Source organism: Paracoccus cavernae (assembly GCF_042430175.1).
In the GTDB taxonomy this organism is placed as follows: domain Bacteria; phylum Pseudomonadota; class Alphaproteobacteria; order Rhodobacterales; family Rhodobacteraceae; genus Paracoccus; species Paracoccus cavernae.
The window spans coordinates 1-44,811 of record NZ_JBHMDZ010000042.1; the positions used below are offsets into that span (position 1 = coordinate 1).

Below are 44,811 nucleotides of genomic sequence, written 5' to 3' on the forward strand. Positions count from 1 at the left end.
TGCCACTGGAAGCCGAGGCCGACCGCGCCGCCGCCCATGGCGCGCCAGCGGAACAAGCAGCTCAGCTCTTCCGGCTGTTCGCCATTGTAGATCGGGATGGAGAGCGTGAACTTCTCGGGGATCACGACGCCGTTCTGGACCTTGGTATCGGTCTCGAAGACCAGCTTGCGGTCACCGTTGTCCAGGCGCAGGGCGGATTTGTAAGTTTGTCCGACCGTGGCCTCAAAGTCGCGGCTGATCTCGATCATGGTCGCCGCTTCGGGATGGCCGATGTCGACGCTGTTCTCTTCAAGGAAGCGGGCGAACTCGTCTTGCGGGTGGATCTTGCCTTCCATGGCATCCCAGCGGGCGAACTCTTCCGAGGGACGCAGTTTCAACGTGGCAGCATGGGCGTTGTGGCCAGGGGCAGGGAAGGCCGCGCCGAGGTTGTGTTCGTGCCAGTCGAGGCGGGCCGAGACAGTGAGCGCGTCGAAATCCGCGATTATGACCGAGCGATCGGATTTGAAGCGGTTGGCATAGGCGGAGAGCGATGCGCGATCATCGACCGTCACCGCTTGCTGGACACGCGAGGGGAGCCGGTTCGGGTCGGAAATGTCGCGCAGCGTGAAGCTGTTCGGCAGAGCAGCATACTCTCGGCCGTCCTGGCCGACGATCGTCGGCGATGCGATGCGCGCGGCCTCGAGAACGGTTTCGAAGGTGCTGCGCGGATCCGCGGCAAGGGCGGCGACTTGGCCGAATTGTTCGGTGCTTTGAGGCATGGTTGGTCCTTTCGGGTTGGGGAAGAGTTAGACGTCGATGGCGCGGCGGCGCTCGAGCTCGTCTTCGAAGTCCATCTGGTTGGGATCGCGGCGGGTGAGGCGGCCGTCATCGGTGGCGAAGTAGATGCCGGTGCCCATGCTGCGGGTAGGCTTCTTGATTGAGATATCGGGTACGACCTCAAGCTGGCCCGCTTTGTTGACCTTGATGCCGACCTTCATGGTCAGGCTGCCGCCATTGCCGGTTTCGCGGATCGCCTCGATCAGCTCGGAGAGCTTGTGGTCTCCGGTCTCCAGCAGTTCGCCACGGTGAAAGCTCTGAATGAATTCGAGGAAGTTGAGTTCGTTGCGCGCCATGGCGGTTGCCTCTGTTCAGGTTGTGAAAGGTGGAGGGATGCCGGCCCGTGCGGGGCCGGTCACCGGAGCGTCAGGCGGTGATGTGGCGCACGGCACGCATCACGGCGTCCTCGATGTGGGTGTTGGCCAGAGAAAGATCGCGCGAGGCCAAGCGGTCTCCCGACGGATCGGTCCCGCCGATCTCGTGCAGCTTGGCAATGAGGGCGGCGCCCATGTCCTTGACCTGCTGCATCTGTGCCTTCTCGGCCTCCGAGAGGGTGCGGTAGGCGTGGCGCACGGCATTGTTGGCGGTGCGCTGATCGGAGGTGCTGTCGATTGTGCTCATGTTGAAAGCCTTTCGGGAATGTCCGGTGCCGCCGGACGCGGATCTGGGTGAGGGTGCCCCCGAGGCCACCCATCCTCGGGGGCTGCCCGCTGCTCTGAAGGAGGATCGCGCAGCGGGATCTTTGCGCCGCCGGAGGCTGCCACTCCGGCGGCTCTGCCGCGCTCAGTTTGACGCGGGAGCGCGGCAGATGCGTTGCGGGTGGCCAAGCATGGCCTGAACCTCGGCGTTCAGAGGCTCGGGGCGATCCGCTGCGAACAGCGTGACGGGCTTGGACCAACCGCGTGGATCTCGATTGTCGAAGAACCGCGCGAATTCCGCTTCGGTGAGCATCAGGGCGCGGTTCGAGGCCTGAGGGCGAATGAGCGTGAAGAGAGCAGACTTCATCGCGCGCCCTCGACCAGCTGCTCGATAGAGCGGGACTGGCTTTCCAGCGTGGTCGGTGCTGCGAATGCGCGGATGCTCTCGGAAGTGATCGCGCTGCAGGTGATGCGCCACACTGCGGCGGCGATGATGACGGCTGCGATCACGGCGGCACCGATCGCGACAGCGCGCAACGCGCCAGAGACCGCGTCGCGAAACTGAGGGGATGGGGCGGCCGCGGCTTTTGCGGGTTGCGCGAGAGCGGTGCTCATGCGGCACCGCCTTCTGCCTGCGCGGCGTCGTCATACAGGTCGTGCGAAATGAACGCGACGCTGGCGATGTCGATGAAACCCATTTGCGACCGGCGCTTGCCATAGGGCACCACGAAAGTGCCGTCGCCGCTTTTCAGGGCGTTGAAAAGGTCGGGGCAGATCGCGCCGTCGACGTGATGCAGGGTCTCGATCGCGCCGGATTTCAGGACGATGCGCAGGAAGCCGAGGCAGGGCAGGGCCGCAACCGCGTCGATCGCGCTGCCTTTGTGTTCGGGGGTAACCGGCTCGGCGTCTTGGGCAGTGGGAAAGGTGGGAATGTGCATGGGCGGGCTCCATCCGAATGGTTCGGGATGGAGGGAAGGATGCAGGATAAAAATCCTAAGTCAACCATAAAAAGGATTGAAATCCTATTCTGGTGGGATTTTAATACGCCATGAGTCTCATCGGGTCGTGCGCGTCAGGGCTGAAATTCATGTTTTGTTCTTGTCATTCCGTAAGCGTCGCACAACCATGGGGGTACTAAAGCGATTGGGAGGCGTCGTGTCTAAGCGTTCACTAGTGTTGCGGCTGGTCCTTAACCTCAGTCCTGAGGCTCTGAGGGAACTCGACTCATTTCTGAACGCTTTCACTGATCCTGTTGCCGTCCGGGCGCAGGAGCACCCGCTTTCCCTGCGCTCTCCTGCGGCTGATCAGTGACTTTGATCTGAGATTCGATCTGCTGTGATTGAAGGAAGAGTGCGTACTTGAGTGCCTCTTCCAATAGCGTAGGGTCAAGCCTGTATAGCTTTTCAGCCGTCTCGATGGTCTTGGAGGGGGCGTTGCTTTCGCCGAGCGCTATGATGTCCGAAAGCGGATACCCCACGGCATCGGCAATGCGCTTTGCTGTTTCAACCCTGGGCGATGAGTTGCTGCCGCTCAACAGCTTTCTCAGAGTTGAGTTATCGAGGCCCGCAGCGACAGCAATCGTTGCAGGTTTCAGATCCTGCCGTGCGGCGAAAATCTGACGGAGTCCTTCGAGGAATGGGTCTTTGCTTTCCATACGGACAGTTTGCTGCAAGGAATTTTGTCCTACCATAGGATAATAGTCCTTTACATTTGTCGGATTTAAATCCTAATAGGTGGATGATCACCGATTTTGTTCACGAATGTCATGATTACGCTCGCGCCAGGGGAATATCCTTGGTGACCCTTGGTCTCTATGCGGTTTCGGATAGTCGACTTTTCGCAAGGCTCGAGCGCGGTGGGCAGTGCCTGCCCCGCACCATGGATCGGGTGCGCGAATACATGCGGGAGCATCCAATCTGTGATTGCATTTCCTCCCCCGCCGCACCTGCGGCCCCAACCCAAGAGCAGCCCCATGAAACAATCTCTTCTTAAAAGTGAGCTTTCGCATCATCGCATCCCTCGAGCTCAAACGTCCCGCCTCAATCCCTTTGATGGCAGGGGACGGTCGGTCACGGATCGGCGCCGCAATCACGGTGCCGTCGGTCGACTTGAGCCCGAGGATTTCCGCCGGCGCTGGTCGATGCTGCTGATCTCGAACTTCGGAACGCGCGAGCTTTGCGCGGTTCATTTCGGGGTCACGTTCCAGACCTCGTGCAACTGGTTCGATGGCCTCTGCACCCCGACAGGCGATGTGGTCGACTTCGCGGCGCAGTCCTTACCGAACTATGCCGCTGTGATGTGGGGCAAGTGAATGTCCGGTTTTCAGGGTCCACCGGGCGGGTTGCATGCGGGGCCGCAGTGCCTGGCTGAAACCTTGCTGGGGACGCGCCGCCTTGGTGGCGAAGAGATAAACGCGGTCCCCGGAACCTGCGGCTGGCCCATCCGAGAGGCGGTTGAAAACCGTCGGGGCAACCTTTCACCCGCCGCATCCTCCTCCTGCTAGGCGGCGCGGTGATACTGCGGGGCGGTCGCTGCTCGATCGCCCCGCCTTTTTAGAATCAGCGCGAATGCGCAAGAGACAGGTGATGACGATGACCATTGCAGTTTCTGCTGATGTTGCAGCGCGCGCCAAGGATGAGCGCGACCTTTCGGTTCTGCGGCTTGCGTGTCGCGGCGAGAAGTATCCCGACATTGGCCGCGTGTTCGGCAAGGGTGGAACCTTTGCCCAAGTCCTCGTGGGGCGTATTCGTGACGCCGACCTGCGGGAAAGCGGCGAGGCGGCAGGCACCGTGATCGCGGCCTATCCGATGAAGAGGGCGCATCATGGGTAAGCGTTCCGATTTCGAGCGCATTGCGCGCGACTTCTATCCGACTCCGCGCGAGGCAGTCGCGCCGCTTCTTCCCCATCTCGGTTTCGGCGACAGCTTTGTCGAGCCTTGCGCCGGCAACATGGCGTTGGTGAATGCGCTGGAAGAGGCGGGTCTGTCTTGCCGCTTCGAGGGTGATATCGAACCGCGTCACGGGGACGTGCGGCGTGCCGATGCGCTGTCCGATGATCTGGCCGTTTGGGCCGATGGCGTCGATTACATCATCACCAACCCGCCATGGCGGCGCGATGTGCTGCACCCGATGATCCGCCATTTCTCGGCGCTGCGCCCGACCTGGCTCTTGTTTGATGCCGACTGGGTGCACACGCGCCAGTCGGCAGAATTCTTCCCATTGCTCCGCAAGATCGTCTCTGTCGGGCGGGTGAAATGGTTTCCCGACACCAAGATGACCGGCAAGGACAACTGCTGCTGGTATCTCTTCGATGCCCATTCCAGTGTCGCGACCCGGTTCTTCGGGAGGGTTGCGGCATGACGCGACCAGGTCCCGAGCCCGCCGTCTACCTCTGGCGCGGCGAGAGCTATCGCGGCATGCGCGCGGTTGCGCGGGCAGCAGGCGTCACTTGCTCGACGGTTGCGCACCATCTCGATCGCTACGGCAATCTTGACCGACTCGGCTGTGGGGCAGTGTGCAACTGGAAGCCGGGTGCACATACGCGTCCGATTTCGATGGGCAGTCTCAATTGGCCATCGGTCACTGCGTTTGCCGCCGCCCTCGGTGTCCACCGCTGCACTGCAACGGCATGGCTGCGGGCGGGTGACTGTGATCGCATCTTGTCGCGACTGATGGCGGCTGATGCGCGCACGGCACGTGCTGCGAAGGCAGGTGCCGCATGAGCATGCCGATCCCATATCCCGTTCATCTCATTCTCGTGCGCCCTAGCGCAAAGAAGCTTTTCACAAGGGAGGGCGCCTATGTCGCAAACCTCTGAGTTCTGGGCTTACCCGCTGCGCCACGGCGACCGGCTACCTGGCTATGAATGGATGCCGCTCTATACCGAGCGCCTGCTTTCGTCGCGGTTCGTTTCAACCGCCATCTTCGCAGGTCGTCGTGAAGATATCGGCACGGCGCTTCTGCTCTGGTCGGCCAGTATGAAGCAGGATCCCGCAGGCACCTTACCGGATGACGATATCGAGCTGGCCCAGTTCGCGCGCTTCGGCGCGGATGTCGATGCGTGGCGCGAAGCGCGCGCGGTTGCGCTCTATGGTTGGCGGCCCGTCCATATCGACGACGCGCCGGAAGGGGCAGCGCCCCGCCTCGGCCACCCCATGATCGCCGAAATCGCGCGCGATCAGTTCTCGCGCCGCCGCGGTCGCGAGCGCGGGCGTGAAGTTGCCGCCTTCGCCATGATGAAGTCTCGGGTGCGCGCGAAGCTGCGCGAGATCCATCATGCCAAGGTCGCCGAGAACGAATTTGCGGTGGAGCAGATCGCCGGTTGGCTGAGGGACAACGACCTCTATGTCACGGCCGAGAACGTGCGGGTCGCAATGGATGACGTCATGGGCGGACCGAAGGTCGTCGCCATGGCCGGACGCGAGGTCTGATCGGTGTCGGTTGGTGTTAACGTGCTGTTAGATAACTGAAATCAACTGTTAGGCGCTGTTATGATAACAGTTAATAACAGTTACGATTTCAGCGGTTAACAGGTCCGCAACTGTTATTGCCCTACAGGACAGCACAACACATCACACCGACATAGACACAGACATGACACCTCTTAGGGCGCAGCCGAACCGCTGCCCCTGTGGATAAGTCGGAAGGTCTGAGAAAGGGGACAGAGATGAACAGCGAAGAACAGGCGCAGGGTGAAAAGAGGGTCATGCAGATGCTTGTCGATCCGCTGAAGCGGCGCGGGTTGGCCAAGCCTTCGGCGCTGACGGTGGCCCAGTTTGATGAGATGATCGAAGGCCTTTGCCAGCGCCTTGCCTATATGTCGGCTGGGTCGCTGATGGCGCTCGAAGAGCAAGCTGCGGCCAGCCCCGGCGGCAAGGACCGCGACCGCTTCCCGATCGCGAACCAGATCTTGCAATGGGCGGCCGACATCCAGCCGCCGGGGGATAGCGCTTCGCCGCTGATCCGCGCCGTCTTCGCGCATGCGAGCGGGCAGGCGGCTGTGGCCGAGGGCTGGGCGCCGGAGTTGCTTGCGGAAGTCCGCAAGACTCGGCGCTGGCCCGGCAGCTATACGCTAAGCAAATTGCGCGAGGGGGCTGGCACGGCGATCCGGCGACTGCAGGATATTGAGGCGCGACTAGCGCGTGGGGGCGAGCTTGGTCCGGTCGATAAGGACTGGCGGGCGCAGCGCGTTGCGGTCCTTCAGCGGTGTCGAGAAATGGGTGAGGGTCAGCAGCATGGCTAGGCTCGTCGATCAGGTTGTGTTCTCTGTCGATAGCAATGGCGCTGCCGCGCAAATGGATTTGACCGCAAGCTGCGAGATCGCGCGGCAGCAGGCCAAGGCGCAGGCTGCCCGCCTTGCTTCGGAGCGCTCGCGCCTTGACGCCGTGCTCGATGCTGCCGCTACCTGACGCCCTCCGGCGCGCGCAGGGCACTGCACAAAGCAGGGTATTCCTCGCTGTCGGGGCTGGTGGCCTCGCTCTTGCCCGAAGTTCATCCCGACTATGCCGACATTGGCGATATCGGGGTGATCGCGGCCGACGGGCCGTTGAAAGAGGCGCTTTGCGTGATCGACGCAAGCGGCCTGATCGTCATGACGGAAAGCGGCCACGGTCGCAGGCCCCGCGAAGATCTGATGCGGGCCTTCAAGGTCGGATAAATCCATGAAGAAAATTCTGCTTTTCGCGGCGCTTGCCATCGGCATCGCCGGGCCTGCGCATGCCGGTCCTGTGGCTGGGCTTGTTGCTTGGGTCGGCAGCACGATCGCCGCTGGCGGGGTGATGGGCGCGCTCGTTCAGATGGCCGTCGGCTTCGGAGCGAACCTCTTAGCTGGCGTCCTTGGCAAAGCCATGGCCGAAAAGCCCAAGGTAAACGTCCAGTTCGATATCGAGCTGGGCGACGACACGCCGCTGTCGTTCATCGCGGGCGATTACGTCACCGCAGGCAAGAGAAAGTATCTCGGCAGCTGGGGCAAAAACTCCCGCTACATCACTGAGGTGATCGAGGTTTCCTGTCTTCCGCAGCCGGGTCTTGCGGGTCTCTGCGCATGGAGCTGCGGGTCGCGGCGCAGGGGCAGTGCATCGTCTTGCAGGGCGTGCAGGTCGCAGAGGGCTTCGAGGTCGATCTGGCGGAACTTGACCTGCCGCCACGGCTCTACCCCGCCAGCGTCTATTACATCGACCAGCGCGGGGCGCAGCCGCCCGGCACGGTCTATCTCAACATTGAAGGAGGCTGCTGATGGAGATCGTCAAAACGACCATCGGGTTTCGCGGGCCGTCCGGCGCGCTCGACCTCGATGCCGTCACCCTCGCAACCGGCCCCGCAGGAAGCAACGTCACCTATGAAAACGACGTGCTGACGATCCCGCGCGGCGACAAGGGCGAGCAAGGCGACCGCGGCGAACGAGGCCTGACCGGTGATCGCGGTTTGCAGGGGGAGCGCGGCGATACCGGCGAACAGGGGCTTCAAGGCATTCAAGGGCTGAAAGGTGACAAAGGGGATGCCGGAAACTCTGGAGCAAGCGCCACCATCACGGCCTTTACCGATCCTGCCGCGTGGGCATCCTATACGCCAGGGCCGCTGGAGCTCGCGGTGCTGACCTATGCCTAAGCTCGATCTGACCAAGGCAAGGCGGATCAAGGGTGGCATGGGAGAGCTGGCCGCACTCAAGGGCGCAGGATTCTCGTGGCGCAGGCATCCATTGACCGATTTCTATGGCGTAGGTCCGGGACAAATCGCTGTCCACTTCGATACCGAACATATTGAGGGCACCTCTTCCGCCATCACCAAGCTGATTAATCGCGGCGGCGGTGGTGCTTTCTTTGATGCCCCGGTTACAGGCGCTCCGCTCGTAGCAACGAATGGCACTGTTGCGCTGTCTTCCAGCACGGGCACCCCCCGGATTGATAACCGCGCTGATATTGTCGGGGTGCGGATGATGTGGGTTTGCACCGTCGACTACCTCGTGTCCTCGACCAAGTTCTTCGGAGCTACCGGCTACGAGGTGCGGGTAGCTGCCCGACAGGCAGACTTTGCCAACTTCGTTCAGCTGTGGTCGAACACCACCGGCGCAGGTCTGGTAAGCTCCCTTGGTCCTCGCGCTCGCTTCCCTGCATCCGGCTTGATGCTCATGGAGCTGGATACCACGGTTGCCGAAACGAGGTTTTTTCTCAACGGGGTTCTACAAAGCACCTCGACGGACCCGTTGCCGTGGTCGAATTTCTACGTGCAGCTGATCGGACAAGGCAACGCCAACACGGTTCCGTTCAACGGTCAGATGGGCGATGTCCTCGGAGTAACCCTCGGGGCCGGTTCGCCTGCCGCCATTTCGGCTGCGCGCACCTACCTCGCCGACAAATACGGGATCAGCTTGCCATGATCCGAAGCCTTCTCACATCCGAAGCCCACCGCGATCCGTATGTCTGGGCGGCTGTCTTGCTGGCGCACTTCACCATCGGGGCCGCGCTCTGGGTTTTCGCCGGTTGGTGGGCCGCTCTGGCCTATGCAGGTTTCGAGCTGGCGCAGGCGGGCCGCTCTCGGCTGCTGGCATGGGATAGCCTGCTCGACTGGTGCGGGGTCACGCTCGGCGTAGCTTTTGCTTCGCATCTCGCTCATGGCGACCGACGGCAAGCTCTGGCCGCCGTCGTCGCCGTCTTCATCATCGCCGCCGTGGGCTATGCCGTCCGCGCGCGCAGAGCGCAGGAGGCGCAATGACAGAGATCCGCGAATTTTGGGCGATGATCATCGGCGGGGTCAGCTTTGTTGCTTGGCTCGTTCGATTGGAGGCTCGCGTAAACGCAAACGCCAAAGAAATCGCTCGGTTAGAGATCCAGATGGATGAAGATCGCCGCGATGCCAAGGACAGCCGTCGGGAAACGCATGACCTGCTTCGGGAGGTACAGCGGGATATCAAGCTGCTGCTCGGGCGCGGGCATCAAATTCACTGGAACGATAAGACCAACCCGCCGAGGTGACCGGCCCTGCCAGGCTAGGTGTAACAGCGTCGGCAGGACCAGTCTGCTCGCCGAGACTCCCATCAACACGAGCAAATCAATCATATCACATCGCCCCGCCCTCGTGCGGGGTTTTTTCATATCCGGAGACATCATGGACGGAATCATCCTGCACTGGACGGCGGGCGCCGACGGTGTGACGCCGCATGAGGCGGACAGCTACAATTTCCTGATCGGCCGCGACGGGACCATCACCTCGGGGAAGCATGCACCCGAAGCGCAGATCCCGCCGCTTAGGGCAGGAGCCTACGCTGCCCATACCCTGAATGCCAATGGTAACCGCATTGGCGTGGCCCTCGATGCCATGGGCGATGCCAACGAGCGCCCGTTCCGCGCCGGCCGCTTCCCGATCATCGAGCTGCAGCTCGATGTGCTGGTGACCTTTGTTGCCGATCTCTGCCTGAAATACCGCATCCCCGTGACGCGGCGCACGGTGCTGAGCCATGCCGAGGTCCAGACGACGCTCGGGATCCGGCAGAACGGGAAATGGGACATCAGCTGGTTGCCCGGCATGGACGCCCCCGGCGATCCGGTCGCGGTGGGCGACCAGCTCCGCGCGCGGATCCTCGCGGCGATGGGGCGGCCCGCGATCGGGGCGGCCGCCTTTACGCCGGTTCTGCGGCGCGGGTCCAAGGGCGAGGCTGTGCGCCACCTGCAAGAGCTGCTGACGGGGCAGGGGCATGTCCTCGGCAAGATCGATGGAGATTTCGGCGAGCGCACCGATGCCGCGGTGCGGATCTTTCAAAAGCTCGACGGCCTGAAGCCCGACGGAATTGTCGGTGCGCAGACCTGGGCAAAACTCAACAAGGGACAGTGATCATGGACATCATCAAAGCGGCGCTGCTGCCGCATCTTCTGGAAATCATCGGGATCCTGCTGGCCTCGCTGATTGGCTGGGCCGCCAATACCGCGCGCCGCAAATGGGGCATCGACATCGAGGCCCGCCACCGCGAGGCGCTTCAATCGGCGCTGCTCAACGGCGCACGGCTGGCGCTCGAGCGCGGCTTTGGTGGACAGGCAGCGGTGGCCGAGATCCTCAAGCATGTGCAAATCAGCGTGCCGGATGCGGTGATTGCGCTGGATGCGCGGGCGGAGGTGCTGGGCAATCTGGCGCAGGCGAAGCTGCGGGAGGCCGCGCAGGGTGCAGGAGGCATCCAGAAGCTTGAGGCCGCGTTGAAGGAGTTGAGCGCAAGGCGAGGCTGAGGCTGGCTGGGGCTGCACCGCTGGAGCGAATCGTCTCGACGCGCTAGCCTGGTTTCATGTGCAACCTCTACCAGACCCCGAAGTCCGCCGATCTCATCGCGCAGCTCTTTCGCGAGCCGCTGCGCGATCTGACCGGCAATGAGCCCTGGCCGGAGGAAGTCGATTCCGACCGCAACGCGCCGATCATCCGTCATGACGGCGACGGTCTAGTGGTTGCACGCGCGCGATGGGGAGTGCCGACAAAATATCTCAATACCTCAAGACTGTCATATGTCGAGGGTGTTGTCCTAAACATCTGCCGCCTGACGGGCTGTACTAACTTTCGCCCGATCGTTGCTTACCTGCGGCGGCGAAAGGGTGGCGCGAGGGTCGGGCCGATCGGGAGCTCTTCTTGTTCGAGATTATTGGTGAACGCAGCGAGGTTGATAGAGCCCCACGGAGAGATGAAAACACTCCATTAGCATGAGATGCAGAAAGCAAGCCCATAGTGCTTAGTTGTAACTGGCTGCAGTCAAAGATAGTGATCGGCATGTTGCTAGCCGATTTTTAGTGCTTGGAGAATGCTGAGATGTGGAAAGATTTTGGCTTCAGAAGGAATCTCTACGACACCCACCCGGTCTCTGGGGATGCCCAAGGCGAGCGGTTACTTGTTGGAAGGCAGGATGAGCTAAAGCGGATAAAGAGCCGAATCACTGGCTTTAAGACGGTGGTCACAATTGAAGGTCCCAATGGTGTTGGGAAGACGAGCGTTGTTTTGGTTGGCGGTTATCAGATTGAAAATGATACGAAGGATAATGGTAAGGGGTCACTTGTCCTGATGCCTGATCCTTTTCAGTTGAACGCTGAAGAGAGTGCAATTGACTTTAAGAGAAAGGTCTATGCGGAAATTGCTTCATATTTTATCAAGCACGAGGCAAAAATGCGCTCCCAACTTGATTTGCAGTTTTCACTTGGTCCACTAGAGGCGTGGCTGGAGAATCCCCTTAATCTTAGCGGGTCGGTCGCAGCGGCAGGGTTTGGGCTAGGCGGAGGGAGGGTCCCAAATGAATCTGTAGGCTTCGACCTCCACGGTTTTTTCTCCTTGGTTGATCGACTTCTGAAGGCGGCATTTAATGAGGATGGTGGTGTAATTTGCATCGTGGACAATCTGGAGATTCTTAATACCTCACAGATTGCGCGTCAGAGGCTTGAATCTTTGCGCGATGACTTGTTTTCCAAGCATGGGATTAGATGGGTCCTGTGCGGGGCGAGGGGGATCGTGCGGAGTGCTGCAAGCAGTCAGCGCCTGCAAGGGCGACTCCAGGAGCCAATCGAAATCGCGCCCCTCAATGGTGACTCGATTCGAGATCTAATTCAGGCGCGCGTCGCTGAGTTTAAAATAGATAATAGTGCCATTCCGCCGGTAAGTTCGAAGTCATTCGCGTATGCATTTCGGGTTTTGAATGAGAATCTAAGAGACACACTAAAGTTTTGTGGAGACTTTTCGCTGTGGCTTCATGACAGCAATCAATCATGGGAAGACGAGGCTCATTTGGACGAACTTTTCGAGATCTGGCTGGCAGAGCAGAGTCACGCATACATGGATGCGATCAATGTCCCACCTCGTGCCTGGAAGCTTCTGGATGAAATCTGTCTGCAGGGCGGTTCAATTAGTCCCTCAGATCACAAGGACTATGGCTTCAACTCATCTCAGAATATGAGGGGGCAGGTTCAGAGACTGGAGCAAGCTGGGTTGGTGGTTTCGGAGCTGGAGGATACGGATCAGCGCCGAAAAACTATTTCTGTCGTAGCTAAGGGCTGGCTTGTTCGGCATCATAGATCCGGCTATGAAAAGCATGAAAAAAGCCAGGATGCCTACTGAGGTCCTGCTCTTTAGGGGGGCTGGAGCTGGAGCTGGAGCTGGGTTTGGTATGAGGTCCTGGTGTCGCGGGCGATTAGGTTTCAGCTTCTATTTGAAGTGAGTATTCTCCAATTGTCATTTGTTTGATTTAAGAGTCATCGCGTTGGCAATTGAGGGCGCAAAGCTCGACGTAATTCAACCTAAACGATGTGCATGACAACAGAATTTCCTTCCGCCAAGTATTAGTCCACCCTACCCCCGCTCAAAGAACCCCGGATGCGGTTGGTTCACGCCAAAGCGGATTGTGCCTTGCCCGAACCGTTGGTTGATGAAATCGGCAGCAGCAGACGCCCTCTCGCCTGCGGTCTGCTCTCCCGGCCCGATTGGCATGAGCAGATCGCCGGTGCGGGCCTCGAGCATGTCGACGTTTCCAAGGTGCACCCCGATCGCTGCGAGGTGCCGGCCGCGAATGTAGGGCCAAGCTTGGCGCCAGAGGGCGCGATTCATCCGCATGAACTCCAGCGTGTCTTGGGTCGGAGCGCAGCGTATTGCGCGAGCCCATGTCTTTCTGCCGTAGGGCGAGAGGTGCAGGTTGAAGCTCGCAGCAACGCGGCCGTCCCGTCGCAAGCGCGATGCGGCTTTCTCGATCAGCCAGCGCGACACCAGATAGGCCTCGGCCGGTGCGCGGTATTGCGGGGCAAGGACCTTGCTATTGCCGAACCCACCTCGCTGCGTGGTGACCAGCGGGATTGGCTCACCCTGCAGAGACCGTACGAAACGCTCCCCTTCCACGCTGCGCCAGATCACGCGGGCATGCCTAGGGTCGAGGCGGCAGAGCGATAAAATATCGCGGATCCCTGCTGCATGCAGGCGGCCGGCCATGGCTCGCGAGATGCCTGGTAAATCATCGAGTGCGAGATGTGCGATCCTGTCCGGCATATTGTCCGGGCCGAGGTGCTGAAAGCCGTTCGGCTTTTCCAACTTGCCGGCAATCTTTGCCAAGAGATGGTTCGGCCCGATACCCGCCGAGAACCGCAGGCACTCCCCGACCTCGGTGGCCACAGCATGTTTCATTTCGGTGACCAGCGCTCGCGCTCCGTCCAGATCGGTCACATCGCCCGATAAGGCGATTTGAAACTCGTCGACCGACCGGATGCGCTCAAGCTCGGCGTAGCGATCTAGGATGGCGGCTACGCGTAGGTTGTGGCGGACATAGACGCGATGTCGAGATGCGCGGAAGGTGATCTCGGGACAAAGGCGGCGAGCCTCGGGAACGCTGGTTCCGGTGCGGACGCCGTAAGCTTTAGCCTCATAGCTCGCGGCCACACAGCATCCTTTCTCATTTTCCATGGCGGTGATCGCGACCGGTCGACCTCGAATCGCTGGATCTAGCTGCTGTTCGACGCTCGCGAAAAACGAGTTCATGTCGATGTATAGCGTGCGGAAGGGGCCCATCGCTCTAGATCCTGCGTGTAGAAAGTCCACACTAGATGTTCTATAAATGTTCTCATCAATCAAGAGGGCGAAATGGACAGGAAGCAACAGCTCGGGAACGTTTCATTCGGTGGTGCATGGTCAGAGCAGATTGCTGCTGATGAGGCGCTGGAACGCGCGCTTCAGCTCGTCGACGGGGCGGTCATCGATGCGGTCACCGACGATCTTCGCGAGGATCCGGAACTTGAGGCGGCATTTACCCTTGTCGCTTCGCAGCACCCCAAGGGCAGGCTGCTTGCGACCGCGTGGGCCAAGGGGCTCCGTATCGGCAACCCCGGCCTGCGATCGGCCGAGCTTCAACGTATCGCGAAAGCATTGCGCAGCGGGATTGGGGACAGGGTGCGAGGGGCTCATGACCTATCCACATTTTAAAATGCGTTTACGCATCAGCCTGTTAGGGTCGAGAGAGTTCTTCAATTTTTATTATGTGACTAGGTGGAATGGTGTTTTTTAGCATCATGCAACAGTCCGTTCTTAATTTTTTGATATCGAAATTTGGGTTGGAGATTTTGTATGCCCAAGTGTTTAGGAAGGTGCGTGCAAGTCCTGGTATTTCTTCAGAAGCAATAATGTCATCGTAACTGTAAATTGGGTGCGCTCCGTTAATAAGCTGGTCACCACTAACTTGAACGTGCAATAGTAACGGCACGGTCGCTGATTTTAGTAACTGCAGACCTGTTTGATCATTGAACAAATCATTAGCAACATGCTGATCAAATTCTGATCCATAGTTAAGGTAGTGGTCAAAGTCATTCTCTAGGCCAGACCGTGAAAGGCTGAAATGAATTTGTCCCTCCCTAGATCCGTACTTGCCTTTTGAGCCAATATCTTCGATTGCGGGGGCAAGTTTAGACTTTACGATGCTCCATCGGGGGGACTGGTGGAAAATTGCCCTAAGGCGGCTTTCTCTGTCTTTCGCAATTAACGGGCGTAGTCCGTCTTGGCGGATGGAGTGGATCTCTCGACCCAGCAGTCTTGTCCCATGGTAGACGCAAAAAACATTCGCCGCTATCCAGCTCTGTATAGCAGTGGAGGCTGTGGATACATCTGTGTGATTGGCTATATGATCTCCGGCATCCTGGATGTACTGGAATGTCATTTTCCTGTGAGAATCAACTGCGGACTGGCCCACTAGGTTGATTATGGTCTCGCCAAAGGATTGATCCCAAGTCTCGAAAAGGTCGTATATAATCACAGCTCTCTCGTGGAGGTTTAAAAGGGCCGGAGTGACGTGCGCCGACGATTCTGGGGAGCTAAAATAGGCTTGACTGAGATTGATGGTCGACGCGAAGGACTCCAAGGAGTTGCCAAACCTGTGGTCGTTTTGCGATGTTGCCTATTGCAAACATCATACCGTTTCGTGGGTAGTCGCCGTTCATCTTCTGGGAAATCATGTCGAGGGCAGCTTGATCATTTCCAAGCTCACGCTGGAGCCTGAAGAACCATGCATGAAGCTCCCAGTCTGCATTGGTATAGTCGTGCCGGCCATCATCATCTATGAAGCGGAATTTGAAATGATATGGTGTAGGCTCAATTGCCTCTAGCGGATCATCGAGAAACGACCCTTGGCTGACAGCTTTCTTATAGGCATTGCGCTCAGATTCGAGGGTTTTCTCGCTTTTGCGTCGATAGTAAAATTCCGTTGAGCGGGGGCGAAGGAGAGCGAGGGATTTTCCTTTGGCCGCCGCTTGCTTCGCAGATCCGGAAATTAGGGGATCAAGAAATTTAGATCTTTCTCCCCTAGGGAGGTCACCATCGATGAGGATAGACTCCTCAGCGACGTGACAACTTTCCGCTCTTCGATCGCTGGTAGGGACGCGGTACGAGAACTTGACCCAATCCCAACGTTTGAAGGCCGACTCCCCCTTGAGGTGACGAAACCTTACGGGAAACAATCTCTTGAATTCGCCGTAGGCAGTCACGCCGGCGCAGCAAACGGTCTCACCATGGCGACTACTCAGCTGCGGTAGAGCCTTCACAAGGATAATAGCGCGGGAGCTTTGAAGCGTTGCGGACATATCGATCGGGCTCATCGGCAAAGAGATTCTGTACAGTTGAGCCTAGGTCATTTCGAATAGCGTCGGCAACTATGCTGCGGTGGCAATTCTTGGGGTCGAACTCATAGCAAAGGAGTGCGGTAGGAAAGCGCGCGACAATCTCGATCAGATTCGTCAAGTCTGTCTGAGATTCTATCCTAGAAAAGTGAGCACCATAAATTTCTCTAAATTTTCGGAAGTCTCCCGCCCGCGCTGCCTCGCGGCCTGGCTTCGGATCGCCGAGTTCCCTGAAGTGCCTGTATTCGATCCCTTCAGCGTTTAGTCTTTCGGCCAGTTTCGTCTTGGAAAAACCTTTCTTCCGCGAGACGGTAACGGCACGAACATCGGCAAGAACTTGTATTCCGGCCAGGGAAAGGGTTCGCACAAACCGATCGATGTCGGTGCTCTCATATCCAATTGTGTAGACGACGCTCATACCGCTTCCCTCTTCTTATAACGGCAAGGTTCCCATGTTGGGCTAAGCCGTGGTTGACGGGTACATTACAGATCGAGAAATGTCCCACTGGTTGGTCTCTGGATGGCTGAATTTGTAGAGAGTGGCGAAATTTGGCCGTTCATCGGTCGATCGTCCACATCAACTTGCCGTATTTGACTGGGATGACGCAGTTGCGGCACTCCAGCCCCCGTTTAGCCTCTATCTCGTCCAGTTTGTTGCGCAGGACGGCGTTTGCAGCTTTTGCCAGCCCCTCGACCTCGGCAGGCGCAGAGGGGGCGGCGAGATCGCGCGATACGATAGCACGCACAGCCCATCGGACAGGCCGTAGCCGCGCGGGATATGGCTGATTGTGCGATCAGTCTCGCGGCCGTCGGCGCAGACGAGGTGAACGTGATTACCCACGGAAAATCCGCGATCATCGTTCCTGATCTCGAAGGTCTTGTTGCCGCTCAGTAGATCGCTCATCGGCTGCGCGTCGATCTTCAAGCGGTGCAGCTCCGGCGCTGCCTGATCGATCGAGACGTGTTGACGGTTATCCATAACAAACCGGCCCCAACAATGCTCGCCAAAGCCAGACGGGACGAAAACTGCGTTTCGCGGTTTCACCTTTGGTTCTAACTATGTCCTGCGAAATCGAATCGTTAACGCGCTGTATGTGAAAGACATTCGCAAGCTTTAGGTTCTGGCGCCGTGAGGCGTGGGGGTTCAAGTCCCTCCACCCGTACCAAACATATGATTTATCAGGGAAGACGGCTAAACTGCGGGCTGTTTTCTTAGTGGTCTTAAAGACCGTTACCCCGACATTTCGCTGTTTCCTTCACAAGTTCGCGCGCCGCTCTCCTTGTGCCCCTGCACAGCTGTGAGCGCTTTGATGCCTGCTTCTGCTTGGCCTATGTACGATACCTGCGGACGTTTGCGTCCGACAGCGGTGGAGCGTCAGCCGTGGATGGCCATCCAACTCCGAGCATTGCATGGCGATGCAGAGGCAAAGGCGCTGTCTGCTGCCAGTTCCCAATTTGAAAACCGCTCGCGTGTTCTTCTGCACGATTTCGTAACGGGGCGGCTCGAACGCCAAAAGCTTGCCATTGGGACACAGCTCAACGTCGTGGCTCTCGATTTTGGCTATCTTCGCGACGGGGGGCTATCGCTCTCGTGGTCGGCGGAGTGGCGGCGACGAGCGGACAGAACCCTGACAGGCTCGGTAGCCAGCGACCACGTCGCCCAAGCGCGCTGTACGCAGGCCCCTTTGCGTTGCCGCCCCGATGCAACCTCCGGCCGCGCCGCGATCTGCAACCTGTAGATGATCCGTCTGCTTGCGAGATCGATGAACTCCAATTCGCGATCATTGCTCGGAGGGCCTTTTCAAGCTTCATCTTGAAGATCACCAAAGAGGATTGTCTGCCACCAGACCGGATAGATCATGATCGAGCGCGGCCAGTTGGTTGATTGCGCATTGCCACGCTTCGGCGGTGAAAACGCCTTCGTCATCATAAAGGGTGCGCCCGCCGCTATGGGGCATTGGGCGCGCCAGTTCATTCACGCGGGTACGGAGGTCTTCCTCGCGGAGCTTGCGGGAGATTTGGCGGCCGGCGCGGCGGAGAAGCCTTGGAAGGTCCATCCCTTTTTGCTGTAGAATGCCCGAATTTCGCTGCCGCCGTACTTTCTCGCATGAATTGATGCGTGTTTGAATGCGGTGACGTCTTTCAGCTTCGCTGCAAAGGAAAGCATTTTCTTCTGGATATGGATATTCTTTGGATCCAGCAGGAGCGCCCTTTGCAGGGCGGTCATTGCAGATTTGTCGTCTCCGGTTACATTGCTGTTGTCAAAATCCAGCAGGTGGAATTCCGGAATATTGCTATAAATATATCGGTTATTGGCAATGAATTGCGAAAGCTGATTGGTGCTCAGCTCGGCGAGGTTCATGTCGATGCTGTCGAAGCCTTTGCCGTTACTCTGATCCAGCATTTCGGCAATCCAGGAGCTGAGGACGTCGGCCTGAAAATCATCGATACGGACACCGCGGAGGCCGTGCTTTCGGATGACCGGAACCTCGTCGCTGGGGTCAAAGTCGTGATCGAGAAAAGCGTGGCAATAGTGAATGCCTGCCGCAGTGGCCAACGGCGTAAAATCTCCGAACCGTTTCTCGAGGGTCTGGAGATTGGAGAGCTCGATGACATGCGATCCGCGCGGCATGAAGATCATGTTTGTGAGGCCCGCCCCGTGCAGGGTCACCATCGCCTCGGTCTGTGACATCAATTGAGCTTGGCCGAACTGGTCGTAATCCTCGAAACTGACGACTTCGAAGCCTTGCCGCACCAACCGTGCCAACAAAAGCTCCTCGCCGACCACATTGCGGACCCGTTCGGCTTTGCGCGTGACATAGAGTCTGCGGGTAGGCTTTTCACCGGACGCGACCTTGGCGGCGGTCTGATCACGAAAATCCAGCAGCGGTTGTTCGATGCTGTTGTTCGTCAGGGAGACAAAATTCGCCATGCTCGCGCTTCGCGGAACCGCAACACCGACATCGTCGATGTCCTGCATGGATGCGTTTCGCGTCTGGAAATACAGATGCGACGTGTTCAGGCCGAAAAGGGCAAAGTCGAATTTGCGCGTTCCGGATGAGGCATCAACTTCAATTACGTCCGAAAGATCCGGAAACCATGTGGATATCAGCCGCCGGATAAAGCCCGATACTTCGCCGCCACCCGCGAAAATGATTTTCCCGCGCAGTTGATGTTTGCGGTAGAGCGTCAGAAGCGGGAAGGATTCTTTGACAAAGTGATAAAAGTTAAAGAAGTTTTTGGTCTCGATTACGAGGTCGAGATCTTTGTAATCGCCAGAATAAACAGGTACGTCGAATATGTTTTGAGCCGCTGCCGCATCAAGTTTTGCCGTGATTGCGGCTTCTGTTGCTTTGTATCTTTGTCGAATTTTATTGCGGAATCTCGCTCCGCTGGTCGAGTTCAGGACGACCTTTTTCCCGATCCTGAGCGTTGATTTTGAAACCGAAACACTCTCTGCAACGACGAGAATGGTCGGGAAGACAACCGATTTATCCCATTTCTGTTTCGTGGCCAAAATGTCGTGAGCGGTCAATCTTTGCAGTGTATTCGAGCATAACGAGAGGGCATCGACTTTTGCAGCTTCGCAGCGCGTGGGTTGGATGCTTTGCTGGCCGGCCAGCCAAAGCCCCCGATCGAGTCCCGGAATGAAAATGCGATCAACGACGCTCTGATCTACCATGATGCTCCTCGATGCCTTCACACGTTGCGGTTGTGCGATGCATGTCCCGAAGGTCAGGTGAGGTCAACGCCAATCTCGGACTGTGCCGTTTGGCTTTTTGATGCGCGGATTCTTTTGAATCACCGTTTTCGATCGCGCCCGCCAGAATGATTGACGGGAGTGCCCTCGGTCGCATTTATCCGGCGTAGCGGATTCTCGGCGACAGGTGCAGCCGGGAAGTTGCGAGGGTTGCCACGGGTGAACGACGGCAGGTACTCAACATCCGTTCACAAGCTCCCCGCGACGGGAGCTCATGTCATGGGACTGGTCTCAATTGTTGAAGCGTGGGGGGCAGGCCCCTCCACCGTACCTAAGAAATGCCCCGATACGAGAAGATGTGAACTGCGCGCGCAGATGTGCTCTGTCCGGCAGTGTTTCCGGTCTGCGGGCCCCCAAAACAGGGATTTGCCCGCAAGTGGGCGGCGCCCGCCTTGTCGCGGGGCGCGGCGCATGCGGCGATCCGGCACAAAAAGAGGCGGAATTGCCAGCAATTTGCCGCTTGGACGCGCCCCGTTGGTTCTTGCCATAGCCCTCGAAATCCCCTAGCTAACGCGCTGACAGCGTGGAGCCTTCGCATAAAGGTTCTGGCGCCGAAAGGCGTGGGGGCTTGGTCCCTCCACCCCCATCATGGTTGGATGAAGGAAAACAGATGCAGGTCAAGGAAACCCAGAACGAAGGGCTCAAGCGCGGCTATACGTTCACCCTGCCGGCGGCAGAGCTTGCAGCCAAGGTTGATGAGAAGCTGAAAGAAGCTCAGCCCGAAGTCGAAATGAAGGGCTTCCGCAAGGGCAAAGTCCCGATGGCGATGCTGAAAAAGCAGTTCGGCCCGCGCGTGTTGGGCGATGCCATGCAGGACGCCGTTGACGGCGCGCTGCGCGAGCATCTGGAAAAGTCGGGCGACCGTCCGGCAGTCCAGCCCAAGATCGAAATGGAAAACGGCGAGAACTGGAAAGAGGGCGATGACGTCGTCGTCAACGTTTCCTACGAAGCTCTGCCCGCGATCCCGGAAACCGATCTGTCGGGCATCGAGATCGAGCGTCTCGTCGTGAAAGCCGAAGAAGCGGCTGTCACCGAAGCGCTGGAAAACCTTGCCGACAACGCCAAGAATTTCGACGACCGCAAGAAGGGCTCGAAAGCCCAGAACGGCGACCAGATCGTGATCGACTTCAAAGGCATGGTTGACGGCGAAGCCTTCGAAGGCGGCACCGCGGAAGACTATCCGCTGGTTCTGGGTTCGGGCTCGTTCATTCCGGGCTTTGAAGACCAGCTGGTCGGCGCGAAAGTCGGCGAATCGGTCGAAGTCAAAGTGACCTTCCCGGCTGAATACGGTGCGGCTCACCTCGCCGGCAAAGACGCGATCTTCGAGACCACCGTGAAAGCGGTCAAAGCACCGAAGAAAGCCGAGATCGACGACGAGCTGGCCAAGAAATTCGGCGCCGAAGATCTTGCTGCGCTGAAAACGCAAATCGGCGAGCGTCTGGAAGCCGAGTACAAAGGTGCATCGCGTCAGATCCTGAAGCGTGCGCTGCTCGACAAACTCGACGCGCTCTACAGCTTCGAGCTGCCGGAAGCTCTGGTCGAAATCGAAGCCGGCCAGATCGCGCACCAGCTCTACCACGAAGAGCACCCCGAGGATCACGGCCACAACCACGGCGAGATCGAGCCGACCGACGAGCACAAGAAGCTCGCCGAGCGTCGCGTCCGCCTTGGCCTCGTGCTCGCGGAAATCGGCCAGAAAGCCGAAGTGACCGTTTCGGATCAGGAAATGACCCAGGCGGTTCTGCGTCAGGCTCGCCAGTTCCCGGGCCAGGAACGCCAGTTCTTCGAGTTCATCCAGTCGAACCCGCAAGCACAGCAGCAGCTGCGCGCACCGATCTTCGAAGACAAGGTCATCGACCACATCGTCGAAGGTGCGAAGGTTTCCGACAAGGAAGTCTCGAAAGAAGAGCTCGAGAAAGCCGTCGAAGCTCTGGACGAGATCTGATCTCCGCCATAGCGAATTAAGGAAAAGCCGCCCCTCGGGGCGGCTTTTTCGTTTGCGGCACGGCTACGGGACCAGAAGCTTGGGGCACACGGCCGGCGGCGGGGACGGATCGCCCTCGCGCGTGAAGGCGTGGCTCAAAGACGGTGGATGCGGCGGTCGATTTCCTCGGCGGCATCCTTGGCGCGTTCCGAGGCGCTTCCGGCAAGGTCCTGTGCCTTTTCCTTTGCCCCTTCGGCCACGTTCTGGGCGGCCTCGCGCGCGCGTCCGGCAGCCTCTCCGGCGGCTTCCTTGCCCTGGGCAAAGAGGCTGCGGATCAGCTTGGCTGCGCCTTCGAAGTCGCTGATGATGCTGCCCGCCTGACCCGCGACGGCGCGAAAGCCGGTCAGCGCCGCGCCGAGCGAATTGATCGTTGATTCGGCGGATTGGCCGATCTTGCGGGTATTGTCCTCGACTTCGTGCATGAGGTTTCGCGCCTTCGGGCGAATGCGGCGACCGGCGCTTTTGCGTGCGCGGCGCAGGGCTTCCTCGGCGGCCTCCGCGCGTTGATGCGCGGCTTCGAGCGCGTCTTCAAGCTCGCGCTGGCGGTTGCGGGCGCGCATCTGGTCCCGTGCTTCGGCGCCAAGCTCGGCAAAGCGCGGTGCGAGATGGGCGGCAGCCGAGGTTGCCTGTTCACGGACCGGGGGGCGGGCTTGGGGTCGGCGGCGCGGGGCAGGGGCCTCGTCCCCGTCGTGGCGGACAGCCTCGGCGATGCGGCGCGCGGCGAGAATCGTGCCTGCGGTCAAAGCGGCGGCGGCAATGCCGGTCCCGCCCCAGACCAATATCTTGGCACTCAGCGACGGACGCGGCCAGATCCGCTTGCCGTCGGGAGAGACATCGCCGCTTGGCGGAATGCGGCGCGATTCATGGGGCGAAGTCGGGGCCGCGCTTTCGGAGGCATGCCGCGGAGGCGCATCGCGGTGCGCGTCGCGCTGTGCCTCATGGCGGGCATCATCGGTGAAATCCCCATTCTGCGAGGCGGGATCAATGTCTTTGTGATTGGTCATGACCATTCCTTTCGCTGCGCAAGCGTCGCCCACTCAACCCTGCTCGCAAGGGAATGTTCCGGCGCGTGGACAGTAAGCCAGCCCTAGAGGCTTGATGAAAGGCCAAAAAGAAACGCGCCGGCAAAGCGGCGCGTTTCGGTATTCTTGATTTCGGTCAGCAAAAGCTGCTTCGAATCAGGCGTCTTCGCCGTCGTCGTCGCGGCCGGCTGCGCCGATGTCGTCAAACAGTTCCGCGATTTCGAAATCGGCTTCGGCATCTGCCTCGGCTGCGAGTTCGCGGATCGATTTGCCGGTTGCCTGCAGTTCGGCTTCTTCGACCGAACGCGCAACGTTGAGCAGGATCGTCGCATCGACTTCTGGGTGCAGGTGCACGCGGACGGTGTGCAGACCCAGTTCCTTGATCGGTGCGGTCAGGACAACCTGACGGCGCTCGATCGAGAAGCCGGATGCGTTGGCTGCGTCAACGGCGTCACGCGGGGTGACCGAACCGTAAAGCGCGCCGGCGTCCGATGCCGAACGGATGACGACGAACTGCTGGCCGTCGAGTTTCTCGGCAACAGCCTGTGCGTCTGCACGGGTTGCGTCGTTCTGGACAGCGAGTTCGGCTTTTTTGGCTTCGAAAGCTTTGATGTTGGCTTCCGAGGCGCGCAGCGCTTTGCCTTGGGGCAGAAGGTAGTTGCGGGCATAGCCCTCTTTGACCTTCACGACTTCGCCCAGCAGGCCAAGTTTCGCAACGCGCTCGAGCAGGATGACTTGCATTGAGGTCTCTCCTTACTTCACAGCATAGGGGAGCAGGGCGAGGAAGCGGGCGCGCTTGATCGCACGGGCCAGCTCACGCTGCTTCTTTGCCGAAACGGCGGTGATGCGCGACGGCACGATTTTGCCGCGCTCGGAGATGTAGCGCTGAAGAAGGCGCGTATCTTTGTAATCGATCGCCGGAGCGTTCTCGCCCGAGAACGGGCAGACTTTGCGGCGGCGGAAGAACGGTTTGTTCGCCATGTCTTGTGTCCTTTCCCGACTCAGTTGCGGTCGTCGCGTTCGCGGCGCTCGCCACGATCGCCACGGTCACCACGGTCGTTGCGCTCACCGCGGTCGCCGCCACGGCGGTCGCCACGATCACCACGATCGCCGCGGTCACGCTCGTCGCGTTTCTGCATCTGGATGGACGGGCCAGCCTGATGTTCGTCGACTTTGATGGTCAGAACGCGCATGACGTCGTCATGCAGACGGGCCAGACGCTCCATTTCCTGCACGGCTGCCGAAGGCGCGTCCGAACGCAGGAAGGCGTAGTGGCCTTTGCGGTTCTTGTTGATTTTGTAAGCCAGAGCGCGGACGCCCCAGTATTCGCTCTCGACCACTTTGCCGCCGTTGTCGGCAAGCACGGTGGAGAAATGTTCGATCAGCCCTTCGGCCTGCGTGTTGGACAGGTCCTGGCGGGCGATCAGCACATGCTCATAAAGCGGCATGTCAGACCCTTTTCGTTTCGGGCGGGCTTCATAGGCGGGTAATCCTTCCGCGTCCCACCACGAGAGGCTGCGCCGGTTTCGCAAATGCGGAAGAATGGTGCCTTATAGCGGGGGATGGTCCGAAAGCAAGGCGTTTCTGTTCGACAAAACCGGAAGCCGCTTCCGCCCCGCGAGGCGCCGATTGCGCTTTACGCTCCTCGCGCAGTTGTTAGGAACCGTCACAGGAAGATTGCGTTATGCGCAGTACGTTACCAGCCTGACGGGAGGAAGTCCCGTCGTTGGCGCGTATCGGATCCGGCAGAGCCCTGACGGTAATCCGAATGACATTAGGAGAAGAATTGATGAAGCCGACACTGATCGCACTGATGATGAGCGCAGCCGCCCTGGTCGCAGCACCCGCATTCGCCGATGGCGAAAAGCCGGTCGCGGGCACCTATGTCTTCGATCCCGACCACTCGGCGGCCGCTTTCGAATACGAGCATATGGGCTTCTCGAACAGCTTCGGCCTGGTTCGCGGCATCACCGGCCAGATCACGCTCGATCCCGAAGATCCCTCGAAATCGAGCGTCGAAGCCAGCTTCCCGCTGAGCTCGCTGCTCACCGTTGCGGCCACCCTCGACGGCCATGCCCGCGGCAAGGACCTCTTCGACAACGAAGACGGCACCGAGGTCGTGACCTTCAAATCCAAGCAGGTCACCGTGAAAGACGATGACGAAGCCGAAGTTCTGGGCGATCTGACCCTGAACGGCGTCACCAAAGAGGTCACCCTCGACGTCGATCTGAAGAAGGCCGGCATGCATCCGATGCTGAACAAGCCGACCGTCGGCTTCGAAGCAGAAACCGAGATCAAACGTTCGGACTTCGGTCTGGGCCTCTATGCTCCGGCGGTTGGCGACGAGGTCGAGGTCAAAATCTCGGTCGAAGCCTCGCAGCAGTAAGCGCGGCCTCGCCGGTCCGGCTTTGCGGACCGTGCGGAAGGCTTCGGAAAGGGCGCTCTTCGGGGCGCCTTTTTCATGGACGGGGCCGCAGGGACGCAAGAGCCGCGCTTTGCCAAAGGAATGCTTGCCCGAGCGAAAACGGGACGTTAAATCACAGCGATGTTGCCTCAAGACAAACTCGACCAGATCACCCAGCGTTTCGACTATCTCGAGGCGCAGCTGAATGCCGGCCCGCCTGCGGACAAGATCGCGGCCATCAGCCGCGAATATTCCGAGCTGCGCCCCGTCGTCGAACAGATCGCGCTGTGGCGCGACCATGTCGCGGCTTTGGCCGAGGCGCAGGCCATGCTCGCCGATCCCGAAATGAGGGCTTTGGCCGAAGAGGAGCTGGCGCGGCTCAAGACCGAAATGCCCGCGCTCGAACAGGCTTTGCGCATCGCGCTTTTGCCCAAGGATGCCGCCGACGGCCGCCCCGCCATTCTCGAGATCCGCCCCGGAACCGGCGGCGACGAGGCTGCGCTTTTCGCGGGCGATCTTCTGAGCATGTACCGCCGTTTTGCGGAATCGCAGGGCTGGAGCTTCCAGCTGCTCGAACTCAGCGAATCCGAGCTCGGCGGCGTCAAGGAAGCCATGGCGCGGATCGAGGGCGAAGGCGTCTTTGCGCGTCTGAAATACGAATCCGGCGTCCACCGCGTCCAGCGCGTCCCCGAGACGGAATCGGGCGGGCGCATCCATACTTCGGCTGCGACCGTCGCCGTTCTTCCCGAGGCCGAAGAGGTCGATATCGAGATCCCCGCAACCGATATCCGCATCGATACGATGCGGGCTTCGGGTGCGGGCGGACAGCACGTCAACACCACCGATTCCGCAGTGCGCATCACCCATATTCCCACCGGAATTATCGTGACCTCTTCCGAGAAGTCCCAGCACCAGAACCGCGCCAACGCCATGGCCGTGCTGCGCGCGCGGCTGTACGATTTGGAGCGACAGCGCGCCGATTCCCAACGCGCCGCCGACCGCAAATTGCAGGTCGGCTCTGGCGACCGTAGCGAGCGGATCCGCACCTACAACTTCCCGCAAGGGCGCATGACGGACCACCGCATCAACCTGACGCTCTATTCTCTCGACAAGGTGATGCAGGGCGATCTGACCGATATCGTCGATGCTTTGGTGGCCTTCGATCAAGCCGCGCGGCTTGCGGATGCCGGGTAATCCGATGATCGGGCAGAGCCGGGACGGAGATATCGGGGCCACAGCAAGCGAGATCCTGCGCGAGGCGGTTTCGCGCCTCGAAGCCGCGGGTGTCGCCGGTGCCGAGCGTGACGCGCAGATCCTGCTGCTTCATGTGCTCGACCAGCCGCGTCACCGTCTGGGCGATCTGCTGGCCCTGCCGCTCGATACGGCTTCTGCTGCACGTTTCTTGGATGCGGTTGCCGCGCGGGTCGCGCGCCAGCCCGTCAGCCAGATCATCGGGCGCCGCGCTTTCTGGAGCCATGATTTTGTCGTCACCCGCGACACTTTGGACCCGCGGCCCGAGACCGAGCTTCTGGTCGAGGTCGGGCTGGAGCAGCCCTTCGCGCGCGTCCTTGATCTGGGCACCGGCACCGGCGCGATCCTGATTTCGCTGCTGGCGGAGCGCGTCCTGGCGAGCGGGCTGGGCGTTGATCTGTCGCCTGCAGCTTTGGCCGTGGCGCAGGAAAACGCGCGCCGTATCGGGGTCGTCGCGGAATTCGCGGTCTCCGACTGGTTTACGGCGGTCTCGGGCGATTTCGATCTGATCGTCTCGAATCCGCCCTATATCGCGCTGGACGAGATGCCCGCGCTTTCCCCCGAAGTCCGCGAATGGGAGCCCTGGTCGGCCCTCACCGATCATGGCGACGGTCTCGATGCTTACCGCCGGATTGCGGCCCAAGCCGCGCAATTCCTGCGTCCGGGCGGGCGCGTTGCGGTCGAGATCGGCCATGAGCAGGGTCCTGCCGTCACAGCGCTTTTCGTGGACAACGGCTTCGGGGCGGTCGAAATCCGCCGCGATCTCTCCGGAAAAGACCGCGTCGTTTTGGCGCATAGCTGACGAATATTTCACCAATTTTCGGCAAAACGCGCCGATCATTGCAACTTTATGCTTGTCACAACTATTCCGACATGCTTATTCGGACTCGTGACGGGGGCGATTAGCCCACGCACGGGTCAGCCTACCAGCTTTACTGTTTTAAGCTTTCGAGCGTCCTCCCTTTGACGGGATCCGGTCGTTCAAGCAGGCCCTAACCTCAGCCGGCGACTATGCCGGACAACCTGACAAAAATTGATGAGATCATCGAAATCCCGTTCGCGAAACAAGTCGAACCGCCAACGTACGTTGGGGAATGTCGTTAACCGTGTCTTTGACTCTTCAGGTCCTGAAGGCAAAGTCCGGGGAACGCCGCAACAAATTATCGAGAAGTATCTGGCCTTGGCCCGTGACGCGCAGTTGTCCAACGACCGCGTCGCCGAGCAGAGCTTCCTTCAGCATGCCGAGCACTACACCCGCCTTTTGGGCGAGGCGCAGCGCGAACAGGCCGAACGTCAGCAGCATTTCTCGTCGCAACGTGACGAGGAGGGCGGTCGCGACGACGGGCACGAGCGCAACGGAAACGGCAACGGCAATGGCAATGGCGGCAACAACCGCGACGCCCATGGCTCTGCCGCCCAGCCCGACGAGGGGCATTCCGGTAGCGAGCGCCCGCAGCGTGACTTCCAGCGCGAGGACGGCAACCGTCAGCGCGAGCATGGCAACCGCTCGAACGGCAACCGCGACAACCGCCGCGAGCGCCGCGTCGAAGGCGATGCCGCAGAGCTGGTCAGCGTTCCCGAGGCGAATCTTGATCGCCAGCCGCTGAGCATCGAGCCGACCGCCCAACCTGCCGCGCAACCGGTTCAGGAAGCGCAGGTCCGTCAGGAACAGGCCCGTCCGGTTGAGACGGCCGAGCAGCCGGGACTTCCGCTCGCGATTGCATCTTCTGACGACGAAGGTGCCAATCCGGTCGAAACGCCCGAGGCGCAGAAAGCCGCAGCCGGCGAAGAGCGTCCGGCCCCGCGCCGCCGTGCACCGCGCACGACGCCCGCAACCCCGCGCGCATCCGCACCCCGCAGCCGTAAGAAGGCCGAAGGCGCAAGCGAAGCCCCCGCCGAACCTGTCGGCGAGAGCAAAGCGGAATAAGCGAAAAATCCGGCCTAGCGCGGCGCTGCGGCGACCGCGCGGGCCAAGGCACAGAACTGCTCGAGCCCGATTTCTTCGGCACGCGCGGTTGGTGCGATCCCCACCTCTTCCAGCAAAGCCTCGATCTGCGGATGAACGCCGCGCAAGGACGCCCGCAGCATTTTGCGGCGCTGGTTGAAACCGGCTGCGACGACCTGATTGAGGATCTTGGCATCGGCCGGAAAACGCGGCTCGGGCAGGGCGGTCAGGTGAACGACGGCGGAGTGGATTTTCGGCGCGGGCACGAAGGCCTCGGGCGGCAGGATCATCACGATCCGCGCATCGGCGCGCCATTGCGCCAAGAGCGCGAGCCGGCCATAGGCCTTGCTGCCGGGCTTGGCAACGATCCGCTCGGCGACTTCCTTTTGGAACATCAGCGTCAGCGACTGCCAGAAAGGCGGCCATTCCGGCGGAGTGAGCCAGCCGACCAGCAGTTCGGTGCCGATATTATAGGGCAGGTTGGCCACGATCTTGATCGGCGGCGTGACATGGGCCAGCGGATCGATCGCCAGCGCATCGCCCTCGATCACCTCGAGGCGGCCGGGGTAGGCGACGGCGATTTCGGCCAGAGCGGGCAAGGCGCGGGGGTCTTTTTCAATCGCGAGAACGCGGCGCGCGCCTTCGGCCAGAAGCCCGCGCGTCAATCCGCCCGGGCCTGGGCCGACCTCGATCACATCCGCGCCCGACAGGTCGCCTGCGGAGCGGGCGATTTTGGAGGTCAGGTTGAGGTCGAGCAGGAAGTTCTGCCCCAGCTGCTTTTTCGCGCGCAGCTCGTGGCGCGTGATGACGTCGCGAAGAGGCGGCAGGCCGTCGATAGTGCTCATAAGAAAAAAACCGGAGGCTTTGCGCCCCCGGACCCCCGCAGGATATTGGAACATGGAAGAGGAGAGGCGCTCACCGCCGGTTGGCCATGTCATGGGCCATTCTGAGCGCCGCGATGACGCTGTCGGCGTCCGCGATGCCGCGACCGGCGATATCGAGCGCGGTGCCGTGATCGGGCGAGGTACGGATGAAGGGCAGGCCGAGCGTGACATTGACCCCGCCCGAGAAATCGAGCGTCTTGATCGGGATCAGCGCCTGATCGTGATAGGCGCAGACCGCAGCATCATAGCGGGCGCGGGCAGGCGCGTGAAACATCGTATCGGCAGGAAGCGGCCCGCTCAGCGCGAAGCCTTCGGCGCGCAGATCTGCGATCAGGGCGCGCATCCAGTCGATCTCCTGCCGTCCCATGACGCCGTTTTCTCCGGCATGGGGGTTCAGACCCGCGACAGCGATGCGCGGCTCGGCAATGCCGAAATCGCGACGCATCGCGGCATGGGTGATGCGGATTGCTTTCTCCAACACCTCGGGCGTGAGCTGGCGCGGCACCTCTTCCAGAGCGATATGGATCGTCGCCGGCACCACGCGGCAGGGCGGCGTGACGGTGGTCGAAGCCAGCATCATCACGACATCGGCCCCGCCCGCGAGATGGGCGAGATATTCCGTATGGCCGGGGAAGGGAAAGCCCGCGCCGGTTTTCAGCGCTTCCTTGTTGATCGGCAGCGTGCAGATCCCTGCGGCTTGGCCGGACATCGCCAGATCGACCGCACGAGCGATGACATCGATCACCGCCTGTGCGTTGCGCGGCTCGGGTCGGCCGAAGAGATTGGGCGCCGGAAAATCATGGCGCAGCACCGCAAGCTTGCCCTGGGGTAGCGGTAGCGGTGCGGAGAGGTCCTCGACCTCCTGCCATTCCGTTCCTTGCGGCAAATGCGACGGATCGCCGAGAAAGACGAAGGGCACGCCTGCGGCCAAAGCCTTGGGGGCAAGCTCGGGGCCGATGCCGGCGGGCTCGCCACAGGTCAGGATGATCGGCAGGTCCGGGCGCGGCATCTTCTCTTCCATGTTCAAATATCCAATGTCACGGCGCCTGACAGGCGCGACCCGTTACCGCCGGAGGCCAAAGGCACGACCACCGGCGAAGGCGGCGCGATCAGGGGCGGCGAATGATCGCATCCGCGCGCAATTCCGCCAGATAGGCATCGGCGGCGGCACCGATCTTGCGGTTGAAGACCTCGTCGCGCACCTCGTCGCGGGCGGGGACGGCATTTTCGTCCGGCGCATTGGGCACCGCGCCTTCACCCGGACGCGCACCGGGAGGCGTGACCGGAACGGCGGGACGCAGATCGGCTTCGGCCAGAAGCGCGGGCATGCGGCTGCAAAGCATCAGCACATCGCCGCCCAGCACCGTCGCCTCGTCGGGATCTAGCGTGGCAAGCGCCAGACCGGCATCGGCGGGGATCGAACCGAGATTGCCCTTTTCGGCCAGAAGGCGGTCGGCAGGCAGGCCTTGGGCCGCGATATAGAGGTCGTTGCAGTTGCGCAACCCCTGCGAGATCCGCTGTGCCTCGGCGGGATTGCCCAGACGCAGGCGCAGGTAGTCGAGCACCTGATCCTGAGCGCCCGCGCGGACCGATCCGCGGGTGTCTCGCATGTAGAACAGCACGATCGCCCCCGGCACGGTCAGCGGCTGGCTGATCTGGCCCGGCTGCAGCGACAAAAGGATCGGGCGCAGCGAGGGCGGAAGATTGGCCAGCGCCGTCCAGGGAAGGCGTCCGCCATCTTCGGCCGAGCGCGTCGCGGAATACTGCCGCGCGGCTGCGGCGAAATCGCTTTCCGAGCGGATGCTGGCGGCCAGACGTTCGACCTCGTCATGCATGCGTTCGGCTTCGCCTTCGGGGGTGGGGATGACCATTTCCGAAATCAGCACGTCATCGATGCGCGGCGTGTTGACGATCTTCTTGAACTCCTGGTCGATCTCGGCATCCGAGACCTGCACCATCGGCACGATGCGGCGGCGGACGACATCGCGCCAGACAACGCCCGAGACGATGAAATCGCGGAAGATCGCGGGGTCGATATTGCTCTGGCGCAACAGCTGGTTGAACTGCTCGGTATCGAGATTGCCGCGGGCCGCGAATTCCGCCAGCGCCGCATTGATCTGTTCGTCGGTGGGTTTGATGCCCATCTGCTTGCCCGCGATCATGCGCAGCCGGTCGTCGATGACGGCCTTTTCGGCGGTCGCGCGATCGGCCTGGGCCGAGCGCAGCAGCTCGAGAAAGCGCATGCGCTGTTCGATATCGAACTGGGTAACGACCGACTCGTTGATATAGAGCACGGGCCTGAAGGGGTTCGACTGGGCCAGAACCGGACCAGCGCCGGCCAGAAGCGCGGCCATTGCAACACCAAGAATTACTCGCCGCATCCTGTTCCTCGAAGCATGATTTGGGCAGACATTAACGCAGACATGCGCGCCGCGCCACCGTTCCCGGCCGATCTTTCTGCTTGCCGAAGCCGCCAAGCCGGATCCCGAGATCGAAGGTGGTTTCGGGTTTGACATCGACGGAGGAGGTAAAGCGCCGCTCGAGCCCCATTTCCAGCGTCAGACATTCGTTGCGGTATTCAAGCCCGACAGCGGCCTTTTGCGCGCGCTCGGCAGTGAAATCGTAGCGCGTCTCGGTGCTGGCCCACCAGCCGTCGGTGATCTGCCAGCCCGCCGTCGCCGTCAGCTCAGAGACGTCCTTGTCGCGGCCCTCGCGCGGATCCGAATCCATCCAGAGGTGCCCCGCCGAGACCTCGAGCCCGGGCTTCAGCCACCCAAGACGCAATTCGTTACGGCTGATCGAGAAGGAATCATCAAAAAGCGAACGGTTGGCGATCGCCAGCCCGTCGCTGTCGCTGTAATGCGCAGCCAGCAGCCAGTCGGAATGTTTGGCGCCAAGCGGGCCGGTGCCGTCGAAAGCGGTGTCGCGGTTCGAGCGCAAAACCCGTCCCGCCGTCAGCGCAAGCGACCAGCCCGTGGGATCGATCCGCGTCCATGTCATGCCCAGATTGGCGCGCAGCCCGCTTTCGCGCTCGTCCCAGCCCGGAAAGCGGTCGAGCGAGAACAGGTTGCCCTCGTCGAATTCGATGAGCTGGCTGTCCTCGTTCGGAAGCTCGTCGCTCCAGTCATGTTCGGGCGACCACACGACCTGCAGCACCGGCTCGAGAATATGGGTCACGGCACCCGCCGCGCGGATCAGCGGCCAGCGCAGCTCGCCGGCAAAGATCGGATCGATCCGCGTGAACCAATCGTCGAACTCGCTGTCCTGACTGATGCGGTAGACATCGGCGTCGATCTGGGTCTGGAGCGCGCCGACCACGCCATAGGGCAGGATCTCGCTGCGCCGCCAATCAAAGCTGACCGAGCCGCGCGCCATATCGCGTCCGATTACATCTGCGTCCGAGGTGCGGCGGTGGGCATGCATCGACCATTCAAGCCCCGCCTCGCCGCCGATCATCCCGCCGGGCCGCCAGCGCCGCATCCAGATCGCATCGGCCACCTGAGAGGGGGCGGTCGAATTGATCTCGTCCGAGCGCAGTGATTCGTAATTGCCGATCCGCGCGAAAACCAGCCGGTCGCGCATCACGCGGTCCAGCATGATCCCGCTCCACAGACGGTCGGCATCGGTAATGTCGTAATCGAGCAGATAGGAGCGGTCGGTCGCGGTCTGGATCTGCACGCCAAGCCGGTAGCCGCGCGGCAATTGGAACTGCGCCGCGCCGAAGAAATAGCCCCGCGTCGTGCCCGGATCGATATCGTCACGCGACAAAGCGCCGTTCAGCTCCATCGCGCCATTGGTAAAGGCCTGACGGTAGCGCAGCTCGAGGGTCGAGGTCCGGTTGGCCGAGAGATAGGGCGTCACCGTCACATCGGCATGATCGCCAAGCGTGACGAAATAGGGAAACTTCATCCCGAAGCCCAGTTGCGAGGTCGTGCGCACCAAGGGCCGCAGGAAGCCGGTCATGCGCTCGACGGTCGGATCGGGTGCGGTCAGCGCGGGCAAAGCGCCGACGGGATAGCCGAAGGCGCGAAATTGCGGCTGGTCGAAGTGCAGCGTCCGCTTGAGCGCGTCATGGGTGATATGACGCGCGCGGATCTCCCACAAAGGGGTCGGATTGCTGGAGCAGATCTGGCAACTCGAGGCCACGACCTGATCGAGCGTGGTAAAGCGCCCCTCGTCGCTGCGCCGGACCTGTTTGGCCGCCATTTGCAGCTCGCGGGCGAGGATCAGCCGCGCGCCGCGCAGGATGCCGTCCTGCATGTTGGGGTCAAGATCGGCGGCTTCGGCGACAAGTATGGTCTCGTTCTCGGTTCCGGTGCGCGCGGGCTGGGTCAGATGGATCGGACCGATGATGCGCATGGCGCCGGTCTCGCCGTTATAGATCACCTCGGAGGCGACCAACCGAGCGCCCTGATACCAGACCACGACCCCGCCCGAGGCCACGACGCTGCGCCCTGCGTCCAGCGACAGGTTGTCGGCGAGAATGGTCGCGGCGCGGCCCTCGCCGGGGGCAGGGCGCGAGATGTCGAGGCTGCGCACCGGCGGACGCACGGCGCGGGTCAGCGAGGCGGCATCGGTACCGTCGCCGACACGGCGGTCCCGCGCGGGTGATTCGGTCGGCGCAAGCGCGGGCCCGCCGCGACCGAAGCCGAGATCGGGCAGAAGGTCGATGATCGGATCGAAGGCCGAGCCGTCATTCGCCGGAGCTGCGGGCAAGGTGCTGCCGCTTTCGACCGGCGGGGGCGCGACATAGGGCGTGCTTTGCTGCGCGGCAGCCGTAAGCGGCAGGCCCGCGAAAACCACGATCGCCGCCGCTTCGAGCCAGCGCGGATAGCGTGCCCGCATCGCAGCCTTGCCGGCGGGGGCGTTGCCTGCTGCCGCCATCCCGCGCCGATGTCGCGGGATTCGGGTCGGGATACGGGGGCTTCGGGGGCCGGACGGGCCGAGATTTGACGCCGACATCAGCCGTCCTCCAGTTGCAACAATGCGCCAAGCGCGAACAGCAGAGCGACCAGAGGCGGCGCCCAACCTGCGAGAATCGCGGGGATGGAGCCGTTGTCACCCAGCACTTGTGCCAGATTGCGTAAGAAGAACAGACCGACGCCGCAAGCGAAAGCGCCAAGAATGAGCATGCCCATTTTCCTGCCGCGCATGTGGCGCATGGTAAACACTGCCGCAATCGCGACCATGGCCGCCATCAGGAGCGGACGCGCCAGCTCCATCTGGAACCAGACGCGGTGGCGTTGCGCCGAAAAGCCCGCGCGCTCGAGCCCCGCGATAAAGCCCGGCAATTGCCAGAAGGGCACCGCATCGGGGCGGCCGAAACTGTCGCGGATGCGGTCGGCGGTCAGATCGGTCGGGATCTCGTAGGTCGCCATGATGCGGGCGCGGGTCTCGGGATTGTCGGCGGTCAGCGGCCAGGCTTTGGTGTCGCGCAACTGCCATGCCCCGTTGGCGAGGCGGGCCTCGGCCGCGTCGATCCGGCCGGTCGGGCCGTGCTCGGGGGTGAAGAGCATGAAGGTCGCGTTGTAAAGCGTGGTCGCATCGGGGCTGGCCCGGCTGGCGCGGATCACGACCTGACCGGCCTCGGTCGAGCCGTCGGGCAGCGGAACGGCAAGGCCCTGCCGCAGCCAGACGGCGCTGTCGCCAAGGCTGATCGCCTCGCCGCCGTGGCTTTCGACCGCCGCGACGCGCGCGTCATATTGCTTGCCGGTTGCGGCGACCATCGGATTGAGCAGCCCGACGCAGAGCATCCCGATCAGTGCCGCAGCGATTGCGGGGGCCGCAAGGACCCGCAGCCCCGACCGCCCCGAGGCCCGGATCGCCACCAGCTCGGAGCTGCGCGACAGGTTGAGGAAAAGCGCTATCCCCGCCAGCACGGTCACCAGTGGCAGAATCGAATAGAAACTGCCGGTAATGTTGAGCGCGGCGAGCTGCGCCGCTCCGGCAAGGCCCACGCCGTCATCGGCAAAGCGGCGGACCTGCTCGACCATCTCGACCAGAAACAGGATCGACAGGAAAATCAGCGCGATCAGCGCCAGGAGGCGGGTAAAGCGGCGGGCGACATAGGTTGACAGGATCATGATGCCAGTCCTTCGGTGCCATTGCCGGCGGAGGGGGCGGGGGCGGGCTTCAATCTGCGCGGCCGCGACGCCTGCCAAAGCGCGAAGATGCAGATCAGCGCACCGATGGTTGCGGGCAGATAGACCACCGGCCAGCGCGCGGAATCCTGCGCTACGACATTGGCCGCGGCCGTGTCGAGAAACTGCACCAGAATCAGCGCGAGCGTCGACCAGACCAGCTGTTTCCAGATCCCGAAGCGGCTGTAGCTGCCCAAAAGCAGCATGGCAAAGCCCAGCATGGCCGCGACCGGCGCCAGAAGCGGCTTGGCCAGGCGCTCGAACGCCTCGCTGCGGGCCTTGTCGCGGGTGGTGCCGGTGGCCTCCAGCAAGGCGTCGTCGGGCCAGAGCAGGGCCGTCGTCGAATAGGAGCGCATGTCGCGTTTGCGCTGTTTCGCCGGTCCCAAAATCGCGCCGAGATCATAGGTCAGATCCGAGAACCGCGACAGCGACAGCCGCTGTTCCCCGTTGTCGCGCTCGAGCATCTGCAGGGAGCCCTGCATCATCACGAGCTTGGGGCCGGTGTCCGAACGCACCAGCAGCGCCTCGGAGGCGGAATAGGTCTTCTGGTTGTCGGGATCGCGGGCATCCTCGAAGAACAGATCCAGCAGCCGCCCGTCCGAGGCAATCGCGCGGATGTAGAGCGTCAGCCCGTCGGCGGGGAACTGGAAGCTGCCCGGGCGCAGGAATTGCGCGGTAACGTTTTCGGCCAGCTCGGTCTGGCGGTCGGCCATGCGCGCGCGCGCGGCAGGCACAAGGCCGTGAACCAGCGCCGCCGACATCATCGCGACGATCAGCCCGAAGACCAGAACCGGACGCGCCAGCCGCGCGGGCGAAAGCCCCGAGGCCTGCATTGCCACCAGCTCGGATTCCGACGACAGCCGGTTCGTGCCGTAGGCCGAGGCCGCAAAAGCCGCGATCGGCAGCACGACCGAGATCACCAGCGGCAGGGTCAGCGCGGTGAATTCCAGCACGACCATCGCGGTCTGCCCGTCGGAAATCAGCTGCTCGAACAGGGAAACGGCGCGGTTGATCCAATAGACGGATACCAACACCAAAGCGAAGAACCCGAACAAAGTCAGGAACTGCGACAGGATATATCGATCGATGCGCGCCATGGGTCCCTGCTTCTTCTTACCGTCTGATTAGCGCCTGAGTTCAGTTTGGAAAAGGCCCGCCTCTGGTCAAGACCCGGTGCGAGGTCTAGGTTTCCTGCATATCGGCAATTTCCCTCCGAGCGAGAAGACTTATGGCAAGCCCTGTTGAAATTTCATTTACCGCAACCGAAACCGCTGGCCTCGCCACGCGGGAAGGGCGCATCGCGATCCTGATCGGCGAGAGCAACCGCCTGCCTGCGGGCCTGCCGCGCGCGACGCGCGACGTGGCGTTGCGTGCGCTGGATTCCGCGGGCTGGAAGGCCGTGAAAGCAGGCGGATCGCTTGAATTGGCCTATCCGGCGGGTCTTCAGGCCGAGGCGCTCCAGCTGATCTCGCTGCCCAAGAAGGCCGGTGTCGCTGAAGCGCGCAAGGCCGGTGCCGCGATTGGTGCGAAACTGGGCAAGGTCGAGACCACGGTTCTGGCCGACAACCACCCGCAAGCCGCCGAGCTCGCGCTGGGCCTCGCGCTGCGCGGCTATACGTTCGACGTCTATAAAACCGCGAAATCGGGCGATGTTTCTGCCGAAACCGAAGGCGAATCGGCGCGTGCCCATGTCACATTCATGTGTGCGGATCCCGAGGCGCTGGCCCGCAAGGCCGAAGCCGGTGCCGCCGTGGCCGAAGGCGTCTTCTTTACCCGCGACCTGATCAACGAGCCTGCCAACGTCCTGACCACCACCGATTTCGCCGACCGCCTTCTGGCGATGCGCGAGCTGGGTCTCGAGGTCGAGGTGCTCGACGAGGACGAGCTGGCCAAACTGGGGATGCGCGCGCTTTTGGGCGTGGGTCTCGGTTCCGAGACGCCATCGAAAGTCGTGGTGATGCGCTGGAACGGTGGCGGAGAAGAGGCACCGCTCGCGCTGGTCGGCAAAGGCGTCGTTTTCGATACCGGCGGGATCTCGATCAAGCCGGCGGCGGGTATGGAAGAGATGACGATGGATATGGGCGGCGCGGGCGTTGTCGCCGGTGTGATGCGCACCCTCGCATTGCGCCGCGCCAAGGCCAATGTCGTGGGCCTCGTCGGACTTGTCGAGAACATGCCCGACGGCCGCGCGCAGCGTCCGGGCGATATCGTGAAATCCATGAAGGGCGACACGATCGAGATCGTGAACACCGATGCCGAAGGGCGTCTGGTTCTGGCCGATGTGCTTTGGTACGCGCAGAAGCGCTTCAATCCTTCGGCGGTGATCGATCTCGCGACGCTGACGGGCGCGGTGATCGTGGCGTTGGGCCATGACCATGCCGGTCTCTTCTCGAACGACGATCCATTGGTCGAGGCGCTGCTTTCCGCCGCAAAAGCCGAGGGCGAGGGCGCATGGCGCATGCCGCTGGCTCCGGCTTACGACAAGCTGATCGACACGCGTCTGGCGGATATGAAGAACTCGGGCGGCCGTTCGGCAGGCTCGATCACCGCGGCTCAGTTCCTCCAGCGTTTCATCCGCAAGGACCAGCCTTGGGTCCATATCGACATCGCCGGTGTGGCCCTGCCGCCGGGAGGTACGACCTTGGCTCCGAAAGGGGCGACAGGCTGGGGCGTCATGACGCTCGACCGCCTGATCCGCGACCGCTACGAAGCGAAATAAGCCAATGGGTTCCGCGCTTTTCTATCACCTGACCCGTTCCGCCCCAGAAATGCTTTTGCCGATGCTTGTCGGCAAAAGTCTGGCGGCCGGCTGGCGGGTGGAACTGCGCGGGACCCAACTTCCAGCGCTCGAACGGCTGGACGAAAGCCTGTGGCAGGGCGAAGGTTTCCTGCCGCACGGCCTTGCCGGCGGGCCGCATGACGCGCTCCAACCGGTGCTTTTGACGACAGGCGGGCAAGGCGGCGTGAACGCGGCCTCCTGCCTGATGGCGGTGCATGGCGCGGATGTTTCGGCCGAGGAATGTCTCAAACTCGAGCGGACCTGCATACTGTTCGACGGCAACGACCCGCAGGCGCTCGATCACGCCCGCGCACAGTGGCGGCTGCTGAAACAGGGCGGCGTCGAGGCGCAATACTGGAGCGAAGAGGGAGGCCGCTGGGAGCGCAAGCAGTAGCCGCGCGCACAGGCGCCGCTACAGTCCCGGCCAGACCCAGACCTAGCGTTGCAGGATCAACCGGTCGCTTTCGATGCTGACGCGGGCGAAGCGGCTCAGATAGGTCATCCCCAAAAGCGGCATCCCGAGATCGCCGTCCACCACCACAGCCGAGACATTGCGGTCGTGGATATCGCCGATCTGCACGTCGCGGATGATCACCGGCGCGGTCGGGACGATGCCGTTCGCCGTGCGCGCCTGCGCGGTGAAGGCGAGATTGTCGGTGTCGACCCCGATTCTGCGGGCTTCGTCGCGGCTGAGCGCGATCGTGGTTGCGCCGGTATCGACGACGAAATCCACCTCCTCGCCGTTCAGCGTGACCGTCAGATAGTAATGGCCGTCGGAACTGACCGGAATCTCGATCCTCCCGCCCTCGAAGATCTGCTGGCGCGGCACCACGCTGCGAGAAATGTCCTGCCACAGCCCCGCAACTGCGATCGTGCCGACGAAAATCAGCCCCCAAGCCAGCGCCTGACGCATGGTCTGCCCCGGTTTGGCGCGGAATTCGACGATCAGAAAACCGGCCAGCGCAACCAGAAGAAGAGCCAGGTAGGCCAGCCGTGGAAGGTCTTCAGTCATCTGTCCATCCGCTCGATTTGGGTCGCATTGCCCCGTTTTCGCCCGTTTGGCGGGCCTTTTCCCGCCACTCGCGCCCTGCCGACCGGCCCAGACCAAGGGTGGATCACGCGTTTGGGGGTTTCGATCATCGCTCCGACACCATATATGCTAAGACACCTGTTCTATCGCAAGGGCGGCAAAGGCCCTGCAACGGAGGAATAACATGCACGCACCTTCTCCTATGGCACTCTTGCTCATCGCAATCGTAGTGCTGGTCCTTTTCGGGCGCGGCAAGGTTTCGTCCCTGATGGGCGAAGTGGGCAAAGGCATCACCGCCTTCAAAAAAGGCGTGAAAGAGGGTGGTGAAGAGGCGGCAAACGCCGATGTCACCGAACCCAATACCCCCGCCGATATCGAAAAAGCCCGCGCCGAGCTGGCTGCCGAACGTGCCAAACTCGAGGCCGACCGTGCCCGTCTGGCTGCTGACGGCACCCTGCGCGACGTGACGCCGACCGACCCGAACAAACTCTGATCCTGATCGGGCGCTACCATGTTTGATGTCGGCTGGAGTGAGCTTATGCTCATCGGCGTCGTTGCGTTGATCGTGATCGGCCCCGAAGATCTGCCCAAGCTGTTCCGCACCTTGGGACGGATTACCGCGCGTGCGCGCTCCATGTCGCGCGAATTCACCAGCGCGATGGAGGATGCGGCCAAGTCCTCGGGGCTCGAGGAAGCGGCCAATACGTTGAAAGACGTGAATTCCCTGACGTCGAAGAAGGCGCTCGGGCTGGATGCTTTGGACCGTGCGGCCGAACGTTTCGAGAAATGGGATCCGATGAATCCCAAGACCGACGACGCGAAAGGCTCGCTCAAACCGGCGGCCCCGAAACCGGCAGCTCCGGCTTCGGCCGGCAGCGACGGTCAGGCCGATGCGGTCACGCCGCCCGCGCCTGCAGGTGCCCCGCCCGCAAGTGCGGCCTCCTCGACACCGGCATCCCAAACACCGGCTCCCGCCGCCGTGCCCCTCGCGACCGAGGTGACCCCGCCTGCGGCCGAGGCCCCCGGCAAGCGCCGTCTCCATGCGGTGCGCCGCAGCGATTCCGGCACCGAAATGAAAGGCGATTGAGTGGCTTCGAAATCGGCCAAGACCGCCCCGACCGACATCGACGATAGCTCGGCACCGTTGATCGAACATCTCGCCGAATTGCGCACCCGCCTGATCTGGGCGGTGCTGGCATTCGTGATCGCGATGGTGCTGTGCTATTTCATCTGGAATCCGATCTTCGATTTCCTGACCCAGCCGATCTGTCACGCGCTCGAAAAGCGCAATCAGGCCTGCGGCCTGATCCTGCTCAAGCTGCAGGAGGGCTTCTTCGTCGCGATGCGCATCGCCTTCTTCGGCGGCTTCGTGCTGGCTTTTCCGGTCATCGGCTTCCAGCTGTGGCGCTTTATCGCACCGGGCCTTTACCGCAGCGAAAAGAACGCGCTTCTGCCCTTCCTGATTGCCTCGCCGCTGATGTTCCTCATGGGCGCGGCCTTCGCCTATTACGTCATTCTGCCCTGGGCTTTCGACTTCTTCCTCGGCTTCCAGCAGGGCCCGACCGTGCTGCCCGATGCGACGGTTGCAGCGGGCGAGGCCGCGAAAGCGGCCGGCACCAGCGCGCCGAGCGGCGGTGTCGGCATTGCGGCGGAAAACCCTTGGGCGGGCATCGTGTTCCAGGGTTCGGTCGAGGAATATCTGACCCTCACCACCAAGTTCATTCTGGCTTTCGGCCTTTCCTTCCAGCTGCCGGTGGCGCTGACGCTGATGGGCAAGACGGGGCTCGTCTCCTCGGAAGGTCTGGCCTCGGTGCGCCGCTATGCGGTGATCGCGATCCTGGTGCTTTCGGCTATGGTGACGCCGCCCGACGTCATCAGCCAGGTGGTGCTGTTCTCGGTGATCTATGGTCTCTACGAGATCTCGATCTTCCTTGTCCGCCGCATCGAGCGCAAACGCGAGGCCGAAGAGGCCGAGCTCGACAGCTGATTTCTTGACGGAATTGACGATGACTGATCTCGATACCCCCGTTCTCACGCGGATTGCCGAGGCGCTCGAGCGCATGGCGCCTCCGCCGGCACCCGCGCCGAGCTTTTCCGAGGCGAGCGCCTATATCTGGCAGCCCGATCCCGACCGGCTCGAGCCCGTGACGGCGGTCAGCCGCGTCGATCTGGTGCAGCTGATCGGCATCGACCGCTCGCGCGATACCTTGCTGCAAAACACCCTGCAATTCGCGCGCGGCCTGCCCGCGAACAACGCGTTGCTCTGGGGTGCGCGCGGCATGGGGAAATCCTCGCTGGTCAAGGCGGTTCATGCCGAGGCCGTCAAACAGGGGCTGCCGCTGGTTCTGGTCGAGATCGCGCGCGAGGATCTATCCTCGGTCGGACGCCTTCTGGCGCTGTTGGGCCGCGCGACCGACCGCCGCTTCGTGCTTTTCTCGGACGATCTCTCGTTCTCGCATGACGACAGCCAGTACAAATCGCTCAAGGCGGTTCTGGATGGCGGCATCGCCGGACGCCCCGAGAACGTGATTCTCTATGCGACCTCGAACCGCCGCCACCTGATGCCGCGCGACATGATCGAGAACGAGCGTTCGACCGCGATCAATCCCGGCGAAGCGGTCGAGGAAAAGGTCTCGCTCTCGGATCGTTTCGGGCTGTGGCTGGGCTTCCATCCCTGTTCGCAGGACGAATATCTCGCGATGATCGACGGCTATTGTGCGGCCTACGACATGCACCCCGACGAAGAGAAGCTGCGCGCCGAGGCGATCGAATGGCAGGCCACGCGCGGCTCGCGTTCGGGCCGTGTCGCATGGCAGTTCTTTACCGATCTCGCCGGACGCAGCGGCGTCAGGATCTGACGCCGGAGGGCGATGATTCCCCACCGGAATCCGCTGGAACGACAGGAAATTTCCGCACAGGGGCGGCCTCGAAAGGGGCCGCCCCTGTCGCATTTCTTCCTGACCCCGTGCCGAAGGAAACGGCAGAAAATCGGCACATTTTGTCATTCCGCGGGCAGATACCGCGAAAATCTTGCGCCAATGCCCGAAATGCCGCCTTTTTCGTCAGTTGGTCGCGGGTCGTCATTGTTCTGTTGCCAAGCGCATTGGCGGCTGCGTAGTCTGAAGGTGCGGTAACTAATGATAACCAAAACAGGGAGCCCGCATTGTCGACCCAACCGACCAACGACGCCTTCGTCGTTTATGACCATGTGCAGAAAAGCTACGACGGCCAATCGCTTGTCGTGAAAGACCTCAACCTGACGATCGGCAAAGGCGAATTCCTGACCATGCTCGGGCCTTCGGGTTCGGGAAAGACCACCTGCCTGATGATGCTGGCGGGATTCGAGACCGCAACCTCGGGCGAGATCCGCCTCGACGGCAAAAACATCAACGACGTGCCGCCCCACAAGCGCGGGATCGGCATGGTCTTCCAGAATTACGCGCTGTTTCCCCATATGACCGTCGGCGAGAACCTGTCCTTCCCGCTCGAGGTCCGCTCTTTGGGCAAATCAGAGCGCGAGGATCGCGTCACCCGTGCCCTCGACATGGTGCAGATGGGCCAGTTCCGCAACCGCCGCCCCGCGCAGCTGTCGGGCGGCCAGCAGCAGCGTATCGCCCTTGCCCGCGCGCTGGTTTTCGACCCCAAGCTGGTCCTGATGGACGAGCCGCTCGGCGCGCTCGACAAGCAGTTGCGCGAACATATGCAGTTCGAGATCAAGGCCTTGCACGAGCGTCTCGGCATTACCGTGGTCTATGTCACCCATGATCAGGGCGAAGCTTTGACCATGTCGGACCGCGTCGCGGTCTTCAACGACGGCCGCATCCAGCAGCTCGCCCCGCCCGCCGATCTTTACGAGCGCCCCGAGAACAGCTTCGTTGCAAGCTTCATCGGCGAGAACAACAAACTGCCCGGCCGGATCGAGAAGCTCGAGGGCGGCAAGGCTTTGGTTCGTCTCGCCAATGGTGAGTTGATCGATGCCACGGCGGTCAACATCCGCGAGAACGGGCAGGAAACCTTGGTCTCAATCCGTCCGGAGCGCGTTGAATTCAAACCTGAAATGATGCCCCCCGGCGCACATACCATCGACGCAGAAGTGTTGGATGTCGTCTATATGGGGGACATTTTGCGCACACGGCTGCGCGTGGCGGAAAGCACGAATTTCGTCATGAAAAGCCGCAATACGCTGGGGCAGACGCGCCTTTCGGCGGGCCAGAAGATCAAGATCGGCTGGCACCCGCAGGATGCGCGCGCGCTGGATCCGGTCTGAAGACTGAAAAACAGGGAGCAATCATGAAAAAGACACTCATTCTGACCTCGGCGCTGGTTACGGTGGCCTTTGGTGCGCAGGCGCAGGACAAGCAGATGAACCTGCTGTCCTGGGGCGGGGCCTATGGCAACAGCCATGTGCAGGCCTATGTGAAGCCTTTCGAGGCGGAAAAGGGCATCAAGGTCACGGTCAGCGATGCCGATAACCCCGCGACCCCGATCAAGGCAATGGTCGAAGCCGGCAACGTCACCTCGGATGTGGCCTCGGTCGAATATGCCGACGCGGTGCGTCTGTGCGACGAGGGCCTGCTCGAGCAGATCGATCCGGCCATTCTGGTCGCCGCCGATGACGGCACGCCCGCGACCGACGATTTCATCGCCGGCGCCGTGACCGATTGCTTCGTCGGCACCGACGTTTATTCGATGGTGCTCGCCTATGACGACACCAAATTCAGCGATGCCAAACCGGCGACGCCGGCCGATTTCTTCGATACCGCGAAATTCCCCGGCAAGCGCACCATGCGCAAAGGCGCGAAGTTCAACCTCGAATTCGCGCTGATGGCGGACGGCGTTCCGGCGGCGGATGTCTATGCGACCCTCGGCACGCCCGAAGGCGTCGACCGCGCCTTCGCCAAGCTCGAGCAGATCAAGAAAGACGTGATCTGGTGGGAGGCGGGCGCCCAACCGCCGCAGCTTCTGGCCGATGGTGAAGTGACAATGGCCTATGCGTTCAACGGCCGGATCTTCACCGCAGCGCAGGAAGAGAAAAAGCCCTTCAAGATCGTCTGGGACGGCCAGATCTACGAGATGGAGGGCTGGGTGATCCCGAAAGGCGCGACCAATCTCGAGGCCGCGAAAGAGTTCATCGCCTTCACGACCGCGCCGAAACAGCAGGCCCGCGCTGCAGAGTTCATCAGCTACGGCCCGCCGCGCAAATCGGCGGCCGCGATCGTCGGCAATCTTGAAGGCACCGATGTCGCCATGGGGCCGAACCTGCCGACCACGGCGGCGAACATGACCAATGCGCTCGGCTCGGATCTTGATTTCTGGGTCGATCACGACGGCGAGCTGAACGAGCGTTTCAGCGCCTGGCTGGCACAATAATCCACGCAGATCCGGTCGGCCCTTTGCGGGGCCGGCCGCTTTTCTTTCGGGACCTCCTCCTGCGATTCGGCGGGCTCCCTTTTTGCATGACAAGGCGCGGTTCAACGCGTCCCCGAGAATGAAGGAAAGCTATGGCCCATGCGCTTGATCCCCATGCGGAGTCCGCCTCGTCCGGCGGGCCGCTCCGC

General features: G+C 61.6%; 54 protein-coding genes. 30 read left to right on the forward strand and 24 right to left on the reverse strand.

The annotated features are described in order from the left end of the window. The 7 genes from ACFFUC_RS13610 to ACFFUC_RS13640 all read right to left on the reverse strand — a co-directional run. On the reverse strand, positions 1 to 758 hold a 758-nt coding region (locus ACFFUC_RS13610; protein ID WP_377687080.1), incomplete at its 3' end, for a DUF2303 family protein. Between the two features lie 27 nt (positions 759 to 785). Then, positions 786 to 1,112 (reverse strand): YfdP family phage-associated protein, encoded by a 327-nt coding sequence (locus ACFFUC_RS13615; RefSeq protein ID WP_377687081.1) that lies wholly within the window; start codon positions 1,110 to 1,112, stop codon positions 786 to 788. Between the two features lie 70 nt (positions 1,113 to 1,182). After that, positions 1,183 to 1,437 carry an Acb2/Tad1 domain-containing protein gene (locus ACFFUC_RS13620; RefSeq protein ID WP_377687083.1) on the reverse strand — a complete coding sequence of 85 codons (255 nt, stop codon included), beginning with the start codon at positions 1,435 to 1,437 and terminating at the stop codon, positions 1,183 to 1,185. Positions 1,438 to 1,599: 162 nt separating this feature from the next. Continuing rightward, a complete protein-coding gene (locus ACFFUC_RS13625; protein ID WP_377687084.1) occupies positions 1,600 to 1,821 on the reverse strand; it encodes a hypothetical protein in 222 nt (73 codons plus the stop codon). Next, positions 1,818 to 2,069: a hypothetical protein gene (locus tag ACFFUC_RS13630; RefSeq protein WP_377687086.1), complete on the reverse strand. Its 252-nt coding sequence runs from the start codon at positions 2,067 to 2,069 to the stop codon at positions 1,818 to 1,820. The genes ACFFUC_RS13625 and ACFFUC_RS13630 overlap by 4 nt, the downstream gene beginning before the upstream one ends. Then, positions 2,066 to 2,392, reverse strand: a complete 327-nt coding sequence (locus tag ACFFUC_RS13635) for a hypothetical protein (RefSeq protein WP_377687088.1) — start codon at positions 2,390 to 2,392, stop codon at positions 2,066 to 2,068. Before ACFFUC_RS13635 ends, ACFFUC_RS13630 begins: the two co-directional genes overlap by 4 nt. A gap of 302 nt (positions 2,393 to 2,694) precedes the next feature. Beyond that, entirely contained in the window at positions 2,695 to 3,144 is a 450-nt protein-coding gene (locus ACFFUC_RS13640; protein WP_377687090.1) for a helix-turn-helix domain-containing protein, read from the reverse strand. Between the two features lie 282 nt (positions 3,145 to 3,426). On the opposite strand from ACFFUC_RS13640, the gene ACFFUC_RS13645 reads away from it, so the two are divergent. The 15 genes from ACFFUC_RS13645 to ACFFUC_RS13715 all read left to right on the forward strand — a co-directional run bounded on the left by ACFFUC_RS13645 (position 3,427) and on the right by ACFFUC_RS13715 (position 12,527). Beyond that, positions 3,427 to 3,765: a hypothetical protein gene (locus ACFFUC_RS13645; protein ID WP_377687092.1), complete on the forward strand. Its 339-nt coding sequence runs from the start codon at positions 3,427 to 3,429 to the stop codon at positions 3,763 to 3,765. 274 nt (positions 3,766 to 4,039) lie between these two features. After that, positions 4,040 to 4,285: a hypothetical protein gene (locus ACFFUC_RS13650; RefSeq protein WP_377687095.1), complete on the forward strand. Its 246-nt coding sequence runs from the start codon at positions 4,040 to 4,042 to the stop codon at positions 4,283 to 4,285. Continuing rightward, entirely contained in the window at positions 4,278 to 4,814 is a 537-nt protein-coding gene (locus tag ACFFUC_RS13655; RefSeq protein ID WP_377687097.1) for a class I SAM-dependent methyltransferase, read from the forward strand. Before ACFFUC_RS13650 ends, ACFFUC_RS13655 begins: the two co-directional genes overlap by 8 nt. A 440-nt stretch (positions 4,815 to 5,254) precedes the next feature. Further along, positions 5,255 to 5,884, forward strand: coding sequence for a DUF1376 domain-containing protein (locus ACFFUC_RS13660; RefSeq protein WP_377687099.1), 630 nt, complete (start codon positions 5,255 to 5,257; stop codon positions 5,882 to 5,884). 236 nt (positions 5,885 to 6,120) lie between these two features. Then, a complete protein-coding gene (locus tag ACFFUC_RS13665; RefSeq protein ID WP_377687101.1) occupies positions 6,121 to 6,696 on the forward strand; it encodes a hypothetical protein in 576 nt (191 codons plus the stop codon). Then, positions 6,689 to 6,862 carry a hypothetical protein gene (locus tag ACFFUC_RS13670; RefSeq protein ID WP_377687103.1) on the forward strand — a complete coding sequence of 58 codons (174 nt, stop codon included), beginning with the start codon at positions 6,689 to 6,691 and terminating at the stop codon, positions 6,860 to 6,862. Before ACFFUC_RS13665 ends, ACFFUC_RS13670 begins: the two co-directional genes overlap by 8 nt. 47 nt (positions 6,863 to 6,909) lie before the next feature. Continuing rightward, positions 6,910 to 7,110, forward strand: coding sequence for a DUF6950 family protein (locus ACFFUC_RS13675; protein ID WP_377687184.1), 201 nt, complete (start codon positions 6,910 to 6,912; stop codon positions 7,108 to 7,110). A 387-nt stretch (positions 7,111 to 7,497) separates the two neighbouring features. Further along, positions 7,498 to 7,689: a hypothetical protein gene (locus ACFFUC_RS13680; protein ID WP_377687105.1), complete on the forward strand. Its 192-nt coding sequence runs from the start codon at positions 7,498 to 7,500 to the stop codon at positions 7,687 to 7,689. Then, positions 7,689 to 8,060 (forward strand): collagen-like protein, encoded by a 372-nt coding sequence (locus ACFFUC_RS13685; RefSeq protein ID WP_377687107.1) that lies wholly within the window; start codon positions 7,689 to 7,691, stop codon positions 8,058 to 8,060. The genes ACFFUC_RS13680 and ACFFUC_RS13685 overlap by 1 nt, the downstream gene beginning before the upstream one ends. Next, positions 8,053 to 8,829 (forward strand): hypothetical protein, encoded by a 777-nt coding sequence (locus ACFFUC_RS13690; RefSeq protein WP_377687109.1) that lies wholly within the window; start codon positions 8,053 to 8,055, stop codon positions 8,827 to 8,829. The genes ACFFUC_RS13685 and ACFFUC_RS13690 overlap by 8 nt, the downstream gene beginning before the upstream one ends. Beyond that, positions 8,826 to 9,164, forward strand: coding sequence for a hypothetical protein (locus ACFFUC_RS13695; protein ID WP_377687111.1), 339 nt, complete (start codon positions 8,826 to 8,828; stop codon positions 9,162 to 9,164). The genes ACFFUC_RS13690 and ACFFUC_RS13695 overlap by 4 nt, the downstream gene beginning before the upstream one ends. Then, positions 9,161 to 9,424, forward strand: coding sequence for a hypothetical protein (locus tag ACFFUC_RS13700; protein ID WP_377687112.1), 264 nt, complete (start codon positions 9,161 to 9,163; stop codon positions 9,422 to 9,424). The genes ACFFUC_RS13695 and ACFFUC_RS13700 overlap by 4 nt, the downstream gene beginning before the upstream one ends. A 133-nt stretch (positions 9,425 to 9,557) precedes the next feature. After that, entirely contained in the window at positions 9,558 to 10,280 is a 723-nt protein-coding gene (locus ACFFUC_RS13705) for a peptidoglycan recognition protein family protein (RefSeq protein WP_377687114.1), read from the forward strand. Positions 10,281 to 10,282: 2 nt separating this feature from the next. Next, the gene (locus tag ACFFUC_RS13710) at positions 10,283 to 10,666 is read left to right on the forward strand and encodes a hypothetical protein (protein ID WP_377687116.1); all 384 of its coding nucleotides are present in this window, start codon (positions 10,283 to 10,285) and stop codon (positions 10,664 to 10,666) included. A 568-nt stretch (positions 10,667 to 11,234) separates the two neighbouring features. Next, entirely contained in the window at positions 11,235 to 12,527 is a 1,293-nt protein-coding gene (locus tag ACFFUC_RS13715; RefSeq protein WP_377687117.1) for a winged helix DNA-binding protein, read from the forward strand. 231 nt (positions 12,528 to 12,758) lie between these two features. Here the strand turns inward: ACFFUC_RS13715 and ACFFUC_RS13720 are convergent, their stop codons facing one another. Next, the gene (locus ACFFUC_RS13720) at positions 12,759 to 13,961 is read right to left on the reverse strand and encodes a DNA polymerase Y family protein (RefSeq protein ID WP_377687119.1); all 1,203 of its coding nucleotides are present in this window, start codon (positions 13,959 to 13,961) and stop codon (positions 12,759 to 12,761) included. Between the two features lie 72 nt (positions 13,962 to 14,033). Here ACFFUC_RS13720 and ACFFUC_RS13725 point away from each other — a divergent pair, with 72 nt between their 5' ends. Continuing rightward, a complete protein-coding gene (locus ACFFUC_RS13725; protein ID WP_377687121.1) occupies positions 14,034 to 14,372 on the forward strand; it encodes a hypothetical protein in 339 nt (112 codons plus the stop codon). 22 nt (positions 14,373 to 14,394) lie between these two features. On the opposite strand, the gene ACFFUC_RS13730 is transcribed toward ACFFUC_RS13725, so the two are convergent. The 4 genes from ACFFUC_RS13730 to ACFFUC_RS13745 form a co-directional block, all read right to left on the reverse strand. Beyond that, positions 14,395 to 15,195 carry a hypothetical protein gene (locus tag ACFFUC_RS13730; protein WP_377687123.1) on the reverse strand — a complete coding sequence of 267 codons (801 nt, stop codon included), beginning with the start codon at positions 15,193 to 15,195 and terminating at the stop codon, positions 14,395 to 14,397. Positions 15,196 to 15,253: 58 nt separating this feature from the next. Then, on the reverse strand, positions 15,254 to 16,033 hold the full coding sequence (locus tag ACFFUC_RS13735) for a DUF8758 domain-containing protein (protein ID WP_377687125.1): 780 nt from the start codon (positions 16,031 to 16,033) through the stop codon (positions 15,254 to 15,256). After that, a complete protein-coding gene (locus tag ACFFUC_RS13740) occupies positions 15,954 to 16,472 on the reverse strand; it encodes a DUF488 domain-containing protein (RefSeq protein ID WP_377687127.1) in 519 nt (172 codons plus the stop codon). The genes ACFFUC_RS13735 and ACFFUC_RS13740 overlap by 80 nt, the downstream gene beginning before the upstream one ends. A 219-nt stretch (positions 16,473 to 16,691) precedes the next feature. Beyond that, positions 16,692 to 17,033 (reverse strand): DUF3850 domain-containing protein, encoded by a 342-nt coding sequence (locus ACFFUC_RS13745; protein ID WP_377687129.1) that lies wholly within the window; start codon positions 17,031 to 17,033, stop codon positions 16,692 to 16,694. A gap of 406 nt (positions 17,034 to 17,439) precedes the next feature. Between ACFFUC_RS13745 and ACFFUC_RS13750 the strand changes: the two genes are divergently transcribed. Continuing rightward, positions 17,440 to 17,793, forward strand: coding sequence for a hypothetical protein (locus tag ACFFUC_RS13750; RefSeq protein WP_377687131.1), 354 nt, complete (start codon positions 17,440 to 17,442; stop codon positions 17,791 to 17,793). Between the two features lie 236 nt (positions 17,794 to 18,029). Here the strand turns inward: ACFFUC_RS13750 and ACFFUC_RS13755 are convergent, their stop codons facing one another. After that, positions 18,030 to 19,736: a glycosyltransferase family 61 protein gene (locus ACFFUC_RS13755; protein ID WP_377687132.1), complete on the reverse strand. Its 1,707-nt coding sequence runs from the start codon at positions 19,734 to 19,736 to the stop codon at positions 18,030 to 18,032. 688 nt (positions 19,737 to 20,424) lie between these two features. On the opposite strand from ACFFUC_RS13755, the gene tig reads away from it, so the two are divergent. Then, complete coding sequence (gene tig, locus ACFFUC_RS13760; protein WP_377687134.1) at positions 20,425 to 21,759, forward strand: trigger factor; 1,335 nt, start codon at positions 20,425 to 20,427, stop codon at positions 21,757 to 21,759. A gap of 134 nt (positions 21,760 to 21,893) precedes the next feature. Here tig and ACFFUC_RS13765 read toward each other — a convergent pair whose 3' ends face one another. From ACFFUC_RS13765 to rpsF, 4 genes are all read right to left on the reverse strand, one after another. Further along, positions 21,894 to 22,802, reverse strand: a complete 909-nt coding sequence (locus ACFFUC_RS13765) for a hypothetical protein (protein ID WP_377687136.1) — start codon at positions 22,800 to 22,802, stop codon at positions 21,894 to 21,896. A gap of 174 nt (positions 22,803 to 22,976) precedes the next feature. Beyond that, positions 22,977 to 23,561: a 50S ribosomal protein L9 gene (rplI, locus tag ACFFUC_RS13770; protein ID WP_377687138.1), complete on the reverse strand. Its 585-nt coding sequence runs from the start codon at positions 23,559 to 23,561 to the stop codon at positions 22,977 to 22,979. A 12-nt stretch (positions 23,562 to 23,573) separates the two neighbouring features. After that, positions 23,574 to 23,801, reverse strand: coding sequence for a 30S ribosomal protein S18 (gene rpsR / locus ACFFUC_RS13775; RefSeq protein ID WP_020949472.1), 228 nt, complete (start codon positions 23,799 to 23,801; stop codon positions 23,574 to 23,576). A gap of 20 nt (positions 23,802 to 23,821) precedes the next feature. Further along, positions 23,822 to 24,268, reverse strand: coding sequence for a 30S ribosomal protein S6 (rpsF, locus tag ACFFUC_RS13780; protein ID WP_377687141.1), 447 nt, complete (start codon positions 24,266 to 24,268; stop codon positions 23,822 to 23,824). Positions 24,269 to 24,609: 341 nt separating this feature from the next. Here rpsF and ACFFUC_RS13785 point away from each other — a divergent pair, with 341 nt between their 5' ends. The 4 genes from ACFFUC_RS13785 (at position 24,610) to ACFFUC_RS13800 (ending at position 28,402) form a co-directional block, all read left to right on the forward strand. Further along, the gene (locus ACFFUC_RS13785) at positions 24,610 to 25,206 is read left to right on the forward strand and encodes a YceI family protein (protein WP_377687143.1); all 597 of its coding nucleotides are present in this window, start codon (positions 24,610 to 24,612) and stop codon (positions 25,204 to 25,206) included. 159 nt (positions 25,207 to 25,365) lie between these two features. Next, a complete protein-coding gene (prfA, locus tag ACFFUC_RS13790) occupies positions 25,366 to 26,418 on the forward strand; it encodes a peptide chain release factor 1 (protein ID WP_377687145.1) in 1,053 nt (350 codons plus the stop codon). Positions 26,419 to 26,422: 4 nt separating this feature from the next. Further along, complete coding sequence (gene prmC, locus ACFFUC_RS13795; protein ID WP_377687147.1) at positions 26,423 to 27,277, forward strand: peptide chain release factor N(5)-glutamine methyltransferase; 855 nt, start codon at positions 26,423 to 26,425, stop codon at positions 27,275 to 27,277. Positions 27,278 to 27,511: 234 nt separating this feature from the next. After that, positions 27,512 to 28,402 (forward strand): DUF4167 domain-containing protein, encoded by an 891-nt coding sequence (locus tag ACFFUC_RS13800; RefSeq protein ID WP_377687150.1) that lies wholly within the window; start codon positions 27,512 to 27,514, stop codon positions 28,400 to 28,402. Positions 28,403 to 28,416: 14 nt separating this feature from the next. Here ACFFUC_RS13800 and rsmA read toward each other — a convergent pair whose 3' ends face one another. The 6 genes from rsmA to lptF form a co-directional block, all read right to left on the reverse strand. After that, the gene (gene rsmA, locus ACFFUC_RS13805) at positions 28,417 to 29,265 is read right to left on the reverse strand and encodes a 16S rRNA (adenine(1518)-N(6)/adenine(1519)-N(6))-dimethyltransferase RsmA (protein WP_377687152.1); all 849 of its coding nucleotides are present in this window, start codon (positions 29,263 to 29,265) and stop codon (positions 28,417 to 28,419) included. A gap of 70 nt (positions 29,266 to 29,335) precedes the next feature. Further along, a complete protein-coding gene (gene pdxA, locus ACFFUC_RS13810; protein ID WP_377687154.1) occupies positions 29,336 to 30,313 on the reverse strand; it encodes a 4-hydroxythreonine-4-phosphate dehydrogenase PdxA in 978 nt (325 codons plus the stop codon). Positions 30,314 to 30,413: 100 nt separating this feature from the next. After that, complete coding sequence (locus tag ACFFUC_RS13815; protein ID WP_377687156.1) at positions 30,414 to 31,685, reverse strand: peptidylprolyl isomerase; 1,272 nt, start codon at positions 31,683 to 31,685, stop codon at positions 30,414 to 30,416. 31 nt (positions 31,686 to 31,716) lie between these two features. Beyond that, positions 31,717 to 34,149, reverse strand: coding sequence for an LPS-assembly protein LptD (locus tag ACFFUC_RS13820; RefSeq protein WP_377687158.1), 2,433 nt, complete (start codon positions 34,147 to 34,149; stop codon positions 31,717 to 31,719). A 116-nt stretch (positions 34,150 to 34,265) separates the two neighbouring features. Then, positions 34,266 to 35,387: an LPS export ABC transporter permease LptG gene (gene lptG / locus ACFFUC_RS13825; protein ID WP_377687160.1), complete on the reverse strand. Its 1,122-nt coding sequence runs from the start codon at positions 35,385 to 35,387 to the stop codon at positions 34,266 to 34,268. Then, positions 35,384 to 36,541, reverse strand: coding sequence for an LPS export ABC transporter permease LptF (gene lptF, locus ACFFUC_RS13830; protein ID WP_377687162.1), 1,158 nt, complete (start codon positions 36,539 to 36,541; stop codon positions 35,384 to 35,386). Before lptF ends, lptG begins: the two co-directional genes overlap by 4 nt. A 131-nt stretch (positions 36,542 to 36,672) precedes the next feature. Here lptF and ACFFUC_RS13835 point away from each other — a divergent pair, with 131 nt between their 5' ends. Both ACFFUC_RS13835 and ACFFUC_RS13840 read left to right on the forward strand, forming a co-directional pair. Next, the gene (locus tag ACFFUC_RS13835) at positions 36,673 to 38,163 is read left to right on the forward strand and encodes a leucyl aminopeptidase (protein ID WP_377687164.1); all 1,491 of its coding nucleotides are present in this window, start codon (positions 36,673 to 36,675) and stop codon (positions 38,161 to 38,163) included. A 4-nt stretch (positions 38,164 to 38,167) separates the two neighbouring features. Further along, complete coding sequence (locus tag ACFFUC_RS13840) at positions 38,168 to 38,617, forward strand: DNA polymerase III subunit chi (protein ID WP_377687167.1); 450 nt, start codon at positions 38,168 to 38,170, stop codon at positions 38,615 to 38,617. A 42-nt stretch (positions 38,618 to 38,659) separates the two neighbouring features. Here ACFFUC_RS13840 and ACFFUC_RS13845 read toward each other — a convergent pair whose 3' ends face one another. Next, positions 38,660 to 39,235 (reverse strand): retropepsin-like aspartic protease family protein, encoded by a 576-nt coding sequence (locus tag ACFFUC_RS13845; RefSeq protein ID WP_377687169.1) that lies wholly within the window; start codon positions 39,233 to 39,235, stop codon positions 38,660 to 38,662. Between the two features lie 202 nt (positions 39,236 to 39,437). Between ACFFUC_RS13845 and ACFFUC_RS13850 the strand changes: the two genes are divergently transcribed. The 6 genes from ACFFUC_RS13850 (at position 39,438) to ACFFUC_RS13875 (ending at position 44,623) form a co-directional block, all read left to right on the forward strand. Continuing rightward, positions 39,438 to 39,746, forward strand: coding sequence for a twin-arginine translocase TatA/TatE family subunit (locus ACFFUC_RS13850; RefSeq protein ID WP_377687171.1), 309 nt, complete (start codon positions 39,438 to 39,440; stop codon positions 39,744 to 39,746). A gap of 45 nt (positions 39,747 to 39,791) precedes the next feature. Next, positions 39,792 to 40,340, forward strand: a complete 549-nt coding sequence (locus tag ACFFUC_RS13855; RefSeq protein WP_377687174.1) for a Sec-independent protein translocase subunit TatA/TatB — start codon at positions 39,792 to 39,794, stop codon at positions 40,338 to 40,340. Then, a complete protein-coding gene (gene tatC / locus ACFFUC_RS13860) occupies positions 40,341 to 41,240 on the forward strand; it encodes a twin-arginine translocase subunit TatC (protein WP_377687176.1) in 900 nt (299 codons plus the stop codon). It abuts the gene before it with no gap. Between the two features lie 19 nt (positions 41,241 to 41,259). Beyond that, the gene (locus ACFFUC_RS13865) at positions 41,260 to 42,111 is read left to right on the forward strand and encodes an ATP-binding protein (RefSeq protein WP_377687178.1); all 852 of its coding nucleotides are present in this window, start codon (positions 41,260 to 41,262) and stop codon (positions 42,109 to 42,111) included. 305 nt (positions 42,112 to 42,416) lie between these two features. Continuing rightward, positions 42,417 to 43,520 (forward strand): ABC transporter ATP-binding protein, encoded by a 1,104-nt coding sequence (locus tag ACFFUC_RS13870; RefSeq protein WP_377687180.1) that lies wholly within the window; start codon positions 42,417 to 42,419, stop codon positions 43,518 to 43,520. Positions 43,521 to 43,543: 23 nt separating this feature from the next. Further along, positions 43,544 to 44,623 (forward strand): ABC transporter substrate-binding protein, encoded by a 1,080-nt coding sequence (locus ACFFUC_RS13875; protein ID WP_377687182.1) that lies wholly within the window; start codon positions 43,544 to 43,546, stop codon positions 44,621 to 44,623. Positions 44,624 to 44,811: the final 188 nt, after the last annotated feature.

Coding starts and splice junctions, on each gene's coding strand:
- ACFFUC_RS13685 (WP_377687107.1), top strand. CDS start 7,689: ATGGAGATCGTCAAAACGACCATCGGGTTTCGCGGGCCGTCCGGCGCG.
- ACFFUC_RS13755 (WP_377687132.1), bottom strand. CDS start 19,736: ATGGTAGATCAGAGCGTCGTTGATCGCATTTTCATTCCGGGACTCGAT.
- ACFFUC_RS13745 (WP_377687129.1), bottom strand. CDS start 17,033: ATGGATAACCGTCAACACGTCTCGATCGATCAGGCAGCGCCGGAGCTG.
- ACFFUC_RS13785 (WP_377687143.1), top strand. CDS start 24,610: ATGAAGCCGACACTGATCGCACTGATGATGAGCGCAGCCGCCCTGGTC.
- ACFFUC_RS13665 (WP_377687101.1), top strand. CDS start 6,121: ATGAACAGCGAAGAACAGGCGCAGGGTGAAAAGAGGGTCATGCAGATG.
- ACFFUC_RS13690 (WP_377687109.1), top strand. CDS start 8,053: ATGCCTAAGCTCGATCTGACCAAGGCAAGGCGGATCAAGGGTGGCATG.
- rpsF (WP_377687141.1), bottom strand. CDS start 24,268: ATGCCGCTTTATGAGCATGTGCTGATCGCCCGCCAGGACCTGTCCAAC.
- ACFFUC_RS13835 (WP_377687164.1), top strand. CDS start 36,673: ATGGCAAGCCCTGTTGAAATTTCATTTACCGCAACCGAAACCGCTGGC.
- ACFFUC_RS13720 (WP_377687119.1), bottom strand. CDS start 13,961: ATGGGCCCCTTCCGCACGCTATACATCGACATGAACTCGTTTTTCGCG.
- ACFFUC_RS13710 (WP_377687116.1), top strand. CDS start 10,283: ATGGACATCATCAAAGCGGCGCTGCTGCCGCATCTTCTGGAAATCATC.
- ACFFUC_RS13620 (WP_377687083.1), bottom strand. CDS start 1,437: ATGAGCACAATCGACAGCACCTCCGATCAGCGCACCGCCAACAATGCC.
- ACFFUC_RS13660 (WP_377687099.1), top strand. CDS start 5,255: ATGTCGCAAACCTCTGAGTTCTGGGCTTACCCGCTGCGCCACGGCGAC.
- lptG (WP_377687160.1), bottom strand. CDS start 35,387: ATGATCCTGTCAACCTATGTCGCCCGCCGCTTTACCCGCCTCCTGGCG.
- ACFFUC_RS13695 (WP_377687111.1), top strand. CDS start 8,826: ATGATCCGAAGCCTTCTCACATCCGAAGCCCACCGCGATCCGTATGTC.
- ACFFUC_RS13715 (WP_377687117.1), top strand. CDS start 11,235: ATGTGGAAAGATTTTGGCTTCAGAAGGAATCTCTACGACACCCACCCG.
- ACFFUC_RS13820 (WP_377687158.1), bottom strand. CDS start 34,149: ATGCGGGCACGCTATCCGCGCTGGCTCGAAGCGGCGGCGATCGTGGTT.
- ACFFUC_RS13680 (WP_377687105.1), top strand. CDS start 7,498: ATGGAGCTGCGGGTCGCGGCGCAGGGGCAGTGCATCGTCTTGCAGGGC.
- ACFFUC_RS13850 (WP_377687171.1), top strand. CDS start 39,438: ATGCACGCACCTTCTCCTATGGCACTCTTGCTCATCGCAATCGTAGTG.
- ACFFUC_RS13800 (WP_377687150.1), top strand. CDS start 27,512: ATGAGATCATCGAAATCCCGTTCGCGAAACAAGTCGAACCGCCAACGT.
- rplI (WP_377687138.1), bottom strand. CDS start 23,561: ATGCAAGTCATCCTGCTCGAGCGCGTTGCGAAACTTGGCCTGCTGGGC.
- lptF (WP_377687162.1), bottom strand. CDS start 36,541: ATGGCGCGCATCGATCGATATATCCTGTCGCAGTTCCTGACTTTGTTC.
- ACFFUC_RS13700 (WP_377687112.1), top strand. CDS start 9,161: ATGACAGAGATCCGCGAATTTTGGGCGATGATCATCGGCGGGGTCAGC.
- ACFFUC_RS13815 (WP_377687156.1), bottom strand. CDS start 31,685: ATGCGGCGAGTAATTCTTGGTGTTGCAATGGCCGCGCTTCTGGCCGGC.
- ACFFUC_RS13750 (WP_377687131.1), top strand. CDS start 17,440: ATGGCCATCCAACTCCGAGCATTGCATGGCGATGCAGAGGCAAAGGCG.
- ACFFUC_RS13670 (WP_377687103.1), top strand. CDS start 6,689: ATGGCTAGGCTCGTCGATCAGGTTGTGTTCTCTGTCGATAGCAATGGC.
- prmC (WP_377687147.1), top strand. CDS start 26,423: ATGATCGGGCAGAGCCGGGACGGAGATATCGGGGCCACAGCAAGCGAG.
- ACFFUC_RS13630 (WP_377687086.1), bottom strand. CDS start 2,069: ATGAGCACCGCTCTCGCGCAACCCGCAAAAGCCGCGGCCGCCCCATCC.
- tig (WP_377687134.1), top strand. CDS start 20,425: ATGCAGGTCAAGGAAACCCAGAACGAAGGGCTCAAGCGCGGCTATACG.
- rpsR (WP_020949472.1), bottom strand. CDS start 23,801: ATGGCGAACAAACCGTTCTTCCGCCGCCGCAAAGTCTGCCCGTTCTCG.
- ACFFUC_RS13705 (WP_377687114.1), top strand. CDS start 9,558: ATGGACGGAATCATCCTGCACTGGACGGCGGGCGCCGACGGTGTGACG.
- ACFFUC_RS13735 (WP_377687125.1), bottom strand. CDS start 16,033: ATGAGCCCGATCGATATGTCCGCAACGCTTCAAAGCTCCCGCGCTATT.
- ACFFUC_RS13845 (WP_377687169.1), bottom strand. CDS start 39,235: ATGACTGAAGACCTTCCACGGCTGGCCTACCTGGCTCTTCTTCTGGTT.
- rsmA (WP_377687152.1), bottom strand. CDS start 29,265: ATGAGCACTATCGACGGCCTGCCGCCTCTTCGCGACGTCATCACGCGC.
- ACFFUC_RS13615 (WP_377687081.1), bottom strand. CDS start 1,112: ATGGCGCGCAACGAACTCAACTTCCTCGAATTCATTCAGAGCTTTCAC.
- ACFFUC_RS13640 (WP_377687090.1), bottom strand. CDS start 3,144: ATGGTAGGACAAAATTCCTTGCAGCAAACTGTCCGTATGGAAAGCAAA.
- pdxA (WP_377687154.1), bottom strand. CDS start 30,313: ATGCCGCGCCCGGACCTGCCGATCATCCTGACCTGTGGCGAGCCCGCC.
- ACFFUC_RS13840 (WP_377687167.1), top strand. CDS start 38,168: ATGGGTTCCGCGCTTTTCTATCACCTGACCCGTTCCGCCCCAGAAATG.
- ACFFUC_RS13650 (WP_377687095.1), top strand. CDS start 4,040: ATGACGATGACCATTGCAGTTTCTGCTGATGTTGCAGCGCGCGCCAAG.
- ACFFUC_RS13855 (WP_377687174.1), top strand. CDS start 39,792: ATGCTCATCGGCGTCGTTGCGTTGATCGTGATCGGCCCCGAAGATCTG.
- ACFFUC_RS13765 (WP_377687136.1), bottom strand. CDS start 22,802: ATGACCAATCACAAAGACATTGATCCCGCCTCGCAGAATGGGGATTTC.
- ACFFUC_RS13865 (WP_377687178.1), top strand. CDS start 41,260: ATGACTGATCTCGATACCCCCGTTCTCACGCGGATTGCCGAGGCGCTC.
- ACFFUC_RS13625 (WP_377687084.1), bottom strand. CDS start 1,821: ATGAAGTCTGCTCTCTTCACGCTCATTCGCCCTCAGGCCTCGAACCGC.
- ACFFUC_RS13875 (WP_377687182.1), top strand. CDS start 43,544: ATGAAAAAGACACTCATTCTGACCTCGGCGCTGGTTACGGTGGCCTTT.
- prfA (WP_377687145.1), top strand. CDS start 25,366: ATGTTGCCTCAAGACAAACTCGACCAGATCACCCAGCGTTTCGACTAT.
- ACFFUC_RS13645 (WP_377687092.1), top strand. CDS start 3,427: ATGAAACAATCTCTTCTTAAAAGTGAGCTTTCGCATCATCGCATCCCT.
- ACFFUC_RS13740 (WP_377687127.1), bottom strand. CDS start 16,472: ATGAGCGTCGTCTACACAATTGGATATGAGAGCACCGACATCGATCGG.
- ACFFUC_RS13655 (WP_377687097.1), top strand. CDS start 4,278: ATGGGTAAGCGTTCCGATTTCGAGCGCATTGCGCGCGACTTCTATCCG.
- ACFFUC_RS13725 (WP_377687121.1), top strand. CDS start 14,034: ATGGACAGGAAGCAACAGCTCGGGAACGTTTCATTCGGTGGTGCATGG.
- ACFFUC_RS13635 (WP_377687088.1), bottom strand. CDS start 2,392: ATGCACATTCCCACCTTTCCCACTGCCCAAGACGCCGAGCCGGTTACC.